This window comes from Peribacillus sp. NPDC097675, from assembly GCF_050277655.1.
In the GTDB taxonomy this organism is placed as follows: Bacteria; Bacillota; Bacilli; order Bacillales; family DSM-1321; genus Peribacillus.
This window is the reverse complement of record NZ_JBNNSK010000007.1, coordinates 1-57,671: the sequence shown is the minus strand read 5'-3', so window position 1 is coordinate 57,671 and position 57,671 is coordinate 1. Positions and strand designations below refer to the sequence as shown.

The following is a 57,671-nucleotide window of genomic DNA, read 5'->3' as shown; positions in this document are numbered from 1 at the left end:
CACAAGATGAGGCATCATTAGACAACTTGTTCAAGGACAATCAAAACAAAGTCCTTGCAGGCGTAGATAATAAAAAGGGCACAATCAATGGAGTACCTGCCGTCCAAGCAGGATATGGTGGAAGTAACCTAGGCATCATTGACCTTGATATTCAGAATATTAAGGGAAAATGGAAAGTCATTAACTCCGATTCTTCAACCCGGGCAATCAATGACAAAGTAACCGGTAAGAAAGCGGCTGAAGATGCAGCTGTTGTGAAGGCGGTCAAAAAAGACCACGAGGCAACAGTTAAGTATGTTAATACGCCAATCGGCAAAACAACAGCACCAATCCACAGTTATTTTGCCCTTGTGCAGGATGATCCTTCTGTACAGGTCGTAACTAGTGCACAAAAATGGTATGTTGAAAATTACCTTAAAAACAATCGTCCTGAATATAAGGACCTACCGATCCTTTCTGTAGGGGCGCCATTTAAGGCTGGTCGCAATGGAATCGAAGAATATACCGATATAAAAACGGGTGATTTGACGATCCGCAGCGCCGGTGATTTATATTTGTACGATAATACGTTAAAAGCCATCAAAATCAAAGGCTCTGTTGTCAAAGAATGGCTTGAAATGTCCGCAGGTAAATTCAATACCATTAATCCTGCTAAAACAGAGGAACAAAAATTATTGAATGATAAGTTCGCGGTCTATAACTTCGACGTAATTGATGGTGTAACGTATCAAGTCGATGTCACGAAAGCTCCACGTTACGATGAAAAAGGGAATAAGCTTTCAGATTCAAGCAGAATCACAAAATTAGAGTATGACGGTAAAGCCGTTGATCCAAATCAAGAATTCATCGTCATCACGAATAATTACCGTGCTTCGGGCGGAGGGAATTTCCCAGGTGTCAAAGGCAGTGAATACATTGTCGATTCCGCTGATGAAAACCGTCAGATCTTGATGGATTATATTACGCAAGAGAAGGAAATCAACCCGACCGCAGATAATAACTGGTCAATTGCCCCGATTTCCGACAAGGTGAATGTTACATTCACTTCATCGCCAAAAGGTGCAGAATATTTAAATGAAGACAGTGCCATTTCGTATACAGGCAAAACGGATGATAAAGGATTTGGTATCTACAAATTCAATCTGGCCAATAATAACATTCAAGTTCAATTGTTGGGAATCAATGATTTTCATGGCCAAATCGATACTACCTCCGAATTCGGTGGGGTGAAGCAAGGACGTGCCGATTACTTAGCGGCTCACCTAAAAAAACGTGAGGCAGAAAATCCTGAAAATACATTGTTAATTTCAGCAGGAGATGCCGTTGGTGCAAGTGCTCCCGTATCATCCTTACTACAGGACAAACCGACACTTCAGCTCCTGAATAATATGGGATTTGATGTAGGAACTGTAGGAAATCACGAATTCGACAAAGGGGTCGAAACGTTGATGGCCCAAATAAATGGTGGAAAGTCTCCCACTTCAGATGTCGTTTTCGATAAGTTGAACTTTCCATATGTAGTGGCTAATGTCGTGTATAAAGATACGAAAAAACCAATTTTAGACCCGTATGTGATTAAAGAAGTCGGCGGTGTGAAAATAGGATTTATCGGTGTCGTCACGAATACGACACCTCAAAAGGTAAGCCCAGCTGGCATCAATAATGTAGAATTTATTGAGCAGGCTCCTGCCATCAATAAAGCGGTCGATGAGTTGAAGGAAAAAGGCGTTAAATCGATTGTCGTTGTCTCACATGACCCAGGTACTGAGAAAGATGGGGTCATTACAGGAGAAGTGGCTGATTTGGCAAATGCCATCGATGATGAAGTCGATGTCATTCTGGCTGGAGATAATCATGCCAAGAATAACAGTACGGTCGATGGAAAATTAATCGTTCAAGCTTTCTCTTACGGAACGGCTTTTGAAGATATTGATTTGGAAATTGATCCGAAAACAAAGGACGTCGTCAAAAAATCGGCTGAAATTGTTACCGTCACACAAGAAGGAATCACACCTGATGCCGAAACGACGAAGTTCATTAACTCATATCTTGATCAATTCCCTGAATTGAAAGCGCCACTAGGGAAGACGGAAGAGAAAATTTTAAGAGCGAACGCCTATACTCAGGAAACAGCTCTTGGTAATTTAATCGCGGATTCCATGAAAGCTGATTTACAATCTGACTTTGCTTTCATGAACCCAGGTGGAATTCGTGCAGATATTCCACAAGGTGAAGTGACGTATGCTGATTTGGCAAAAATTCAGCCATTCGGAAATGTACTGGTCAAACTTGAATTAACAGGTGCCGAAGTAAAAACCTTGCTTCAACAGCAGTGGGTCGTAGAGGGCAATCCAAAAACGTTACAAATTTCAGGATTGAGCTATACCGCTGATTTCAGCAAGCCAGTCGCTGAACGTGTCACAGAAATGAAGAAAGCGGATGGCACGCCAATCGAAGCGGATAAAACGTACACTGTGACTGTCAATGATTTCATGGCAAGCGGTGGAGACAACTATACCGTGTTAAAAGGTAAGGAGCGCGTATTCGGACATGCTGATTTAGAAGCGTTCGTTGAATATGTGAAAAATACTTTTAAAGGCGGAAAAATCACTGCGGTTACGGAAGGCAGAATCAAAAATATCAATAATTAAATGAGTTTTATCGTTCAATTTGGGAGATATATCGGTCGGTATGGCTGATATATCGGTCAAAATCGAAGCTTTATCGGTCAGTTCGAAGAAAAGGGAGTGTTCCGAATATGGAACGCTCCCTTTCTTTATCAGTTATTTCGGAACATGGAGTAGTTAAGGCCTAAAGCGAAAGTCACCCAGCCAATATAAGGAACCATAGCGAGGCCGGCTGTGCGATCAATGCTGTAAAACTCGAAGGCCGTCAAAGTAATCAGCGTCAATAAGGCAGCCATTTCAATGAAGGCTGTTCCGCGCAAGCCCCATTTGAAGAATAGAAAAGACCATAAAAAGTTCAGCCCAAGTTGAGTGTCATAAAGAAGTTCAGAAGACTTCGTGTTTTTTTCTTTTACGGAAACACGGTACTTTGCAATTCCCATGACGGTATAAAGGCCTGTCCAAGCAACGGGGAAAACCCAGGAAGGGGGAGCAAATGAAGGTTTCTTAAGGTCATTATAAATTTCTTTAGAATTCCTTGTGGCAATAGCGCCGACAATGGAGCCTCCGACTACGGGAATCAAAACACTCTTAGCCAATTTTCGATAATCCATTAAATCATCCACCATCCTTCTACATAATTTGGTTATTGTTATACCATTACCTTTAAACACCCAAATAAAACATTTCAATGGGCTAGAAGGTGTAAGTTTTTTCCGTTTTCATTGTCTGTATGGAATACAAAGTTTGAGACACAATTTTTAAAAGAAAGAAGGCGCTTGGAATGCATCCTAGTATTGAATTTACTATTACTAAGGCTACTATTGAAGACATGGAACAAATCATTAGTTTGCGGTTAGCACTTTTAACAGAACTAGATGAAATAAAATCTTCAGAAGAGAAATACCTTATGGAAAAATCAACGAGAGAGTATTTACAAAAAGCCCTTTCAAACAATGAATTTATATCTTATGTGGCAAAAACCGATGGTAAAGCAGTAAGTATAAGTGGAATGGTTTTATTTAATAGACCACCCTATTTAGAAAATCTGAAAGGGATTGAAGCTTACATTCTTAATATGTATACACTTCCGGAGTATCGAGGAAATGGATTGGCGAGAAGAATACTTGAACATTGTATTAAGGAAAGTGAAAAATATAATGTTAAACGGATTTGGCTACATTCCTCCAAAAGTGGGAAGCATCTGTACGATAAGATGGGGTTTACTGAAAAAGGCAGTGAAATGGAGTTATTTCTTTAAGGCTTTATGAGGGGATATAATAGAAAAAATAAAAGAGGATGCCCGTATGTAATGGGCATCCTCTTTGGTTCTTTATCTTTTTCGCTTATGTAATCCAGTTGCATAGTATAACACGACAAGCAGGAGGATCCAGATTGGACCTACGATTAAAGCGATTCTGGTATCCGGAGAAAAGCCAAGAACGACCATCACAAATACGAGAAAAGCTAGTGCGAAATATGAAGTGAGAGGGAAAAACGGCATTTTGTATGTTAAGCCCTGTTTTTCTTCTACACTCATTTTCTTTCGTGAACAGATCTGTGTGACAAGGATGGTACCCCACGTCCAAAGGGCTCCGAATGTCGCCACACTCGTTACATAAGTGAAGACTTTCTCAGCTTCCATATAATTCAGATAGACGCCAAAAAGGAGCACGATGGCCGACACGATAATAGCAGTGCCTGGCACGCCATTCTTAGTGATACGGCCGAACCTTTTAGGAGATTCACCTTGCTGTGCTAGGTTAAACAGCATTCTGCCTGTACTGAAGATTCCGCTATTGCAAGAGGAAAGGGCTGCTGTCAGTACGACGAACTGGATGATACCGGCTGCTCCTGGAATACCAATTCTATCAAACATCATAACGAACGGACTGTTTTTCCCGGTCATTTGATCCCACGGAGTGATTGAAAGGATAACAGTGAGAGCCAAGACATAAAATAGCATGATGCGGTAAAAGACGGTGTTAATAGCCCGTTTAAGAGATTTCTCGGGGTTTTTAACTTCTCCCGCGGTCACACCAAGCATTTCGATGCCTAAGTAAGCAAACATAACCATTTGGAAGGAAAGGATAACACCTGAAATCCCATTAGGGAAAAACCCGCCATGGGAGTACAGATTACTGAATCCGACTGCATCACCTGCATTGCCGAAACCAAAGAAAATCATTCCAAATCCTAAAATGATCATGACGATAATCGTGACAATCTTAATCAATGAGAACCAAAACTCTAATTCACCATAAGCTTTTACAGCCAGAAAGTTAATGGTAGTCATAATCACTAGTGCTGCTAATGCCCAAGCCCATTGTGCGGTATCCGGATACCAAAACTGCATGTAAATTCCGACGGCAGTAATTTCCGCCATGCATGTAGCAATCCAAAGGAACCAGTAATTCCAACCTGTTATGTATCCGGCCAGAGGACCGATAAATTCACTTGCATAACGACTGAAGGAACCTGCGACAGGATTTTTAATGGCCATTTCGCCCAACGCCCGCATGATCAAATAAATGATCAATCCTCCAATGGCATAAGCTAAAATAATAGCTGGACCGGCTAATTTAATGGCCGATGCCGATCCAAGAAATAACCCCACTCCAATGGCTGCACCAAGGGACATTAATGCGATGTGTCTTTCTTCCAATCCTCTATGTAATTGAGAATCTTTGGAGTTTTGCATAGTTTTCCTCTTTTCTATATTGGAATGTGGTTTTGAACCTTCTACTATTTTATCACTAGTAGGGTTTTGAGCATACTATGTGTCTTTTTTTCTCAAAATATTACAATTGAATAATATATTCTAATAGTTTGTTTGTAAAGAAAATTGTGAAAACGCTTTCTATACGAGGTGATTAATGTATATTCAAAAGAGAAAGTGTAAACTATGGATCATATTATTATGTAGGTAAAGCTAAATTTTCTTATTTTTCTGCAAAATTATAAAAAAACTGCCCCTTGAAGATGGGCAGCAAATCGTTCCTCAATCCCAGATAGAATAAGCCCATTCGGGATGATCGATGAAAGGATTTCGATTATGTTGGTAGTCATTGTAAATGATCTCATTGCGATTCCGTTCGAAGTCATCTACCGGGTCCTGTTCATGCCAATCAAGTAATACGTCCAGCTTTCCATGGTAGGGAGCAGAGCCATTGTTTACTTGATTATTCAACTCTAAATCCAATTCTCCACTATCTCCCTCATACCGAACAGCCATGTAAAACAGCATCCGTGCCACGTCACCCTTGACACTGTCGCGGGGTTCCCAGGAATCGGAGTCGTAGTAATTCCCTTTTGCTTCGGAATGTTCGGCCCCCCCATTGTCAAAGTCGAGATTATTCCGCGTGCTGTTGACGGAGGCATCGGTTGGCCGCAGGTGATGTAAATCGGTGCCGGCACCCATGGATGTGCCGAATCCACCATGGGATTTTGCCCACACATGCTCACGGTTCCAGTCGTTCACGCCTGCCCCATTGGTGGTCTTTCCTTGGGAACGTCCAGTATAAAGAAGAATGACATGATCAGAGTTGTTTGGGTCCTCATCAGTTTCTCGCAAAGCGACCCACACATTAGCGTAGGATATTTGAGTATGATCATCAATGATGTTATGCAGTGCATCCTTTAGTGCACTCCCAGTTTTTCCAGTAGCGGAGTCATAATAAGAATCGGCATTAGGAGTGTCTGGGGTTATTGACCCTCCGTTTTTCACCATGAGAGAAGGGATCTTTAAGCCAGCATGAGAAAAATAAGAGGTCAGCGTTCCAGTTATGGTGATTTTTTGGCCTTTTAAAGAAGGATTCGTTTGTAGTCCAAATTCAGAACGGAAAGAAGAGGGGATTTGGACATAAAGCATATTTGATGGGTTTGTTTCCGAGGCTTTATCGGAAATAGCTAACGCATAATCACTCGGATAGTTGGTAAATTCGACAACCGTGGCGGAAGTGGGCTGACCGACCACATAGCCGCTGACGGTTTGAACGGAATTATTTTGGTTCACGGTAGCCTGTGAGACGGAGTAAGGGGATGTTGGGCTTCCATTACCGGTTGCAGCCAAGGTAGAAGCAGGAATAAAGAAAGCGAACACAAGCATGAGAGACAGTAGAATTCTTGGTTTACATTTAGTGAACATGTCATTCCTCCATAAGTCGATTCATACCCCTTTTTAGCGTATGTACGATTACACTTAGGCAAAGACTGTTCAATTCCCTTTATGTTCATGGAAAATGAGTGAATACAGCTAGTACGTATTAGCAGAAATTGGGGAAATAGCCCAGGAAATATCGAATGGTGTTATGGAAATAGTCACGGGAAAAATAAAAATCGTCAGCATGTCGACTGACGATTGTCTCTACTCTTTCTTTATGATTAAACTTTGAATGATGGTTAATAAAAATGACCCAAGTAGGGCTCCCCAAAAAGTATGAATGACAAATCCGCTGACCACATAGGATGTAATCAGAAAAGTGAAAGCATTGATGACGAAGGAGAACAGGCCAAATGTCAGGATCGTGATTGGTAAAGTGATAAGCTGAAGAATAGGTTTAACCAACAGGTTCATAATCGATAAGATGAACATTGCCAGCAAAGCTATGCCATAAGAATTTATCGTGATGGAATCGAGAAGCCAGTCTATGAAAAGCAATATCAACCCATTGACAAGAAAACGCATTATTATATTCATGAAAACCTCCTAAAGCACTAACTACCACCTATTATACTAAAGGACCATATAAATCAGGTGGAAAATTGACGAATTGGCACAAAAAATCCATATTATTTAGAGAATTCGTCTAGGCTTAACGTATTGTACCTGATCAGCTAAATTTCACAGAATTTTCACTGATTGAAAGCATGAATTATTATAAAATGAAAGAGAACAAATTATCTTAATTGATAAGCATACCAGTTTTACCCTCTATTATTCTCGATTACCGTAATCATTCTTCCACAATTGATAAAGAATGCAATTAAGATATTACTTGAATTATATCAATATATAGATAGTGAAAACCTCAATATATACCTAAACCTCACATTATCATCATTAAATTCATGTTTTGATTGCATTTCGTAAAGAATCAGTACTTAATGACGTTTATTATTATATTAAAATTATTATAAATAAGTATTGATTTTTTTCTAAGAAACTATATTATTATATATATTAAAACTTATGAAGAGGTGGTTCATTTATGTCGAATAAGAAAAACCTTACAACTAGCTGGGGTGCTCCAGTTGGCGATAATCAAAATTCAATTACGGCTGGTTCACGTGGTCCAGTCCTTATACAAGATGTTCATTTATTAGAGAAACTGGCTCATTTTAATCGTGAACGCGTTCCAGAACGTGTCGTTCATGCTAAAGGTGGCGGGGCTTTTGGTACTTTTACCGTGACTAATGATTTGTCCAAATATACAAAAGCCAAAGTATTCAACGGTGTTGGGAAAGAAACTGATATGTTCATCCGTTTTTCAACGGTAGCTGGGGAACTTGGTTCTGCTGATACATTACGTGATCCGCGTGGGTTCGCAGTCAAATTCTACACAGAAGAAGGAAACTACGATATCGTTGGGAACAATACACCTGTATTCTTCATTCGCGATGCGATTAAATTCCCTGATTTCATACACACACAAAAAAGAGATCCTAGAACGCACTTAAAAAACCCGACTGCAGTATGGGATTTCTGGTCTCATTCACCAGAATCACTTCACCAAGTAACTACATTGATGTCGGACCGTGGGATTCCAGCAACATGGCGTCATATGCACGGATTCGGAAGCCACACATTCAAGTGGGTGAATGAAGAAGGACAAGCTGTCTGGGTGAAATATCACTTTAAAACAGAACAAGGCATCAAAAACCTTGATGTGAACCTGGCTGCTAAACTTGCAGGTGAAAACCCGGATTACCATACGGAAGACCTTTTCAATGCGATTGAAAATGGTGACTTCCCAGCATGGAAATTATGTGTTCAAATCATGCCATTGGAAGATGCGGATACCTACCGCTTTGATCCTTTTGACGTGACTAAAGTCTGGTCGCAAAAAGATTACCCATTAATCGAACTTGGACGCGTGGAGTTGAATAGAAACCCTGACAATTATTTTGCTGAAGTAGAGCAAGCTACTTTCTCCCCAGGATCATTCGTGCCTGGAATAGAAGCTTCTCCTGATAAGATGCTTCAAGGTCGCCTATTCGCTTATGGTGATGCACACCGTTACCGTGTTGGTGCTAACCACAACTTACTTCCGGTTAACCGTCCTAAAGCGGAAGTGAATACGAATCAACGTGATGGCTTCATGCGTGCGGATGATAATGGAAAAGGGTCCGTTTATTACGAACCGAACAGCTTTGGTGGAGCAACGGAATCACCTGAAAACAAACTTACGCCTTTCGAAGTGTCTGGACAAGCTGCACAAGTTGCTTATGATCATCATGATCACTATACACAAGCGGGAGACTTATATCGCCTGTTGAGCAAGGAAGAAAAAACACGTCTAGTAGAAAATGTCGTGGGTGCCATGAAACCGGTAGAATTAGAAGAAATTAAACTTCGTCAAATTGGTCACTTCTACAAAGCAGATCCAGAATACGGAACTCGCATTGCTGAAGGTCTTGGCTTAGCGGTACCACAAGAAGTATAAGAGTCATGTAAATTCATCAGCAGGCATTCATTATTTCAATGAATGCCTGCTTATTTTTATGTGGAAATCTCCTGCCTAATCGTGTGGTTACTCTGGAAAATATATAGGTGCATACGAAAAAGCTCTTCTCTGATATTTCAGAGGAGAGCTTTTGGTCTATAAACTATTAGACTAGAAAAGATGAAGGGCTTACCTGCACTGACGAGGGCAGACTTAGATTTCCCTTATCAATGACTATGTAGGGTGTTCGAAACTTAAAAGTAACTCTCGTGACTCGTTAAAAGCCCTTATCTAAAGGAGTACTAATAGTTGTGCGTTAAAGTGATTTCTCCTTTTAACGCTAGTATGGGCCCCACCTACGCCACATACTTTGACGGCCACGCATGCCATCCAACCTAATTTCATTATAATAGAAAGCGCTTACATTTTCAAAGGATATCGTGATGCAAATTTCGACATGAAGAAGATAATACGCCTCCATTCAGAGCATTGGGTTGTGTATGCTCCTGAAAAAATGGGTGAAGTCGTATGCCATACCTGATTGCAGCCCTATATAATACCCCCTCATCAATCACTCTTGGTATTTAAAAAACTAAATAATTACATAAAAATATGAATTTTGATAAAAAATTAACGTAAAATACGAATAAATTTTGTTTTTATTGTGTTATAGTTCGTATATAATGTTTTTAAACACATGAAGGGGGAGAAGCTTACAGTGTATAAAACAAAAAAGGTTCTATTATTGGGTTCAGGTGAATTAGGTAAGGAAGTCATTTTGGAAGCACAGCGGCTTGGAGTGGAGACCATTGCGGTCGACCGGTATGAACACGCACCAGCCATGCAAGTGGCCCATCGTAGTTATGTGATCGATATGCTGGATGCGAACCAGCTTAGGGAAATCGTTGAAAAAGAACAACCTGATTTAATCGTTCCCGAAATCGAGGCCATTGCTACTTCTGAATTGGTTAAGTTGGAGGAAGAAGGATTCTCGGTCATTCCAACAGCAAGAGCGGCTAAATTGACAATGGATCGTGAAGGAATCAGAAGGTTGGCATCAGAAACGTTAAATCTACCAACGGCTGCATATCGTTTTGCTAATACATATGAAGAGTTTGTTCAATCCGCTAAAGCCATCGGTTTTCCTAATGTCGTTAAACCGTTAATGAGCTCTTCAGGAAAAGGACAAAGTGTCTGCCGCACGGAAGAGGACCTAGAGAAGTGCTGGCAAATCGCAATGGAAGGCGGACGGGTCCAGAATGGAAGAGTGATCATTGAAGAGTTCATTCGTTTTGATTCGGAAATTACATTGCTCACTGTCCGTGCTGTAAACGGAACAATGTTTTGCGCACCGATAGGTCATGTCCAGCAAGGCGGGGACTATATAGAATCTTGGCAGCCACATGCTATGACAGATGGGCAACTTACGGAAGCAAAAAGGATTGCCGAAGCTATAACAGATGAACTCGGTGGATTTGGTTTATTTGGAGTGGAGCTGTTCTTGTCGGGAGATAAAGTCTATTTCAGTGAGGTGTCACCGCGTCCGCATGATACAGGGTTAGTGACATTGGTAACCCAAAATTTATCCGAATTTGCCCTTCATGTTCGAGCGATTTTAGGATTCCCAATTCCTGAAATCTCATTAATTACACCAGGAGCAAGCCGTCCCCTAAAAGCATCGGCTGAGTTATCGGAATATTCTATAGTCGGGGTGGATCAAGCCTTGGCACAGCCGAATACGCAGGTGCGCGTTTTTGGAAAACCAGTCACTAAGGTGGGTAGAAGGGTTGCTGTGGCATTATCCACAGCTGATTCTGTCGAAACGGCGAGGGAAGTCGCAACCCGTGCATTGAGTTACATGAAGGTTGATAAATAAAATACAAAAGCACTCCAGGCATGGAGTGCTTTTGGGAGGATTGCTTAGTTATAAATGTGTATCACATAAAAGATATGGCCCCGGTTAATATCGCCAATCCAGTGAGAATCAGGGATGTAAGAATGGCCCATTTTAAAGCGAAACGCTGATGATCTCCAATGTCTTTCCCTATCATGCCGACCAATAAGATGGTCGAAGCGACTAATGGACTCATTAAGTGAACGGGTTGGCCTAAAATGGAGGCCCGAGCAATTTCGATAGGGTCTATTCCATACGCGGAGGCTGCTTCAGCAAGGATGGGCAGGACTCCAAAGTAATAGGCGTCGTTTGATAAAACAAAAGTAAAAGGCATGCTGGTAAAAGCGACGATTAAAGGGAAGAAGGCTCCTAAAGATTCCGGTATGATGGAAACCAGGGTGTTAGCCATGGCATCCACCATTTTGGTTCCCGATAAAATTCCAGCAAAAACGCCAGCGGCAAATACAAGGATGACAACGATTAGGGCGTTACCTGAATGTGCTAGCATCCGTTCTTTTTGCTTCTCTAAGTCTGGGTAGTTTATCAGTAGGGCAAGGATGAAGCCAATCAGAAATAATACAGGAGCAGGCAGTAGATTCAGTATAAGAGTAGTCATGATGCCTAGAACGATCAAGAGATTTACCCACAATAACTTAGGTCTTTTTATATCACTTTCTTCTTTAATGATATTTTCCTCTAAAGTAGCGGCCGTCTCAGAATGAGTTATAGACTCTTCTTCTGTATAATCGAAATGGATACTTCCGAGCCTTTTGCGTTCTTTTTTTCCGAGTAGAAAAGCAATGAAGGTTACCCATAAAGCTCCCCCAATCATTGTTGGAATGAGGGGAACGAAGAATTCGGAAGCATCAAGACCCAAAACAGCTATGACGCGAGTAGCGGGGCCCCCCCATGGAGTCATGCCACTCATTACACTTAAAGAGAGCATCGCGATGGTGGCCATTATTAAGGGATTCATACCAATTCGTTTGTAAAGAGGAAGCATGGCTGAAACCACGATCATATAAGTGGTGGTGCCGTCCCCATCCAATGCTACCATAAGGGAAAGAATAGCTGTCCCCATAGCTATTTTGACAGGATCCCTTTTAACGATTTGGAGTATTTTTGCGATTAATGGATCGAATAATCCAGCATCGATCATCACTCCAAAAAACAATATAGCAAATAATAATAAAGCGGCTGAAGGTGCAACAAGCTTTATTCCTTCAAGCATCATGGGACCGATATCAGAAGCAAAGCCACCAATTATAGCGAAAATAATGGGTATCAGTGTTAATGCGACAATCGGTGACATTTTTTTGGTCATAATCAAATATGTAAAGATAGTAACCATGGATACTCCTAATATAGTTAGCAAAAGATCGATCCCTCCTCATATTGAATGCGCTTACAATAAAGATTTTTTTAATTGATTATTCAGAAAACTAATAAATTGGAAATATCCTATTTCCATCACCTCAATGTTGTTATTGGTTATCTTTGTTAAATAGTAATACAGGAATTTTAATAAGTTAAATATTTATTTTTTTGCATTTATCATAAAAAAAATCTATAACCTTTATATTTCATCCTAGAAGTAAATGTCAGAAATCCTTTTTCGGTAAACCGAGAGGTAAGTGAATAAAATAGAATAGAAGAAGCTGAAAAAGAGGAGGGGTTATTAGATAAACATATAAAATCAATGTATAATTTCATTAATTACCTATAAATACAAATTATAACATTGTTTGAAAAGGTGGGTTCTAATGGATGAAAAGGATTGGATTTTCTTAAAGATCCTTCATGAGGAGAAAAGTATTACCCGAACGGCAGATCGATTATATATATCACAACCTGCTTTAAGCTATCGACTAAAGAATTTAGAAGCTGAGTTTGGAGTAGCATTATTTTTTAAGACGAAGAAAGGAATCGATTTTACTTCAGAGGGTGAATATATAGTCAGATACGCCGAGGAAATGCAAAGGAGACTTCAACAAACGAAAGACCATGTGATGAACATGAATGATGGAATCAATGGGACTTTACGTTTAGGGGTTTCCAGCAACTTTGCACGTTATAAATTACCTGAAATTTTAAAAAGGTTCTCAAAACAATATCCAGATATCCAGTTTAATTTAAACACGGGTTGGAGTACAGAAATTATGAGCCTTCTAGATTCGTCAAAGGTACATGTGGGTATCGTGAGGAACAACTATCAATGGAAGGGGGAAAAGTCCCTACTTTCCAAAGAGAGGTTATTCCTGATTTCGAAAAGAGAGATTACGATGGATGAGCTGCCGAACTTACCATTTATTAATTATCACACTGATAACTCTTTAAAGAACCTAATCAATGATTGGTGGCATGAACACTTTTCTTCGCCGCCTCGTATTACCATGGAAGTAGATAAGTTGGAGACATGTAAGGAAATGGTCAAAAATGAATTGGGAGTAGCTATATTACCTGAAATGTCCCTACAGCCAAATGACTTTCTACATAAGTTATGTTTACGAGATAAACAAGGATCACCTTTGCAACGGAATACATGGTTAATGTATGATGCCAATTTTTTAAATCTATCGGTAGTTAAAGCGTTTGTGGATTTCTTTGATGAGGAATAATAATAATAGAGGCTTAGGACATGGATCACCCATACCCTAAGCCTCTTTTTTTACGTTATAAATATTTTTTATAGACTTTATGTAAATTTATATATTTCATTTATCATTTAAGGTGTATTAAGCTAAACTCAAGCAAAAAAATGTTAGGAGGAAGATAAATGGTTCAATCTAATTTCGATATTATAGTAGTAGGAGCAGGAAATGCCGCTTTATGTGCAGCCATAGCAGCAAGAGAAAAAGGCGCAAGCGTACTAGTACTCGAGCGAGGACCGAAGCAAAAAAGAGGTGGAAATTCATTCTTTACGGATGGGGCGATCCGCACTGCTTATAATGGTCTGGATGATATCAGAAAAATCATTCCTTCTATCACGGATGAGGAAGCTGAAAAAATTCATGTACCCGTTTATAGTGAAACAGAATACTATGATGATCTTATGAGGGTTACGAAGGGACAGAGTGACCCCCAATTAGCGAAGCTATTAGTTACTCAATCCTATAAGACGATTCAATGGATGCAAAGTCATGGCATTGAATTTGAACTGAATTATGAGAATCAATCTTTTGAAAAAGACGGTAAACAGATATTTTGGGGTGGACTTCCGTTAAAAACCAATGATAAAGGTGTAGGGCTCATTAGAACGCTGAATGAACGTGTGTTAGAACTTGGCATAGAGGTTTGGTACGAGACTCGTGCTACCGAGCTTAAGCTTGAGAATAATCAGATCAAATCGATCGTTGTACAGCAAGAAGGCAAAGAGCTAACGGTCAATACGACAAGTATCGTATTAGCTTGTGGCGGATTTGAAGCAGATAAAAAGCTACGGAGTGAATTTATCGGTGAGGAATGGAATGCGGCTATTGTGAGAGGGACGGAATTTAATACTGGAGACGGGTTAACTATGGCTTTAGCGGTAGGAGCACAGAAGTATGGGCAATGGTCCGGCTGTCATTCGATTGGAACGGATTATAATGCTCCAAAAGTCGGCGATTTCACGAAGCCAGGTGATATTTTCAAGAAACATTCATATCCTTTAAGCATCATGCTAAATAATGAGGGAAACAGGTTTGTCGATGAGGGTGCGGATTTCCGAAATTACACGTATGCCAAATACGGACGGGAAATCTTGAAACAGCCTGATCATGTAGCCTATCAGATTTACGATTCCCAGGTAAGACCGTTCCTACGTAAAGAGTATGATCTTGAAGAGGCTACCATTTATCAGGCAGATACGCTCGAAGAACTGGCTAACTTGTTGCCAGTTAATCAAGGTCAATTCTTGAAAACGATTGAGGAGTATAACCATTCTGTGCAAGAAGGAAATTATAATCCTACTGAAAAAGATGGTAAAGGAACGGACGGAATTAGTCCACCTAAATCCAATTGGGCACTCCGCATTGAACAAGGTCCATTTTATGCTTTCCCGGTAACATGTGGAATCACTTTTTCGTTTGGTGGAATACATGTCAGCACGGAAGGCGAGGTTTTGAATGAAGAGGAAGCGCCTATTGCCGGACTGTTTGCTGCAGGTGAAATGGTCGGAGGGATTTTCTACGAAAACTATCCAGGCGGTTCGGGGTTAATGTCAGGGTCTGTGTATGGTAAACTAGCAGGAACATCTGCTGCATCGTATGCCTTGGAAAACCGCAGAGACACGGTTACTCAGTAAAGAATAATGGTGAAGATAAGGAAGCCGACTTTTTCTGTATCAGAAAATTCGGTTTTCTTTATTTGGAAAGGAAGCTAAAAGAAGGAGGCTTTGAGATGGAAGAAAAAGATCAAGTTCTTGCCCAATTTGGAAAAAATGCTGCCAACTATGTGACGAGCAAAACGCATGCGAGTGGAGAGGACCTGAATTTACTTATCAAGATCGTAGAAAAGAACGCCAAGGGTGAGCTTTTGGACATCGCCACGGGAGGGGGGCACGTGGTCAAAGCTTTAGCGCCATTTTTTGAAAAAGTGACCGCTCTTGACTTGACTCCTGAAATGTTAAAGAAAGCCGAGAACTTTATCAACTCAAATGGCATTGAAAATGTATCATTTGTTCAAGGAGATGCCGAGCAACTGCCTTTTTCTGATCAGTCATTCACAACGGTTACCTGTCGGATTGCGCCCCACCATTTCCCGAACATACACCAATTTGTAATGGAGTCAAACCGGGTTTTAGATAGAAATGGCCTTTTTCTCCTGATAGATAACGTTGCAGCCGAAAAGGATGAATACGATCAGTTTTATAACTTTATAGAAAAGAAAAGGGACCCTAGCCATTACAGGGCCTACAAAAAAACGGAATGGATTTCACTGATTGAAAACACTGGCTTTACCATTGAAAGTATGACGACTTTCAAAAAAAAGTTTGATTTTAAAAATTGGTGTGAAATGATGCAGCTTCCCCAAAAGGAGCAAAATGAATTGATGGCCTATATGATTGCGGCCGAAAAGGGAACCAGCGATTTTCATTCAATCGAGGTTGTTGAAAACCAAGTACTGTCTTTTCAAGGGCAGGCAATGTTATTAGTGGCAAGAAAAGAGTGAAGAGGTATTTCGTATTCTTAAGCTTTGCACGAATAGACAAAAAAAAACAGTGGGAAGGTCATTTGATGGAGCGATTAGTAGATACGATAAAAGGTATTTGGCTAGTGATACTATGCGGACTAGGAGGGGCACTTTTGGCTTCAACGGGGTTATCCATCGGATGGATGATTGGATCCCTGATGATGTCTGCCCTGCTTTCTTTTTGGAAGCCTGCTTTCTTGAAGCTACCTGATAGTAAATCCACTAGCATGCAAATTTGGTTAAGGACAGGACAATGTCTGCTTGGCATTGAATTGGGCTTGCAACTCAACCTTTCTGTGTTGAAAATATTCATGGAAAATAGCATCACGATCATCATCGTCTTGGCTTTATCTTTGTTGTTTTCTTTAGGATCCGGTTTTCTTTTGTACAAGTTATGTAATATGGACATGCTGACTAGTTTTTTTTCAACGGCACCAGGAGGCCTTTCAGCCATGCCGGGAATGGCTCAGGAAGCGGGTGCGAATACTGGAGTTGTGACAATCATACAAACTATCCGGATTTTCTTGGTTGTCATGATTGTGCCTTTCTTTGTACTTGGAGCCAATCCACTAGCCTCAACTCCCCCTAGTTTTTTTGGTGGGATGGAAGGTTTTCATTATATTCAAAGTGGATGGACGCTCATGTTGGCTCTCGCAGCCTGGGGAGGTTTCCATGTCGGAAAAATCCTCAAGTTGCCTGCGCCCTGGCTCGTAGGGAGTATGTTGACGGTTGCCTTTTTCCAAGCATCCGGCTCCCTCCTTGCTGGGAAGGATTTGAATGCCTGGTGGCCAGATAGCTTCATGATTGTTTCACAAATCATGATTGGTGCAAGCGTGGGATCGAAGTTCAATAGGGCCATGTTCGTAGGTATGAAAAAAATTCTGGTGGTGTCTTCCTTAAGTACCGTTGCTTTTATATTCATGATGATACTTTGTGCGTATATCGATTCGAGAATGACTGGAATGACCTTTATGACTACCTCATTGGCTTTTGCACCAGGGGGAGTGGCGGAAATGACCGCCACTTCAGTTGCACTTGAATCCGATCCGATGTTTGTCGTTGCTGTTCAGGTGCTCAGGGTGTTAATGGTGTATGTGACATTGCCGCCATTATTTAAATTCTTACACCATCAAGCAAATCAAAAAAATAGACATCCCGACTTATCTGCATAGTGTTTACCCCATCACCAGGCCGCCATCAACAATTAGATTCTGACCGGTCACGGCTCGGCTCCACGGAGAGGCAAAGAATAATACAGCATCGGCTGCCTCTTCTGGGGTGGTCACTTTTTTTAGTGGTGTACTTTCTTCTATGAGGTGGAAGACCTCATCTGAAGTTGCAGAACTTGCGTCGGTTTTCATTAGCAGGCCCCCTGAAACCATATTGACGGTGATTCCGTCTTTACCCAATTCACTCGCCATGTTTCGTGTGAATCCAAGAAGAGCGGCTTTACTGGTATTGTAGTCATGGTAGGCGATGACGGGATTTTGAAATAGATTGGTCCCGATGTTGATAATCCGTCCGAATTTCCCTTCAATCATGTCTTTTCGACCGGCTTGTACGGTAAGTAATGATGCTTTTATGCTTCCCTCGAAATGGGATTGATAATCTTCCCATGAAATGGTCTCGGCTGTTTTAATGTTATCTACATCAAAGCTGAAGTTCACTAAAGCGTTATTTACAATCGTTGTGATGGGTTGACCAAAATGCATTTTCGCCCTTTGAAACATAGCTTTGACTTCCGACTGGTTTCTAACATCAGCGCGAATTGCAATCGCCCTGTTCTGCCCAATTTTTTCAACCACTTGCTGGGCTTTATCTCCACTTTGAAAATAGTTGACCACGACCCGGGCACCCTCCCGACCAAACCCTTGAGCGATGGCGGAACCAAGGCCCCTGCTGCTTCCTGTCACCAATACAATTTGATCACTTATCTTCATAAATAAACCTCTCCCTTACCCCATTTTTTTCATAAAAAAAGCTCACCCGATTAGAGGGGTGACCTTGAATGAGAAAAGTTTCAGTTCAATGCCACTTCCCTCCGCTGGTGCTAGCCAGATCAGGTTCAAAGGGTCAGAGTGTTGCCACTCCTCTCAGCCAAAAAAGGCTCCCCTAGTGCTATATATATGAATTCCTTGAAGTATAGCATAAACGACAAAGGTGCTCTAGGGTTACTATTCTTTCTCATATAATCCATCTTAAGAGGAATAGTATGGATATTAAAAACTGTTACAGTATGGTGCATTTACGATTCATTTACAAAATACTCTTATATTTTTTACATCTCCTTAATGGTAGGTACATGAACAGGATGTATATTGAAATTGAATATTCCAATAAATGAGTAGGGGGCGTTTTTTATGAGACGTACATTCAGTAAAAGAATCTTGCCGGTTGCTATCATTACTGCATTAGCCTTTGGAAGTGTAGCGTGGGGAGGTACAAATGACGATGTTTTGGCAAAAGGAAAGCCTAAGAAAGAGCCTGAAATTAGAAATGTCATTTTCATGATAGGGGATGGAATGGGGGTCTCTTATACTTCCGCTTACCGATATTTGAAAGATAGACCTGCTACGACTGTAGCTGAAAGGACAGCATTTGATAAATATCTAGTGGGTCAGCAGATGACATACCCAGAAGATCCTACACAGAACATCACTGATTCTGCTTCAGCAGCAACGGCGATGTCAGCCGGTGTGAAAACGTATAATGCAGCCATTGCTGTCGACAATGATAAGACAGAAGTCAAAACGGTGTTGGAGGCGGCAAAGGAAAGCGGGAAATCGACTGGCCTTGTTGCAACATCAGAAATCACTCATGCCACTCCGGCATCATTTGGTGCACATGACGAAAACCGAAAGAACATGAATGGCATTGCGGACGATTATTACAAGGATTTAATAAATGGCCAACATAAAATCGACGTTCTTTTAGGTGGAGGTCAATCCAATTTCGTACGGCCCGATGTCGATTTGACAAAAGCATTCAAAAAAGATGGGTATAGTTACGTGACGGATAAAAAACAGCTGGTAAAGGATAAAAACAAACAGGTTTTAGGATTGTTTGCTAAAGAGGGCCTACCCAAAATGATTGACCGCACTTCCGAAACACCATCATTGGAAGATATGACAGACTCGGCGATTCAACGCTTGAATAAGAATAAGGACGGATTCTTCTTGATGGTGGAAGGAAGCCAAATTGATTGGGCTGGCCATGATAATGACATTGTCGGAGCCATGAGTGAAATGGAGGATTTCGAAAAGGCCTACAAAGCAGCGATTGATTTTGCTAAAAAAGATAAGCATACCTTAGTCGTGGCGACGGCTGACCATTCAACGGGAGGATTCTCCATTGGGGCAAAGGGAGTGTATAACTGGTCCGGCGAGCCGATTAAAGCTGCCAAACGGACACCTGACTTTATGGCAGATGCCATCGTAAAGGGAGCAGATGTCGAAAAAACCTTGCAACAGTATATAGATCAACATGAAGTCAAGCTAACGAAAGAGGAAATAGAATCGGTCAAAGATGCTGTCACGAGTAAAAACGTTACGACCATCGACAATGCGATTGAGGCCATTTTTGATAATAGGTCCAATACGGCTTGGACAACCGGGGGACATACGGGGGAAGATGTACCCGTCTATGCATACGGACCATATAAGGAGCGTTTTGCCGGACAGGTCGACAACACCGACCAAGCCACCATCATCTTTGATTTATTAAAATAAATACTGGGAGGGATTCCGTGAACAGACTACTCATAAGTGCCTTTTTATTAACCACATTTTGTGCACTCAACACTCAGCCAGCCTTTGATGAAAAATCAATCGCGACAGAAAAAACAGAGGAAAGTGCCAAAACATTGGTGAAGAAGGAAGTGTATGTTCCAAATCCTCAACTTCCGGATGATCGTGAATTGAAAGAGGTGGGTCAACAAGTTTCCGATGCAAAAGGTGAAATGTCTTTAAAAGAGTATAAGCAGGTAAATGAGACGGTGAAGCTGGGCCCCATACAGGTAATAATCAAGGATATCAAGGTCGTGCATGTGATACCAGATTATAGCATGATTGATTTCTTTCATGGTTATACCCATGAACACGCCTTTGATATCGTGAAAATGAATGTGAAAATTGAAAACTCCACCACTGATAATGTCAAAGTTTCTCCAGTCGCTTTTCTTGAAACAGATGGTGGGGAACATCTGACTTGGGAAGATGATATTTACTTGGAAAATCTGAATGGAGAAGTAAAAGCAAAGAATTCAAAACAAGGGAATGTAGGATTCATCCTTCAAAAAGAAGATGTGAAAGGGGGCTCGTTTCTGACTAGCGATGTCCTCGATGATGAGGGAAAAGTGATTTCAAAAGGGGAAAAGGTAGAATTTTCTTTTTAAAGTTCATGTATGTTTACCTGTCCCCAACTCATACTAATACTGTGATAGGAACCTCCTATTGCTTTGAAAAGAATATCCTAATCTTAACGATGAGGTGATACAACATGAGTTATAAAGATCAATTAGATCCACATTCTCAAAAGTTTCACCATAATTGGACAAGACCTAAGCGTTCTAAATCTCAAGTAAATGGCCATACGGAAGTATCGCAAACGAACATTATACTAAGAAGCAATGCTAAGGCCCATAGGTGGTAACGGATATTCTAATCAATGAGAAGGAGACTCTTAACGGGTCTTCTTCTTTTCCTGATAAAAGGTATATACACTTGAAACCTTTTATGTAAACACTTGTTCAGACATGGCTTTTCCTACAAAATTATGATACCATCTACCTTTAAGGACAACGCAGAGCAAGTGATTAAAAACAGTATGAACATGCCAACCGGACACAATTGTGTAAGGGGGAACGTTACTTACACTCACTTACATATATACAAATAGAGGACGTGATTTTTTATGATAAATATTAAAATCCCTGAAGCGGATATCAGTATTAAACAAAGAAAACAAGTGATTGAAGGAGACGAAGCCATCATCCCGGAAATTTACGGATTCATCGATTTTCACCTGATTCCCCGTGATAAAGGCGGCATCATTCTATTCTATAATGAAAAAGACGAGTTAATCTTTGTCGGTAAAGCGCGCAAGTTAAGACAAAGAGTCAAAAAGCATTTCGAGGATAACGTATCTCCCATTAAAGAACACCGTAATGAAGTAAAGAAAATCGAGACGATTTTCGTAGAAGACGCGATGGAACGTGACATTTATGAAACGTACATCATCAACACACTTCATGCTAAATACAATATTGATAAAGTGTTTTATAAATAATGGTTTTAAAGTCCCCTTACTCTGTAAGGGGACTTTTTTAGGTCCTTTAACCTATTTTCCTAGTATGAATCAGTTAATTATTCTACTTTTCAACCGATAAAAGATTAGGAAGCTTTATATTCGGTCCCAGGAATACTGAATTTTTGATGTCCACTTTTTAATTGTGGGCTTTTTAAATTGAATGGAAAGAACATAGAAGCTATTACATATGAGAGGAGTTAACGCATGAAATTATCAATAAAGAACAAGTTATTAATAAGCTTTTTACTAGTCTCCATCATTTTTGGAGTGGCTGCTTTCATATCTTATACGAGTATGAAAGATATGAATGAGTCATATGATGATATCCTTAAAAACGTTACGGAAGTTCAATCTATCACTCAAAGTATCCAGACGGAGTCAGCACGTCAGGTAACGTATTTGAGGGGGTATCTTTTATATAAAACTCCGGATATGAAAGAGAATATGTATAAATCGAATGAGAACATTAATGATTTAATAGATAAGGCCAGGAAATTGGCTACCCGAGATGAAACGAACCAACGCTTTGATGAAATCCAGGCATCGAATGACGCATGGATAGAGGAAAGCAGGAAGTCAGTAGAGGCAGTAGCGAAAGATCCAGAAAAGGCGAGGGTCTTGGCCCGTGATAAAGTTGTTCCCATCAGTACCAAAATGGTAGAGCAAACGAATGCATTATATACATGGATTAAAGATGAGGTTTTGGTTCAAAAGGTGACAAAGGTTGAAGAAGATTCAAAATCAGCAACAAAGAAGATTTTCATTCTAAGTTTGGTAGCGTTCGTGCTTGCCATGACAGATGGGGTGTTAATTTCTAACGTTATCTCGAGACCAATCGAGAAGTTGAGTAAAATGGCTAATCGAGTCGCAGAAGGTGACTTGATCATAGAAAAAATCAAGGTGAAAACAAAAGATGAAGTGTATATGTTAAATCAATCCTTTGAGAAAATGACTCAAAACCTGCATCAAACGATTACGGCCATTTCTTCTAATACGAATAAAGTTACAACTTCTGCTGAGCAATTGAGCGTCAGCTCCGAACAATCGAAGCTCGCAGCAGAAACAATCGCCCTTTCCATACAGGAAATTTCCGGGGCCTCTGATAGTTCCACAAGGCAACTGGAGAGTAGTCTAGGTTCTCTACTTGAAGTGAGCCAGGGAGTGGAGCGGATTTCCGAAAGTACGGCAAGTATGTCGGAACTGTCTAAAGAAACAGAGAAACAGGCAGAAGAAGGAAACCACTTTGTAGAGGAGAACTTGAAGCAAATGCGATTCATCCATGACTCGGTTAACCAATCGAATCAGGTTATCGATTCTTTAGCAGAACGATCCAATCAAATCGGGAATATTATTGATGTAATTACGGGGATCGCTGGCCAAACGAATTTATTAGCATTGAATGCAGCCATTGAAGCTGCGAGGGCCGGCGAACATGGTAAGGGATTTGCCGTAGTGGCAGATGAAGTGAAGAAGCTGGCTGAACAATCTCAGAATTCAACCAAGTTGATTACGGAATTGATCATGGGAATGCAAGATGATACAAGAAGTTCTGTTACGATTATGAGAGAAGTGATGGAAAACGCGGAACAGGGTGTGAAAGTTTCAGTGGAAACATCCAATAAATTCGCCCAAATACTTCAAAGTACGAGAGACATTACACCGAAAATCGAAGAAATCACGGCTTCCGTTCAACAAATTTCAGTGAGTGTAGACGAAGTATCGGAATCATCCACTAAAATAACAGCTCATGCCCAAGAGAATGCGGCTAATTCAGAAGAAGTAGCGGCTTCAACGGAAGAACAACTAGCATCGATAGAAGAAATCGATTCATCTGTGCGTTCATTGACATCTATGGCAGAAGAACTGGAGCAGGTGGTTCGCAGATTCAAGGTCTAAATCAAGGTATATATGACAGAAGGCTTCCTGACATTGTCAGGAAGCCTGTTTGTTTCTATTGGAAATGTTTCCTAGACTCGGCATAACCTGAACCTATATAGCACTCGTGCATTCCTTTTTAAAATTCCGTCCTCAATTTGGATATGATTTGCTCGAGATCACTGGTCAAGATTTTGAGGTCATTCGATACCTTGAGGGTCCGCTCTGTTAGTAGATGTTCTTCCTCGGTCGTACCTGCGGCGACTTGCATGCTCTTGGATGATTCTTTAGTGATGGTGGCCATTTGGAGCATGGAGCTGTTTACGTTTTCAGATGACCACATGAGTGTTTTAGCAAGGGATGAGATTTTCTTTATCTGTTCTTCGACCATTTGTGAGGAATCAAAAATCTTCGTGAAGACCAGGCTTGAATTATGAACGGCTTCGAGACCCGTGTCAGTGGAATCAACGACTTGAACCATCGATCCAACAGAAAGGCGTGCATCTTCTACAGTCCGTTTAATCAAGTCATCTATATGCTTGGAAGCTTCTAATGATCTTTCGGCTAGCTGTTTCACTTCTTTTGCAACTATGGAAAAGCCACTTCCATATTCCCCGGCCCGTGCAGCTTCAATGGCAGCATTCAATGCTAATAGATTCGTTTGATCTGCAATATCTGCAATGATTCCGGTCATGTTCTCGATCGCTTTTGAACTTTCATGGAAATTGGTGATGGTTGCGACAGATTGATCAGCATAATCTTTGATTCCTTTCATTTGGCCAGAAAGGCTCTCAACGAGTTTGTTGCCATCATAGGCGTGCCGGACCGATTCTTGTGCTTGTTGAACCGAAATATGTGCGGTTTGATCGATGGCACCGATGGCATCTGTGATGTTTGAAAGGACTTGCAGATTTTCTTCAACGGTTTTAAGTTGCGTTTCTGAACCAGTTGCTACTTGAGCAATGGAAGTTGCAAGTTCGGAACTGGCCTCTGTCGCGAACTTTGCCTGGCTTATTAAGGTTTCTGAGACACTTACGAGTTGCTTGGAAGTGTTTGTTACCTTTTCGGCTATTTCCTCGCTAATCATTTTCCGTTGAGCGGTTTGTAGTTCCATTAATTGCTTTTCCATACGTTGGCTTGAATATACTTGCCAGGTGACGATACCGGTGGTCAGTAAAAAAAACATTACGTGTAGAACTAACATGAGATAGGTATAGCTCATCGCCCCAAATACGATTTCAGGAAAGAAGTAGAACCCTGCCAAATGATGGACGGCGAAAAGAGTCGTCATGAGCGATAGGACTTTCAAATTCTGATAATAGCCGATTGTAGCTACGACCATGAAGATGCTAAAGTGAAACTCCACCCGTCCGCCACCTCCCGAGATGATGGCGATACTTCCAAATGTAAACACTAAAGTCACTATATATGGAATCAGTGAGTGGTTTCTATTACTCTTAAATAAAATCAGTCCGAAGGCCAATAGAAGCGTGGGTATCACGACTAAAAGGTTGAGCACAAGCCCAAAATGATCTTCGATATAAGCAGTTGATAAAACTTGATGTGCTCCATGGGAATGTTCAAAAAGGTGGAATTTCCTCCCTAATATATTCGTAACCAAAGCTAATAAAACAATTCCGCTTGAAAACAAGAGCATAAGTTGGTTCTTCTCTTTATTCACGGCTATCCATTCTCCCCTTTCGTTCTTGTAAAAACAAAGACTACCCCATGACGCTGGGGTAGTCTTTGTTTTCTTGAAAGAGTGGATATAACCTAATCCAAATAGTGGGGTGGTCCCATATCTGGCTGCATAGAAAAAAGGTCAGTCTACTCGATTCCTTAGAATCGCTACAAAGATATGGTAACCCAGCTGTCATGTCCCATTGGCTTTAGACCTGTGGCTTTGCGTCTCCGTCTTTCGGCGGATTTGCCTTTATCATTCTAGGTATTTTACCATATTAAACCATAAAGGTAAATGATATTGTAGGGAAAAAGTACTACATGGAGGGAATATCATTATTGTATTCCCTTTTTATCCTATTCTTCATATAATTGAAGAATCTTAATGGAAGAAGGATGAATCTATGCATATTTTTTGGACAATATATTTAGGCATATTAGGGACGGTGGCCATTGCATTTCTGATTAAAGGCCTAAGAACCCTTTCTTTAAAAGTGGATTTTATTATTTCGGTTATAACATGGATAGGATTATTTGGATTTGTGACGAATACATCGATACTCACCCCTCTTGTATGGAAAATCGTGTTTGTAGGTGGATTGCTGTGGGATGTTCTTTTCAGTTATATCGGTAAACACGATGATGGAGAAGAAGCGCTAGTAGACTTGTCAGAAAGTACGAAAAGTATCCTTACTGGGATCACGTTATTTATTACGCTTGGCCCATTATATTATGGATTATATCAATATGCTTTTTAGGGAAAGGGCCATCAAGGTTCTTTTTTTTACAAAAACATGCAACCAGTTATTAAATGAGAATTGGTAGTCATTACCTACTAAAAGATTGAAGGGCTACACAATATATGGGAAACAGTCGCCATGTACGTTGGGTTCATCTATTTTAGACGTTATAGATGTGAATGGGAAGGTCCAAGTATTGCATTAGATAGTGGGTTAGATGACGTATATATAATAGAAGAAAACATTCTAAAACTGGAAAAATAAATTGAATTGACGGTGATGGGGACAATAGTATCAATTAATCCGTGGAGCAAGGAAGAGGTTGGAATCACAGCAACCCTAGTTACCGGACGACCTGTAGAAGGGGTTTGAATTGTTAAATGAATGATGGCAAAAAGCAGAAGCTCACCGCTTCTGCTTTTTTGCAGTGCCAGTTATCTCTGGAAAAACTCGATCCATTCTTTCTCCGGTCCATATATGTAGAAATAGCGATAGCCGTTTGGCAGGGTGACAATTTCTTCATCAATCAACTCTACGTTTTCAAGCCTCTGAATCCGGGCATATTCTTCCTCAATATCATCTACAGTAATGGCAAAGTGATGGATCGTTGCTTCGGATGGCAACGAGTCACTATATCCTTGGATTAATTCAATTTCCGTTTCCTCTGTACCGTCATAGCCAAGAAAGGCAAGTTGAATGACACCATTGGTATGGGGGACCCGTGCTTTCAATTTTAAATCCAATATTTCCTGATAAAAGGTGATGGATGTTTCTAAATCCCTAACAACGATGCCAATATGATCGAATTTTTTCATAGCCAAGGGGAGTTCCTCCTTCGTGTTGTAGATAAGCAATATTAGTATATATGATTGGGTATGAAAAAACAGTAAAGTAAACAAAATAATCTGATTATTTAAAGAAATGGGTAAATAGGTTGGTGGAAAAAGAAAAAAAAGACAATCCTTTATAGATTGTCTAACAAGTATTTAATAGGCATCTTCGGGTATTTGTTTCTCATTTACGTAATCCATGATGTCTAATGCTTCTTGAAAATCTGCTTGAAGGGTAGGAGGTAAGCTGTCAGCGTCATCAGGTACTTCAGCATCGGTTCCACTCTGAACTGTGATTTTTTCATAAGTCATAAGGGCCTCAATATACGATTCGTATTCCTCGCTCGATAATAGCTCTTTGCTCGATACCAGTCCGTTCAGTTTATCGAAATAGGGCTGTAAATCCATTAATATAATTTTCAGTTCCTCAGCTTTATTTGCAGGTATCGTGTCGTAGTCGATATTTCCGTTAGAATTACCATATTCTAATTTGGCTGCGGTTAATACTTGCAAGTCTTCTTTGAATTGTCCATACTCTTCTTTTCCCAAATCACCTTTAGCTTGGGATAGTTTTGCGTCCAAAAGGAAGTACCCTTTCATGGTGGCATTAGCAACATGCTTTTTTAGATAGTCAAATGAACCGTATAACTCATCTGCTAAATACGTTTGATAGGCGAAAGCGCTTGTCGGGAGTAACAATGAGGCAATGAGAATTGCTGTAACCAGATGTTTTTTTCTTTTTCTGCGATAAGTAGTCAGTTTGCTCATTACTTTCACTTTTAATTCAGGGGGAGCATGCATGCCCATACTTTCTTCTTGTAGTGATTCTCTTAACTGATTATGAAAGTTTTTCATTATACATTCCTCACTTTCTCTAAGAATAAAAGGCTCTCTTTCCCATGAGCACTCAATTTTTTTAAAGAAGCATGGATACGGGACTTGACGGTCCCAATGGGGATATCTAATATTCGGGCCACTTCTTCTTGAGAATAATCATTTAAGTAGCGGAGTATCACGACCTGCTTGAGCTTGTAGGGCAACTGATTCACTAAATCTACGAGGTATTGATTAGAGATTTTATTCACAATATCAGTGGAAAAGTCAGGTACCGTGACTTGCTTAGTGTCTTCGGCTTTCTTGGAAATTCGAAGACGCATCCAACTTTTCCGTCGGTACGTTTGAATCGTCTTGATGACAATACCCGTCAACCATGGTTTAAAAGGTCTTTCACGATCATACTTACGAAGAGACTTATAAACCTGTATATAGATGTCTTGAACAACATCGTCGACATCCGCTTTTTGGTCTATAAGAAAGTGGACGTTTTTATAGACGTTTTGGATGGTTCTTTCATATAAGTCATCGTATGCTTCCACTTCTCCATTTAAAAAACGGTTGATGGTATCCAACAAGTCGGGTTGTTCAACCATTCTATTACCTCCTTCCGTTCTATACTATATATTGGTAAGAAGTGTACATTTCGTTCGAATATTTAGGATTATTTTTCCACTTTACTGTATTTTCTTTTGAAAAGAAAAAGAATTTATCTTTTTTAAAGCAAAAATTTGTTTCTGTATGGAATTGTAGATATACTATGGAAACAAACCCATTTTAAATGGACTTGAGAGGAGAGATTTTCATGGGAAGCATTCGCGAAGGTGAAGTTTTCACTCTTACTGACGACAGTGATCAAGAGCATGAGGTTGAGGTTCTAGGAACATTGGATGTTGAAGGAACAGAGTATGTAGCTGTAGGATTATTGGAAGATATTGAAGAGGATACAGAGGAAGATATCGATATTTTCTTTTTCAGAGTTGAAGGCGAAGGAGAGCTGAATGATATCGAAACGGACGAGGAGTTCGATAAGGTATCTTCTGCTTTTGAAGCGGCTTTTGACCCGAAAGATTGATGAATAGAAAAGACGGCACACCTATGTGTCGTCTTTTTTTCTTCTTAAATATAGGGTTTGTTACAGTGTCATTGAAGAAGTCCATCTGAAAACTGGTTGATAGCCTAAAAAAGACACATTTTCTGCTGTTTGCAAGTTGAAGAGGGGAAAAGGTTCATAATCTAATTACAAATATCTATGTAGGAATTAGTACCGGCACCTCCTTCGCCGAATACTGTGACAGCCACGCATGCCATCCAACCTGTCTTCAGAATAGGTTTTTAATGTTGATGGGAAGTATCTTGTGGATTAAGATTTTGTTAAAGTGTGAAGTATCTTATCCAATAACTTTAGGATAAAGAGAGTGGGGACTCTGGCTGTTATGAATTATATGATGAAGGGGAGGTTAAATCTACTTGATTTAGCCTTTTTTTCGGTTTCTACTATCTCCGTGTTGAAAACTACTATAAAATACTGGTAATTAATTTACTGCTACTGTAAAATTGAGTAAGCGAATTTTCGGTATTGGAAAGGAATAAATCTATTGAAAAAGCTAATTAATAATAGACAAGGGCAAATGGAAGGAAAGTATGATGACATCACCAGGCAATTTCAATCCTTCATGGAACAAAGTGCGGACGCCATTTCTATCGTTGATCTTGAAGCTAGGACCCTTCAAGTTAATGCTGCTTTTGAAGAGTTTTTTGGTTGGAAGAATGAAGAGGTAATTGGTAAACCTTTTCCGATCATCCCTGAATTTTTGAGGGAATCTGTTGATGAATTGCATGAAAGGGTCAAGTCAGGTCAACAAGAGAAGGGCTTTGAAACGGTACGGCAAAGAAAAGATGGTCGACTCATTGATGTAAGCATCACCCTTTTCAACATCAGGAATAACGACAATGAGCCAATCGCATTGGCTTTCGTCTACCGGGATATTACGAACCAAAAGTTGGCTGAAGCAGCGCTGAAGGAGAGCGAAGAGCGGTATCGCAGTTTAGTGGAGGTCTCTCCCGAAGCGATTTTTGTACACCGTAATGGATTCATTGAATATATGAATCCTGAGGGTGCAAAAATGCTAGGGATGAATAGTGTTGAAGATATCATTGGGAAATCCGTTTTTCAATTCGTTCACCCTGATTCTCAAGGTACTGTAGGTAAGAGAATTGACGTTATGAGAGACGAAGGAAAAACGGTCGATTTGTTAGAGCAAAAGTTCAGGCGCTATAATGGAGAAATATTTTATGGGGAAACCATAGCCCTCCCGATTATTTATAAGGGGTACCCAGCTATCCAGGTATTTTGTAGGGATATAACCGAACGCAAAAAAACAGAGGAATTATTGGGTAAGACGAATATGCTCTCTGCGGTAGGACAGATGGCGGCAGGTGTTGCCCATGAAATCAGGAATCCGCTAACCGCAATCAAGGGTTTTTTGCAATTAATGGGGGAAACTTCCTGCAAGCAAGAATATCTGGATTTTACAGTGAAAGAAGTAGAGAAGATTGAACAATTGGCCAAGGAGTTTGTATGTCTCGCATCCCCTCCAATACAAACATGCGAGTCTATACAACTATCAGCTATTTTAGATAGTGTTATCACGTTAGCCAAATTTCAAGCAATTCTATGCGATGTGGAAATCACTAAGGAATTTTTAATCGATGATTCCACGGTATTTGGTGAAACCAATTTGTTAAAGCAAGTGTTTACAAATGTAGTGAATAATGCGATGGAAGCAATGAAAGATGGCGGAAAACTTCATATTTCACTGGATAAGGATGACGAAGAGAATATGATGGTCCGTTTTATTGATTCAGGATGTGGGATGACGGAAGAACGCTTGAAGCATTTAGGACAGCCATTTTATAGTACGACCGAAAAAGGAACGGGGTTAGGGCTTATGGTCAGTTCTAAGATTGTCCATGAGCATCATGGGGACATCAACTTCAGTAGTGAAGTGGGGAAAGGAACGACTGTGGAAATCACCCTTCCTATTAAAAAAACAGAGTAAAAAGGTGACAAGAAGCCAAACTTCCGTCACCTTTTTACTCTTATAGTTTCACGATCGTCCGTCCCCTTGCTTCCCCTTTTAGTAAGGTAGGCAGGACGTCCGGAAGCTCCTTTAGGGTAATTTCCTGTTGAATGAGCTGCTCTAAATGGGTAGGCTTAAAGTCTGTTGCAAGACGTTTCCACACTTGTAGCCTTGTTTCCATAGGGCAGTTCACTGAATCGATACCAAGTAAGTTGACTCCCCTTAGAATGAACGGAAAGACAGTCGTTGGCAGGTTTGTTCCTGCTGTTAAGCCACTGACCGCAACAGAACCGCCATATTCAATTTGGCTCAGAACGGAGGCTAATGGATCTCCACCAACAGGGTCAACGGCACCAATCCATTTTTGCTTGCCAAGTGGACGAAGTGTGCCGTCATAAACATCTTCACGGGATAAAATTTTCTTGGCACCTAGTTCCTGTATGTAGGCGTGTTCCGATTTTTTCCCGGTACTTGCTTCCACGGAATAGCCTAGCTTGGAAAGAATCGAGACGGCAAAACTGCCTACGCCTCCCGTGGCTCCTGTAACAAGAACATTTCCGGAATCAGGAGTAAGACCATTTTGCTCTAAACGCATAATAGAAAGTGCTGCGGTGAATCCGGCCGTTCCGATTATCATCGCTTCTTTCATTGTCAAACCCTCTGGCAGTGGAACAACCCACTCAGCTGGGATTTGGGCGAACTCGCTATAGCCCCCATAATGTGAAACACCGATCCCATAAGAGGTGGCAATGACTTCGTCTCCTTCTTTATAACGGGAATCCTTTGATGAAACGACAACCCCTGCCAAATCGATACCAGGCACCATCGGATAGCTACCAACGATATTTCCATTAGGGATGGTTGCAAGGCTGTCTTTATAATTCACGCCGGAATAATGGACGCGAATAAGCACTTCCCCTTCAGGAAGATCGCCGAGTGATAGTTGCTGAATGGATAAGGAGAAGTCATTTTCTTGTTTGTTCACGATTAATGCTTCAAACTGCTGTGTCATGTTTTTCCCTCCTTTTTTTTGTGAATATTCCCTATTATAAGAGAAGAAACGCACCCTGTATAATAATTGGAACTGAAAACACAGCGCTTTCTTTTCTTTCTCCTGCTAAAAATGGTACTATTAAGATTGATTCAGTTTATTTTAAAGGAGATGTTTTATAATGGCTAAAAAAGGATACATATTGATGGAAAACGGAGAAAAAATCGAATTCGATCTTTTCCCTAACGAAGCACCAAACACAGTCGCTAACTTCGAAAACTTAGCGAACACAGGATTTTACAATGGTGTAGTCTTTCACCGCGTCATCCCTGGCTTCGTAAGCCAAGGTGGAGATCCAACAGGTACAGGTGCAGGCGGCAGCGGCACCCAAATCAAATGTGAAACAGAAGGAAACCCACATAAGCATGAAGCGGGTAGCCTATCTATGGCACATGCAGGAAAAGATACTGGCTCAAGCCAATTCTTTATCGTCCATGAGCCACAACCACATCTTAACGGTGTTCACACTGTATTCGGTAAAGTAACATCAGGCCTTGAAACAGCAAGAGCAATGAAAAATGGCGACAAAATGGAGAAAGTCGAAGTTTTTGACGCTGAATAATACACGACGAAAGAGGGGGCATTCGCTCCCTCTTTTCTTTATAAAAGCGTCTTAAGTGGCTCGAAAAGCATATCTCGCCTTGCCAATGAATGGGATATGGCTGGCACATTCAAAATGGCCGTGGCAAAGATTGTGGGATAGATAATCAATGCCAGTTGGTATGAAGCGATTTTTCCTTTTTCAAGCATATATGTCCCTCGTTAATTTTTTATAGTATCTCTCTTAAATGGGTAATTACGCATATTTCAAGAAAAAGGTCAAAATAAAAAGAACAGTAAAATCCTGTTCCTTAGAAAATGAAAATGGTTCATTTTTGGCGTAAGTCTGCAGTGAAGCTATAGTTCACACCTGTCATGGATTCAGAGATCGCCCATAGTTTTTCCGAGATTTCCTTATCGTATAAGGTATCAATGATGGCATCTTTTTTAGGAAAGCCCTTTCTGCCTTTTTTACCATCGGGACCTATATATTCTCCACCTGTTAAGGCGGGTTCCGTTGCTGCGTAAAGCGTGGGGAGAGCACCCATATTGGCGGGTTGCGTGATGGTTTTGGAAAGGTATTGGACAAACTTATTCAGGGGCTTACCTGATCCTCGTGACATGAGGTTTGTATGGGATAGCCCAGGATGGCAGGCGACACTGATCGAGTCGACTTGGTGGTGTTCAAACTTGTTCTGCAATTCGCGGGAGAAGAGAAGATTGGCAAGTTTACTTTGAGCATAAAATCTCATCGCTTTATAATGATTCTTTCCATCTAAGTTATCGAAGTCTATGAATCCATTGATGGCGGCTAAGCTGCTTAACGTGACGACTCGAGAGTTTTTGGTGGAGAGAATTTTGGGTAACAACAGGCCCGTCAAGGCGAAATGCCCGAGGTGGTTGCTTCCGAATTGCAATTCAAATCCATCCTTCGTTTGGGAATAAGGGGGAATCATGACACCGGCATTATTGATTAGGATAGACAATGAATCATAGTTTTCCAAAAATGAGTCAGCAAAATGATGAATGCTACTCAAATCACTTAAATCGAGTGACATCACGGATACATTAGCTTTAGGATGGACTGACGTAATTCGATCAACCGCCTTTTCACCTTTCGATGCATTCCGAACGGCAAGAATGACTTCTGCACCTTTCCCCGCCAATACAAAAGCCGTCTCAAATCCAAGGCCACTATTCGCCCCGGTAATGACAACCGTTTTCCCCTTAACATCTACCATTTCATCGCCATTCCACTTTTCACTCATTATCCATCGACACCTTTCCTGGCACAATCTCTATCTATCATATACCCAAATTATTCCTATATGTCTCGTTTTTTGAAGGGAAATTTGAAGGGGAAAATAAAACAGTGACCCTTCTATGAAAGCAAGGGCCACTAAATTGCTTTACTCGGGTATGAGTGTTTCAGGAATCTTAATGGAGCTAGACAATTTAGAATGATCACGATAAGAACGGTAGGAGACAATATCGTGATTCTTCACATGAACATCCAACTGGAGAATTTGGGTACTTTTCATTTCTAAATGGTAGGTCGCATCCTCTTTTTTTAGATAATAAAAGGAATAATTCGTTCCTAAAAGCTCTTTGTCGATCCGGTTCGTTTCGGGCTGATTTTGGATATAGCTAGCGATCTCCATTATGGTGATGGAGGTGCTTCCCGTGAGTTCTGTTATTTTTTCCTTCATATACGCAATGGCATGACGTAAAGAGACCTGTGCTTTCCCCGTAAGATTGCTTAATTTTACATCCATGAAGTCATTCTCCTTTCTATTGAGTCATGCAAGTAGTATGGGGCACATACCTTTAGCTTTATACAAAACTGCTCTGCCTCATGGAGGAACAGTGTGGTTTGTTCTTATTTTAAGAGCCATGGAATATCGATTCACAAGGGGACATACATAAGTAAAGAGTGGGTAATAGGTGATAACCTCCCTACACATGGGTTAGAGGTTACATCCAAAGGGGAATATACAACAGTACCAGATGAAAGATTATTCATCTCATCGAGACCATAAAGGGAAAATAAATTCATTGGAGGATAATATGAATGATGAAGTGACATATGTAATAGTTGAATCAATGACCGATGGCGAGGAGACTGTCCCATTTGAGATGGTCACCGATAGGGAAATCCAATGAAGAAAAGATATAAATACCTCAGCCTCTTTTTCATTGCACTTCTTGCGTTTTTAACCGTTATGCTTATCCAGTTGAATAGGGAAACGGATCTTCCAAGTGAAAACGCAGAAAAAAGAGAAACATCGGAAGTCCAAAAAGAGGACACATCCATGAAAGAAAAAAAACAAGAAAATAAAGAAACGACAGACACTACAAGCGAAAAAGAAATCAATGCAATGAAGGATACAGATGAAAAGGTAGACAAGATGATTGAAAACATGACGCTTGAAGAAAAAGTGGGACAGCTCATGATAATCGGGTTTGCTGGTACGGAAAAGAGTAGCGATGTTCAGGAGTTCATCGAAGAGAAGCATATTGGTGGCATTATTTATTTTGAACGGAATATGAGTTCACCTAAACAAGTGGCCGAGTTATCCAACTCGTTGCAACAATCGGCAGAAGGTGGTCGGTTTGCCCTTCCGCTTATGGTAGCGGTTGACCAAGAAGGAGGGGACATTATCCGAATGAGGGAACATGTTTCGCCTATCCCTTCCCAACAGAAGTTAGGGGAAAAGGCCTCTGCCGAAGAGGTCTATCAGGTGGCTAAATTGAACGGTAGAGAACTGGAGTCGATGGGAATCAATCTGAACTTTGCACCTGTTCTTGATTTATCCAAAAAGGATAGCCGTTCATTCGGAACAGATCCGAAAAAAGTCCATCAATACGGGGAAAAGGTGATTCAAGGCCTTAACGATGCTTCGGTTACGGGAGCACTAAAGCACTTCCCCGGGAATGGTCGCAGCGAAGTTGATCCGCATGTTGAAACCTCTTCAGTGGAAGCAAACCAACTTGACCTGGAAAATTCGGATATCTATCCGTTCAAAAAAATCATCAGTGAGATGGATAACGACAAGTTTTTCATGATGGTGACGCATATTAAATATCCCGCTTATGATAAAGAAAAACCAGCCAGCCTTTCTAAGGTCATCATTGAAGACCTGTTACGAAAAAAGCTTGGCTACAAAGGAATTGTCATCACGGATGATATGGAAATGGGAGCCGTGAAGAACTATTTTTCATTTGAAGATATGGGAAAAGAAGCGATTCTTGCCGGCGTCGACATCGTCCTTGTTTGTCATGAACATCCACATCAACTTGAGGTATACAACGGGATCATCGATGCGGTTAAAAACGGGGAAATCCCGATGGAGCGAATTGATGAGTCTACAAAGCGCGTCCTGACATATAAACTGAATAACATTCAACAAACGACCGTGGACCCGGAACACGCTACCAAAGTGGTCAAGAGTCCTGAAAGTATAAAGTACATCAATAATCTGAACTTGAATGAATGAGCAAGAGAAAGAATCCGGAACTTTATCGTTCGGGTTCTTTCTGCTGGCCGTGTGACGTAGTTCTACCTAGCATATTATGTATATTTTATGAATAATAAGATTGAAATTGCCCGAATGTGACCGATATAGGAACTAGACACATGAATATTTTTATGATGAAGGAGAAAAAAATTGCACATTCAAGGAAGCTATAATACAGGGCTTGTCATTCTGTCCTTTTTCATTGTGGCCTTGGCTTCGTATTCGGCTTCGGCCTTTGTAGGAAGAATCGCTCATTCACAGCAAAAAGCGCAACAATATTGGCTATTGGGCGGAGCGGTAACACTGGGCTTGGGCATATGGTCGATGCATTTTGTGGGAATGTTGGCTCTACAGATCCATGAAACGATTTCATATGAGTATGGTAAAGTCCTCCTTTCCATAGCAATCGCCATTTTTGCTTCGTGGGTGTCCTTGTTTTTCATTAGTCGTGAAACGATGAATCGGAAACAGCTACTCATGGGCAGTACCGCGTTGGGCTCAGCCATCCTGACCATGCATTACACGGGAATGGCTGCCATGCGCATGTCGGCATCCATTCAGTACAATCCGCACTTGGTGTTCTTGTCAGTGGTTATTGCTTGTATCGCTTCTGTAGTAGCTTTGAAGATCGGCTTCCGTTATAAACATCAAACCGCTAGTCGGTTGGTTGAAAAAACGGTCAGTGCGAGCATCATGGGAATTGCTGTAGCAGGAACGCATTATACAGGGATGGCCGCTGCCACTTATCATAGTGACGATATGGTTCATACAACCAGTTCAGCTCTCCCAATCGGAACGTTTTTGCTGGGTCTGGGGATTGGAAGTGCCATACTCTTTATTCAGATAATGGTCATCTTCATCATCAACTTTGATAAGAAAATGACCCTACAGAACAAGGAGTTACGGCTTACACAGCAAAAGTTCGATTCCCTTGTTACATATAACCCAGATATCATTTTTAGAATGAATAGGGATGGGAAGTTGGAAACGATCAACCCGGCCATTTCCGGAATTTTGGGGTATACATTCGAGGACATTCAAAAATTGGAGCTGGAAAGTCTAGTTTCTGAAGAGGTATGGAAGGAATGTAAAAATTACTGTATAGATACTTTAAGAGGAACCCTTCGCTCATTTGAAATAGAAGCTCTCCATAAAAATAACACTAAAGTCGCTTTAAACATCTTGACCATTCCCGTGTATGTGGATCATGAAATCATAGGCATCAATGGAATAGCCAAGGATATTACCGAGCAAAAAGCGGCATTGGCCAAGGTCAATTATATGGCTTATTATGATGAACTTACAGGGTTACCGAATCGGAGAGCTTTTAAGGAAAAGGCCAATATCCTCATTCAGCAAAACGGAGAAGAAATGGCAGCCTTGCTCTTGATGGATATTAATCGATTCAAGACCATCAATGATACCTTGGGACATGGCCAAGGTGATTTATTCATAAAAGAAATTGCCAAGCGCTTTAATGAATGTCTCGAACCAGGGGGGTTCCTCGCTAGAATCGGGGTGGATGAATTTACGGTATTCCTCCCGAAGGTAACTGGACTTGAACAAGCGGAAATAATGGCCCAAAAGTTGTTGCATTCATTGGATGAACCAATCAAGATCAATACCCATGAAATTTATACAACGACATGTATCGGGATATCAGCTTTCCCTAAAGATGGGATGAATATTGGAGAACTTATTAAAAGAGCCGATTTGGCCATGTTCTTAGGAAAAGGAACGGGAGACTCGTCGTATAAATTCTTTACAGAGTCCATGGAAAGTAGATTGGATAAAATCCAGATTGAAGAAGAAATGCGGACAGGAATTCATAAGGATGATGAATTCATTTTATATTTTCAACCCAAAATCGATACACGGACAGGGACCATTTCAGGTGCCGAAGCTTTGGTCCGCTGGAATCATCCAAGGTTGGGGTTTGTGTCACCAGCTGAGTTCATTCCTTTAGCGGAGGAGACGGGGTTAATCATCCAACTCGGGGAAAAAATATTGGATTTAGCTTGTGCCCAACTTCATGAGTGGCATAAAGTTGGCTTCGATTCTATTCATATCGCCGTCAATATATCCACACGTCAATTCATGCAGGTTAATTTTATAGAAAAGTTAAAACGAATGCTGGATAAGTGGAACATTGAAGGGAAAAACCTGGAGTTGGAAATAACCGAAAGTACAGCGATGAACAATGTGAATAGGGCTATCTTTACCTTTGAGAGATTAAGGGAGCTAGGCGTGAAGATAGCGATAGATGACTTTGGCACGGGGTATAGTTCCTTTGCTTACCTAAAGGATTATCCCATTAACACATTAAAAATCGATCAATCCTTTATCAGAAATTTGGCAACTGGTGGACCAGATGAAGCAATTGTGGCTTCCATCATTGGCCTGGCCAAAAATATGCAACTGAATATCGTGGCCGAGGGCGTTGAAAACCAAATACAGTTCGACTTTTTAAAAGAATTGGACTGTAACCAGGTCCAAGGATACATGTTCAGCAAACCGCTACCAGCACATGAATTAGAAGAAAGATTTCTACGATCTTCCAACGTGATTCCAGCCGGCTGAAGAGGGGCAAGAACTTTGCTGATAGGGAACGAGTGTTTAAAGAAGTGAGTATAGGGAAATACTATACTATACTAAACTACAAGGAGGATACTCAGATGCCATCAAACAAAATGATTGGAACCGTCTTAGTGGGAGCAGCCGCTTACTTAATGCGTAATAAAGAAACTCGTGAAAAAACCATGAGCCAAATTAAATCATTCGCTAATCCTGAAACGATTGATAAGGTAAAGAGCCAACTCCAATCCTTTACAAAAACAAAATCAAGTAATTCCCCTACTAATTAAGTGAATGTTCTATTTATATCGAAAAAAAAAGCACCTACTGTGGGGAAAACTCACGGCAGGTGCTTTTCTTCATCTATTAATCAGTTTCTTCTTCACCATTATCTTCTTTGTTGAACCATAACGGATCTTCATTATCGACCTCACCATTATAGTTGATGGTAATCTCTTCTCCGGCTTTAATATCCGTATACGCGAAGAAATCAAATGTATGCTGGTCAAAGTTTATATCATATGTGGCATTGGGCGTATAGGAATGGTTAAACAGCATGCCGTATCCTAAAAGCAAGCATGTATGGTTTATGCCATACTCAAACGCATAATCCGCCAGTAATGTTTTCTCTATATGGACATGCTCTTCATTTGGATAAGCGATAACTGGTGCTTCATGTAAAAGCTCACCCTTTTTAATATCACGTTTCGCGAAAACGCCTCTATTGAATTCTCCATCACTAAGTGTGGAATTTTTAACTTCGATCATATTCGTCACCTACTTGTTCTATTCTTTATAGTCCAGATTGTATAAGCTTGACAGCAAATGGGAAGAAAAGCAACTAATTTAGGGAAATTAAATATTGCCATGAATAGATATAAAGAGAATGAGTGCAAAAAGGTATGACGGGAAATGCACAGAATGATGGCAGACTAATCGTCGTTTTTTTAATATATGGTGAAATTTTCTTTTATAAGGGATAGTCATGGAAAGATGTGAACATTTACTAGTTATAATCCGTCTATACCGGGTAAGAGAGTATCATCCTTCGAATAAGGACTTGTATGAACACACCAAGCTCACATGAGGAGGATGATTGGAATGTTTGGTCTATCTGATATCACTAAATTTCTCTTTTCCTTTTTTCTGATTTTACCGGTTGTCACACTTATTCATTTAGGTGGGCATTTATTCTTTGTCACGCTCTTCGGCGGTACGGAGAAAAAAATCTTAATCGGATGTGGAGATAAGCTTTTCTCCTTTTGCAATATTGAAATCAGGAAATATTACTTTTGGAATGGGCATTGTGAATTCAAGGGTTTAAAATATGATAATAAATTCACTAATATGTTGATTTATTTAGGGGGAGCCATCTTTAATCTGATTAGCATGTTGGTCATATATAGCTTGGTTTACCAGAACATCTTGGAAAGTTCGGTCATCTGGTACCAATTCATTTACTTTTCTTTTTATATCATGTTCTTTTCCCTATTTCCGATGTACTTCGCCGACGGGTCGCCAAGTGATGGCAAGGCGGCAGAGCTGACGTTGAAGAACCAACTTAAGGATATGGTTACGGATGATGTAGTAGTGAAGAAAGAGGATGATGAGGATAGTCATTGTGGTTGAATAGAAGGGACAAGCCTGAGGCTTGTCCCTATTTCATTCATTCCCACACTTCTTTGGCGACATCCACAACGAATTTCAATTTTTCCCACTGTTGTTCTTCTGTTAGTTTGTTACCAAGATGAGTGGAAGCGAAACCACATTGCGGGCTTAAGCATAGTTGTTCATGTGGCACGTATTTTGACGCTTCCTCAATCCGTGCTTTAACAGCTTCTTTATCTTCAAGTTCCCCATTCTTCGATGTAACGATTCCAAGAACGACTTGCGCACCGCCATTTGGAATGTACTCTAATGGTTTAAAATCTCCTGAACGATCATCATCATATTCCAAGAAGAATCCATCTACTTGTTCTTTAGCCAATAAAGTCGGTGCGATCCGAGCATAGCTCCCTTCGAATGCCCAAGTTGATTGGTAGTTCCCACGACAAAGGTGAGTCGTTACAACAAGATCTTCAGGTTTTCCCTCCAATGTACCATTAATCACGCGTAACGCTAAATCAATTAATTGTTCTCTTGAATATGTGCCATCTTTGAACTGGAAGTCCGGAGCGGAAAGCCTGGCTATGTATACATCATCTAATTGTATATAACGTACACCGGCATCGTAAAAGGCCTGTAAGGCATCTTGATAGGCTTTAATAATATCCTTTGCATAATCTTCGATGTCAGGATAGATTTCTTGATTATGGACACCTACAGCAAATAATTGATTGGGACTAGGAATGGTTTGTTTCGCTACTGCCCGACCACCAACGATTTCATTAAACTCGATAAAGTCTTTAATAAAGGGGTGATCGGGGTTAAAAGAGATTTTTCCAGTATTCCGAACGTTATAACGTTCTGTTTCGATTCCATCAAAGGTAAGGCCTTTTTCCGTGACATACCCTTCGATTCCATTTAAATGTTCCAAGAAGTCAAAGTGCCACCAGGTGCGTCTGAATTCCCCGTCAGTGACTGCCTCTAATCCAATTTCAATTTGTTTATCGACGATACGCTTTATTTCCTGCGTTTCAACCTCGCGTAATTGTTCTGCGGTGATTAATCCTTCTTTCCGTTGCTTTCTTGCTAGATGTACACTTTCTGGTCTTAATAGACTTCCTACGTGATCGGCTTTAAAAGGAGCTTTCGTTAAAGTGATGGTCATGGTAGATTCCTACTTTCCTTATTAAAATATAAAAACCTCTTCTTAAAAAAAGAAGAGGTTTAATCAGCTATGCTTATTTACTCTTCTTATCTTCAAGTTTTACACTTCTGGAATTAGCACAGTACAGTAAAGTCTGTTGCTGAGGTATCAAAGGGCCAGTCCCTCCACCTCTCTGGATAAGAATGTGAACTATTCAATTAATTACGACTATACAGGTAGTGTTAATAAAGGTCAAGGTAAAATGCAGATAATTTAGAAAATAGAAAAGATTAACATGTATCTATTAAAACAGGAAGTTTCTGCTTAAGGGATTTGCTAGAAGCATATATTACTTTTATACACTTTCGCGGTAAAGTATTAAAAAAATCCTTTGACTGTTGTCAGAATATTTCTTATAATTATGTACATTATAGCGAGATAGGAGATAAGTCATATGAAGGATTTTTTCCATAAATTATTGACGGGGATGAGCCTAGGCATTGTCGTTTCATTAATTCCCAATGCTTTGTTAGGGGAAATACTTAAGCTAATAATCCCTCATTTCCCGGCATTACAACACATACTTGATATCACTGTTTTCGTCATGAGCCTGTTACCAGTCATGATTGGGATGATGGTCGGGATTACATTCAAATTATCAACGACCCAGACGGCGAGTATCGGGATTGCGGCCATGGTAGGAAGTGGTGCCATTCAGAAAACAGCTGACGGTTTGTTTGCCTTAAATGGGATTGGTGTCGTGATCAACACAGGAATCACGGCAGCATTGACCGTTTTGTTCCTTCAATTAATCGGAGATAAATTAAAAGCGTATGCCATTCTTTTGATGCCGACTTTAAGCATCTTAATACCGGGTATGATAGGGTATCTCATTTTGCCCTTTGTGAAATCCTCCACAGGGTTACTGGGTGTCGCCATTGCTAACGTGACCTCGTTGCAACCTATTGTAATGGGAGCAATCATTTCCGTTATTTTCTGTCTTATCATTTTGTCACCCATTTCAACAGTGGGGGTAGCGACGGTCATTATGCTTTCCGGTATAGGTTCTGGTGCGGCTAACCTAGGAATCGTAGCAGCAGGTGTTGGCTTAGCCATTGCTAGTTACAAAGCGAACTCGCTCGGAACGGCCTTAGCACATGTACTAGGTTCTCCTAAGATTCAAATGCGGAATTTCTTCATGAAACCGAAAATCGCCTTTCCCATGCTGATCACGGCAGCAATACTAGGAGCGTTGGCAGGTATGTTAAATATACAAGGAACGCCCTATAGTGCTGGATTTGGTTTATCGGGTTTAGTTGGTCCTTTAAATTATATGAAACTAGCTGAAGGGGGATGGATTGGTAGTAATATAACAATCATGATCGTTATTTTCTTCATTCTTCCGATTGTGTTGAACCTTGTGCTGATCTACGTTTTCTCTAAGAAATTGAAATGGATTAAAGCAGAAGACTATACCTTGCATTTTGAATAAAAGGAGATTGAATAGCAGAAGCAGTCAGGCGTTTAGCTCTGACTGCTTCTTTTGTGGGTAGGCTAATTCAATGGGACTTCAACCTTCAAATCTACGATTTCACCATAGTTGGGTGTACCAGGATCTCCGTTATCATAGTGTGGTTGAATGGTTAATGTCTTTGGGACCGTGTTCATAGGCGGAAGGGCTAATACGATTTTGTGTCCACTCGCATCCACTTGTCCATATTGGAGTTCTAAATCTTTGTATACATGTCCTTGGTCGTCTGTCACGACATAGGGAAATGATGGCCATGTGTCATTTTCGTCCATTTCCGAAGGATAATCCAGAGTCAAATCGATCCTAGTGGATAGTGGAAGAAAGGATACCTGGTCTACCGATAATGTATAGATACGGTCCTCTGTTTGAACTTTTGCATGTGGTGTAAATGTTTGAATCGTACCTTCTACTTTTTCCAAAGGAAAGGAGACATCCCAATTCCCTTTTCTTCCGAATAAATCTTCCCCATGTACAGCTACAGTGATGGAATCACCATATTCATCATAATTAGCTAGTGTAAATTGGTGAGATTCAATAATCGTATTGGAATTTACGTCATCAGATGTTGAGGATCCTATAGCGACATTTGGTTCGCTTCCGTTAATGGTAATGTATCTATACCCTTGATTCGCTTCGTTCCCTAGGTCCAATTTGGAATAATCCCCTTTATATTCGACGGTTACGACTAAGCGTCCTTCATCATAAACGGCTTCTTTCACATTCATCGATAAACCATCATGTGTGTCTTGTTTTTCAATGACAGTAGCTAGTTTGTTTTGTTCAATTCTTTCGGCAGCAAGGTCATGGAATTGTGAATAGATAGGTCCGATAAAAGGAATATGCGAGAATGATTGCGCGAGTGTCGGCGATAGAGAACCTGTTCCAAGTACGGATAGGCATAATCCACTGGCAATTAAGCTAGAAAGCCTTTTGATATTCTTGCGTTTTGTTCTTTTTGCTTTATAAATGGCTGTTTTCTCTCTTTGTTTTAATAACTTCTCCGGGATGGAAATGTCATCAATAGACGGTCGGAAGTTCCCTTTATCCATGCAGATAACCCTCCTTCAAAATGGGACGTAAGATTTTCTTGGCGCGATGTAAATTGGATTTGACGGTTCCTTCGGGATAATCCATGAATTCCGCTATTTCCTTAATGGAAAGATCGTGATAAAACCTCAGCAGAATCATCGTTTTATACGTTACATCCAGCGATTCAAAAGCTTTCGTAAGATCAAGTGATTGTTCAAGGTTATCAAATCCTTCACCGGACATTAACTGCTCAAACAGTTCGTCGTCTGCCAGGAAGTGTTTTGATGATTTTCTAATAAAATCGATGGACTTAAATATTATGATTTTTGTTATCCAACTCTGAAATTGTTCAGGTTTTTTTAATTTTTTCAAAGAAAGATAGGCCTCGTAAATGGCATCTTGATATAAGTCCAGTGCATCCTGTTCATTTCGAACGTAGGAAAAAGCAGTTCGGTATAGTTTATTGCGGACAGAATCAATCAATTGTTCAAACGCTTCGTCCTTGCCTTTTCGTGCTTGCTTAACTAAATAGATCGTATCCATTCTTCTGCTTTCCCCCCTTTACTATATAGTCGATTGAAGCATGACATCGGTTGCGAATAACTACGAAAAAGCCATGAGTCGTCCAGTTGTCTAGACGGGTCATGGCAACTTGCCTTATTGTTAGTACTATGAGTTGGTGGAGGGGGTGAAGGTCTCTGCGATATGAGAAGTGATGGGACCGTACTTCTCTTGTTCACTAGCGGGATAGCTAATGACAAAGGTCGTGCCAACCTGATCGTTAAAGTAGAACTTCTTATAGATGATCTTCCCATTTTCTTCGTAGGAAAGGACATACCAATCTTCTGTTATGCGCTGATAGGCGATTTCTTCAGTGATGCTGTTCAAATCGTTTTCATAATACATTTCGATCGTTTCTTCATCATTGATTACATTTGTATGGCTAGCATAAGCGGTAATCTCAAATTGGTCATTAAAGAACCTGGCTCCATCACCATTGGTTGGTGGGGGATCCATTCTTAAGCCTTTGGGATAATACATGGAAAATCCGTAGCGGCCATTTTCGTATAGTTGATACGAGTCACGCTGCTCATCAGATTTTTCTAAGGTTTTCTTTACTTCGGGTTGTGTTACTTCCTGTTCTTTCGAGGCAAGGTCCACTTGTTTCGTGAGTTTAGCAAGTTCAGGCTGATAGCTTGATAGGGAGTCTTCCGATTCTAGCCTTTTTTCTAAAAGCCGCAATTTCTTCCGTGCTACACTGTAATTCTCTTTTGCCATGAGTTCTTTCACTACCTTCATGGTGTCTTCAAAAGAAGAAGCTGTTTCCTGATCAGCAAGGACTTCTGCTTTTAATTTTTCAGCTTCGGTCTGCAAGGTTTTCAAGGTGCCTTTATTTGCAATGACCGTATTTAACGATTCAAGGGAAGCTCCATACTCTTTTTCCTCATAAGCAGAGACTGCCTCATCCATATAATTTGCCTGTTCAAGATAGCTAGAGGCATCCTCGTCGCCGTTTTTCTTTTTTAAGGCTAATTCGAACTGAATGGCTGCCTGATGGTAATCACGTTTTCCAAGACTTTCGATACCCTTATCCAGGGCATCCTGGTATTCATGACTTGAACATGAAGGGAGTACGAATAAGCAGAGGAGGATAAGGGGTAATGAAATGTGTTTGTACATCTATAATCTCCTATTCTATAGTTCGACTTTTTAGCGTGAATTAAATTTTACCAAAATTTAATTGTTATAGGGTATATTGGGAAAATAATACTTGAAATGTTCCCAAGTTAATTTGAATTAACGTATATTTTTTACTGAAAAAGAATAATCATGTAATTAGCTGTGATAAACTACCTATGTTATAGAGAGAGAAAGAAATCAGGGGGAGCATAAAATGAAAGGAAGTAAATTTATCAAAGCATGAATCACTATAAGATGATTCCAAGGAGTTTTCGCATTCTTAGTTAGGGAGGGAAACTATGTTTGATAAATTTAAAGATAAAATAACCAAGGCTGCAACGGAGGGTTTTGCGATACCAATTACCTCCAAGATGATTGCGGGTTTGATAGAGAAGAAAACAGGTGAAATTATCGATGTCCACATTACTTCAGAGCATATCACGTTACAGGGGACGACAGAGATAAAGATAATGATGTTGACGAAAAAGGTCGCGTTCACGATAATATTAAAACCGGTGCAGATTGATAAAAGAACGATTCTATTTCAGCTTGTTCAGATGAAGCCATTCGATATAAAATTTATCAATAATAAATTGTTTAACAAACCTCCATTTTTTGAATATCATAAACGAAGAATTAAGATTGATTTTAATTCCTGGGATGTTGTAAAGAAAGTGCCTGTAGGCCAGATTAGATCGTTCGAGTTGGTTGAAGGGGCACTGAATATCAAATTGTCTTTATAAATATGTAAAATAACAATAGGATAGACATAAATAGTGGTTCTTTATTTAGGGTTTTTGTATGCTTAGTATTCGCAAATGGGTATGTTAATAGTAGCTTTCATGCACGATGATGTAGGAAATTTATTATTTTTGCGGCAGGTTCTAGTTATGAGGTGTTAGTTAGCGTACGAGGAGGGAATATGATGGATCAGAAGATTTTGCCTGCTTCGGCAAGCATGAAGGATTTTGAGAGATTCTTGGAGAGTTCCTATGAGATAGGGGTTTTTCTTGATGTACATATATCACAGTTGAAAAATGTAAGCTTGATGGCCAAGCAACGTAATAAGAAAATGATTTTTCATGTGGATTTGATACAGGGAATTAGAAGCGACGAATATGCTACTGAGTTCATTTGTCAGGAGTTCAATCCGTATGGCTTGATTTCAACAAAGTCCAGTGTGATTTTAAAAGCAAAGCAAAAGGGAGTTGTCGCCATTCAACGGATTTTTTTGATTGATTCCCATGCGTTAGAGAAAAGTTATAAGCTAGTAAAGAAGACTCAGCCAGATTATATCGAAGTATTGCCGGGTGCCATGCCATGGATGATCAAAGAGGTGAAGGAACATTTACAAACGCCCATTTTAGCTGGAGGGTTGATACGTAATTCAAATGAAGTTCTGAATGCGCTTGAGGCTGGAGCGACGTCTATCACGACTTCTAAAACTGAATTATGGAATATGTTTAAATAAAAAAAATAAAAAATGGTACATAATAATCTTTTTTTCGACAAAATGTTTGACAGCGTTTTCATAACCTAGTATATTAGACTACAATACAAGTTAATCGATGTGATGGAGACAAGGAGACTCACAAAGGAAACCCCCTATTTTTTGTTGGGGTAGTTCTGCTGTGGGTCTCCTTTTATCTTTAATGTGTAATTCATTCTAAAGAGGGAAGAGGTTTTAACATGTCGCCATTTTGGGGAGAAGTAATAGGTACAATGATTATCGTACTTTTTGGTGCAGGTATCGGAGCGGGTTCATCATTAAAGGGGTCTTATGCTAAAGATGCTGGATGGATTGTCGTTACGATAGCTTGGGGGCTTGCTGTAACAATGGGGGTTTTCGCAGTCGGATCAATTAGTGGAGCACACTTAAATCCAGCTGTTACCGTAGGATTTGCTCTTATCGGAGAGTTTCCTTGGGCAGATGTTCCAGGATATATTTTAGGTCAAATGATTGGTGCAATTATAGGAGCAACACTAGTATTCTTACATTATTTACCACATTGGAAAGGTACAAATGATCCAGGTGCCAAGCTAGGTGTATTCGCAACTTCACCAGCTATCCCACATACTTTTTCCAACTTGATCAGTGAAATGATTGGGACATGTATTCTTGTTCTTGGTTTACTATTCATTGGTGCCAATGAATTTACTGAAGGTTTGAATCCATTTGCCGTCGGTTTGTTGATTGTGGTAATTGGGATGTCTCTAGGGGGTACAACGGGGTATGCCATAAATCCTGCTCGGGATTTGGGACCTCGTATCGCACACTTCTTCTTGCCTATACCAGGTAAGGGAAAATCTAATTGGGGATATTCATGGATACCGGTAGTTGGCCCACTTGTAGGGGGAGCTCTTGGTGCCGTCTTTTATAAAGCTTTCTTTTTAGGTGAAATATCAACAGCATTTTGGTCTGTTTTTGTAGGAAGCCTGGTATTATTAGTATTAGCTTACGTATTTGGCAAAAAGCAGTCAGATGAAATAGAGAAAAGTAAAATAGCCAGTTAATTTATAGGGTTGGGGGAAAATATTATGAAAAAATACATCTTATCTTTGGATCAAGGTACAACGAGTACACGTGCAATTTTGTTCAACGAAAAGGGCGAGTTAGTTCATGTAGCCCAAAGGGAGTTTACACAACATTTCCCGAAACCAGGCTGGGTTGAACATGATGCAAATGAGATTTGGGGTTCGATTTTAGCGGTGATTGCAAGCGTTATATCGGAATCAGGAATTAAGCCTGAACAAATTGCAGGAATCGGAATCACAAATCAGCGTGAAACGACTGTCGTTTGGGATAAGGAAACGTCAGTTCCAATTTACAATGCAATCGTTTGGCAGTCGAGACAAACGAGCGAAATCTGTGAAGATCTGAAGAAAAATGGCCATAGTGATATGATCCGCAAAAAAACTGGATTATTAATTGACGCCTATTTTTCCGGCACAAAGGTGAAATGGATTCTGGATAATGTGGAAGGTGCCCGTCAAAAAGCTGAGGAAGGCAAGCTGTTATTCGGCACAATCGATACGTGGTTGATCTGGAAACTTTCAGGAGGAAAAGCCCATGTAACGGACTATTCCAATGCTTCAAGAACGTTAATGTATAACATCCATGATTTGGAGTGGGACGAAGAGATCTTAGAAATATTGGACGTTCCTAAAGCGATGCTACCAGAAGTTAGACCATCTTCAGAAGTATACGCCCACACGGTTCCATATCATTTCTTTGGCGAGTCTATTCCAATCGCCGGTGCAGCAGGTGACCAACAAGCCGCTTTATTCGGCCAAGCTTGTTTTAATGAAGGAATGGCTAAGAATACGTATGGCACAGGCTGTTTCATGTTGATGAATACAGGTGAAAAAGCAGTCGATTCTGAGCATGGCCTATTGACGACCCTTGCTTGGGGATTGAATGGCAAAGTGGAATATGCACTGGAAGGTAGCATATTTGTTGCCGGATCTGCTATCCAGTGGCTGCGTGATGGCATGCGTATGCTGAATGATGCCAAAGATAGTGAGGTTTACGCAAGCCGAGTGGACAGCACGGATGGTGTATATGTTGTACCGGCATTCGTCGGACTGGGAACTCCATACTGGGACAGCGATGTTCGAGGAGCTGTATTTGGATTGACTCGCGGCACAACTAAAGAGCATTTTGTGCGGGCTACTCTTGAATCCCTAGCCTATCAAGCGAAAGATGTCCTGGACGCAATGGAAGCAGATTCAGGTATCGCCCTTAAGACACTACGCGTTGATGGAGGGGCCGTGAAAAACGACTTCTTGATGCAATTCCAAAGTGACCTCTTACAGGTTCCGGTTGAAAGACCTGTACTGAATGAAACAACAGCGCTTGGTGCTGCATACTTGGCTGGACTTGCGGTTGGTTATTGGAAGGACCAAGAGGAAATTTCCCAACAGTGGGTAATAGGCAAAACCTTCACACATTCAATGGAAGAGAAGGAAAGTGAAAAATTATACGAAGGCTGGCAAAAGGCGGTTAAAGCTGCCATGGTCTTTAAATAATATAAGTAAGTCTTTCAAATTTCAGTAACATTATGATATACTGAAGATAAGTTAATAACTCGGCCGGAGAATAGGAGAGACCGTAAATGCGTTATCGAGAAATCGATGATGTGCATTTGTGGTCTCTTTTTATACTTTTAGCCTAGAAATGGTTATTAACTATCTAGAATGGGAAAACAATATAGTATAAACATATTAAAGAAGAACCAACAAAGATAACACCTAGAGGAGGAGTTAGACATGAGGTTTTCAAATAAATATAGACAAGAAACGATTGATAAGTTAAAAAATGAGAAATTCGATTTAGTCGTAATAGGTGGGGGAATTACAGGTGCTGGTATTGCAGTGGATGCTACAGTACGAGGCATGAAAGTGGCATTAGTAGAAATGCAAGATTTCGCCGCAGGAACTTCAAGTAGATCAACCAAGTTAGTTCATGGTGGCTTGCGTTACCTTAAGCAGCTGGAAGTGAAAATGGTTGCCGAGGTAGGAAAAGAGAGAGAAATCGTTTTTGAAAATGGACCGCACGTAACGACGCCGGAATGGATGTTACTTCCAATGCACAAAGGCGGTACATTCGGTAAATTCAGTACATCTATCGGTCTTCGTGTATATGATTTCCTTGCAGGGGTTAAGAGAAGTGAACGGAGAAAAATGCTTTCTGTGGAAGAAACATTGCAGAAAGAACCACTTGTTAAGAAAAATGGTCTTACAGGCGGAGGATATTATGTTGAATACCGTACCGACGATGCACGTCTAACCATTGAAGTTATGAAGACTGCCGTTGATAAAGGCGCGACTCCTATCAATTATACTAAGGTCGAAAACTTGGTATATGAAGATGGAAAAATCACAGGTGTTAAAGTTCGTGACATGCTGACAGATGAAGAATATGAAGTCCTTGGAACGAAAGTGGTCAATGCTGCTGGACCATGGGTAGATTCAATTCGTGAAAAAGACAACTCGAAAAAAGGGAAAACGCTCAAGCTTTCCAAAGGTGTTCACGTTGTTATCGACCAATCTAAATTCCCATTGAAACAGGCCATTTATTTCGATACTCCGGATAAACGGATGGTCTTTGCGATTCCACGTGCAGGTAAGGCTTATGTTGGAACGACAGATACATTTTATGAGGGAGATCCGGTAAACCCAGGTGTCACACAAGAAGACCGTGATTATATCTTGAAGGCTATAGCTTTCATGTTCCCTGAGGTGAAAGTTACGGATGCTGATATCGAATCAACTTGGTCCGGTGTAAGACCATTGATTCTTGAAGAAGGAAAGGACCCTTCTGAAATTTCACGTAAAGATGAAATTTGGGTGTCCGATTCAGGTCTTATCACGATTGCCGGTGGGAAATTGACTGGGTACCGTAAGATGGCTAAAACGACAGTCGACCTTGTGGCCAAGAAGTTCTCGGAAGACTTGAACAAGCTGTTTGCTGATCATAGTACTAAAAAAATCCGTGTTTCTGGTGGGGATGTAGGCGGTTCAAGCAACTTCCCTGAATATATTAAGAATCATATCCAAATGGGTGTCGATGCAGGACTATCTGTTGAAGAATCAAGAAAAGTCTTGGCTATGTACGGATCCAATGCTCCAGTGTTATTTAACATTGCCATCAATGAAAAAGACGGTGGAAAACGGACAGGCATGCCTCAAGTGTTATTCTTACAATTGGAGTACGCATTAGAGCATGAAATGATTGCCACTCCGGTAGATTTCTTCTTCCGCAGAACTGGAACCCTACTATTTGATATCGATTTGGTTCTAAAGAACAAAGAAGCTGTAATCAAATATATGGCTGAATATTTTGGCTGGAACGAATCCGTTACAGCGAAAAGAACAAAAGAATTAGAACAAGCTATACAAGGTGCAGTATCAGTTTCATAATAGAGATTAAGAAGAAGAATCACCAGCGGATTGCTGGTGGTTCTTTTTTTTATGCATTAAATACGGTTTGATCCTGCCGCTTTGAGACAAAATAACTAGATATGTAAGAAAATGTAACATAAAGATATTGTGAAAGTTGCATAATTGTTATATAATTTTGAATATTCTAATTGATAGTGAAGGGGGAAATATATTGAAGGAATTCATAGATGCTTTAAATGGAGTGTTGTGGAGTTCACCGGTTATTTATATCTTATTGGGAGTTGGATTGTTATTTTCCGTTTTGACGCGTTTTCTACAAGTTAGGCACATCAAGGAAATGATTACACTGATGTTCCAGGGGAAGAGTTCGGAAGCGGGGGTCTCTTCGTTCCAAGCCCTATCCATTGCCCTCTCCGGCCGTGTCGGGACAGGGAATATCGCTGGGGTAGCGACTGCTATTGCTTTTGGTGGTCCGGGCGCTATTTTTTGGATGTGGGCAATTGCCTTTATCGGGGCATCGAGTGCATTCGTAGAATCGACGTTAGCCCAAATCTATAAAGTGAAACAAGATGGTCAATATCGGGGTGGTCCAGCTTATTACATTGAAAAGGGGATAGGGTGGAAATGGTTTGCCGTTCTCTTTGCGCTGGCGGCGCTTGTCGCGATGGCCATTCTCATGCCGGGGGTTCAATCTAATTCAATTGCGGCGGGAGTGGAAAATGCCTTTGGCATCGATCCAGTGATTACGGGAATCGGGGTGGTTCTTTTACTTGGGTTCATCATATTCGGTGGCGTGAAGAGAATCGCCAACGCAGCACAGCTAATTGTTCCGTTCATGGCACTTGGATATATTTTATTATCCGTAATTATCATATTTATGAATATTACAGAATTACCTGGCGTTCTATCATTAATATTTAGAAGTGCTTTTGGTCTGGATTCTGCATTTGGCGGGTTGATCGGGATGGCAATCGCTTGGGGAGTAAAACGTGGAGTGTATTCGAATGAGGCAGGTCAAGGAACGGGACCTCATCCAGCAGCCGCGGCTGAAGTATCCCACCCTGCTAAGCAAGGTCTAGTTCAAGCGTTTTCTGTTTATATCGATACGTTATTCGTCTGTTCAGCTACAGCATTCATGATTTTATTCACAGGGATGTATAATACACAAGCAGAGGATGGGACATCCATCGTTAATAATTTAGGAGAGGTGGAACCTGGTCCAGGATATACACAAGCGGCCATTGATAGTGTGATTCCTGGATTTGGAGCAGGATTTGTTGCTGTAGCCCTATTTTTCTTCGCCTTTACGACTATCATGGCTTACTACTATATCGCAGAAACGAACATTGCCTATCTCATGCGCAACCGTAACAGCAAATGGGCCATACATGCCTTGAAAATCATCCTACTTGCCGCTACATTCTATGGAACAATCCGTACGGCAGATCTGGCTTGGGCATTAGGGGATGCAGGGTTAGGAATCATGGTCTGGCTCAATGTCACAGCCATTCTACTCCTCGCAAAACCCGCACTGGTTACATTACGAGACTACGAGAAACAAAAGAAACAAGGACGGGACCCCGTTTTCGACCCGAAAGCTTTGGGGATCAAAAATGCGGATTTCTGGGAGCATGAATATGTACAAGATGATGAGAAAATTTCTTGAAAATATAGGAACCAATTATATCCCTATTAAACTAGCTCGGGTGACTGAGCTAGTTTTTTTGCTGTCATTAGCCTATATATAAACACATACTATGGGTAAAGAAAAGGTGAAGGGTGCGATAGCGAGGCATCAGGTTGGTAATTAGACCAATTTTATACATTTGGTTATAATGATACTATCTCAAGTCTGTCCGAAGTTTCAGTCAATGTCACGAAAAAGGAAGAACGTTATTTCCAAGTCTGATGAAAGGTACAAAAAAATAAAAGTGGTGGTAAAGTGAGGCGTAGAAATGATTGCTGTACTTAAAGAACTTGGAGAAATACTGAGCTTAATATTCGGTTTGATAATCGCTTTAATACTGCTTGGACTAATGGGTCTGAGCATCACGAAGTTTCAAGAAGCCATTCTACTACCGGCTGTTCGAAGGATAAAGAAAATGATGAATAGAAGTTAGAAATAAAGTGTCTTTATATGGAAAACATCACTATAAAAAAAGAGGGTTCCTGATAGGCCACGTTCTTATTGAGGCTACCAACAGCTTTGGAAATGTGGAATCTTCATTTGTTAAATGGTCAAGGAAGATTCGAATGATATTGTAGCCCAATGCTCCGGGTGCTCGGGTTGCGATCCTTTTCTGGTTATAAGGTTAAAGTAGATTATACATAAAAATTCAAAGGGGACATACAAATGGGTAAAATACTTATTACTGGAGCAACAGGTAATCTCGGCAGCAGGACACTAGAGCTTCTTCTAAAAAAAGTCCCGTCAAATCAGGTCGCTGTATTGGTACGCGATCCGGAATCTGAAAAAATGGCAAGGTTTGTTAAAGAAGGTGTGGAAGTACACCAGGGGGACTATTTTGATTATAACTCCCTTTTTAGAGCTTTTAACGGCGTTGAAAAAGTTATGCTCATTTCCGCGCCAGCATTTACCGACCGCAATACACAACATTTCAATGTCATCGCGGCTGCAAAGCAGGCTGGTGTTAAACAAGTGATTTTCACGTCGATCTTACGAAGAGAAAATTCAAATCTTATTGTGCCCGAAGTATCGATTTCAAACGTATTTGCAGAACAAACGCTTAAAGCATCCGGATTAGCTTATACCATTCTGCGGAATCCACCGTATCTTGAAGTCATGCATTCGTATTTCGGAGATGCTCTTAAAGTCGGCGTGCGAGTGCCAGAAGGTTCCGGTAAAGTGGCCGCTGCATCTCTGAATGATCTGGCGACAGCCAACGTGGCCGTTCTCACCCAAAACGGGCACGAAAATAAGACATATCATCTAAGTGGCAGTGAGGGATGCTCTTTTGCAGACATCGCTGAAGCTCTTTCGGAGATTAGTGAGAAAGATATCCCTTATGAGGCAATAGGCGAAAAAGAATATATAGACACCATGGTAGCGAATGGCTTGCCTGTTTTTATGACTAGTTTCTTATTAGGTTGGGTGCGAGGAATCAACACGGGAGAATTCTCAGAGACGTCCGGGGACCTTGAACGTCTGATTGGCCGAAAACCAATGACATATAAGGAATTCTTTAAAACCAAATATCCGTTTTCTAAAGTAGAAGATTGAAAGCTGATATGATACTAATTTCACTCAATAAATAGAGTTATTTGCAAGGGGATAAGATATTGCACGCAAAGGGCAACGCATCATTCGGTATCGCATCGAGTCATATAGAATTCCCTAAGAATCAGATGAAAAGAGATCGATGAGTTATTTGAGGAAAATTAATAATTCACGAAAGACCTTTGGAGTAACCACCAAAGGCCTTTTTCTTGAAAGAATATCTTTCTATGAGAAACATCCCTATTATGCACATTTATATCCTAATGCGGTAATGCGGACAAACCTCATATGAAAAAGAGATAGAGAACAAAAGTTAACGATGGAAAATTATGATTGTGGTAAAGAAAAAGGAAGGGGTGAAATAGAAAAAAACCCTTGCTGCGCAAGGGTTTCAAAGTATGGAGACTAGGGGGATCGAACCCCTGACCTCTTGGCTGCCAGCCAAACGCTCTCCCAGCTGAGCTAAGCCCCCGGGTTATGGTACAATAATTATTTTATTCGGATTTCTGGGAAAAGTCAATAATAAAATTTACTAATTGTAAAAAAAGTAAGAAAAACCCGTTTGGTGTCATTCAAACGGGTTTTGTACATTAGCCATTCTCGATTTCTACTCTTGATATTTCAATAAGTTTAGAGACGGTGTAGTACACTTCAGATGTCTTGATTTTATGATCAACCAACACTTTTAACGTTAATAGGTGAAGGTCTTCTTCGACATCTTTGATTCGAAGTGTTTTGATGTAAATCTTCTCTTCTTTGATTTTCTTCAGTACGGTAGCGATATCATCTTTATCCCTGATCTCTAGTTTTAAGAAGATTTCCTTTTGTCTCAGTTTACTAGGCCCTAACAAGGTGACTAGGAACGGAACTAATTCGACGCTGAGGATTAACAGAATGACTCCGGCAATTGCTTCAAGGAAGAATCCTGCTCCAACGGCTATCCCGATTCCTGCTGCCCCCCAGATGATGGCAGCTGTAGTTAAACCGGATATGCTGTTATTGTCACGACGAAGGATGACGCCTGCCCCTATAAAACCAACGCCTGAGACAATTTGCGCAGCAAGTCGAAGGGGGTCCATCGAGATATTAACATCGTTACTGCCGGGGAATTTATATGCCGATTCCAAGGAGACAATCGTTAATAAACAGCTGACGATGGAAATAACCAAACTTGTTTTTAATCCGACTGGCTTTCGTTTCATTTCTCTCTCTAACCCAATAATTAATCCTAAGATAGCTGACATCCCTAGCTTCATAAGTATTTGCATTTCTGATTGAGGTTCGAAAATCCATTCCATAAGTTCATCTCCCGAGAAAAAGATAGAAGAATTAATATAACCTATACATGTTTGCCCGTAGTAAAATTAACTATCCCTTGTAATTCTACCATAGTAAAATAAACTATAAACTCGGAATTTTACTGGGAAAGAGGTTTGAGAATGCAACAAAAAACAAAAATGAATCCTTATTTTGCCTTGGTTATAGGAGTCGTCACGATTTCATTTTCTGCGATCCTAGTCAAATTGGCATCAGCTCCTTCGGGAATCATTGCTTTTTATCGGTTATTATTTACCGTGCTTTTGATGATGCCATTTTTTCTCATAAAGTATCGGCATGAGCTCAAGCTCATTAACAAAAAGGACTGGGTGTCTTCGATTATGGCAGGTGTGTTTCTTGCCTTCCATTTCATACTCTGGTTTGAATCCCTTAACTACACATCAGTTGCAAGCTCAACCGTCCTTGTCACACTTCAGCCACTGTTTGCTTTTGCCGGAGCTTACTTCTTTTTTAAAGAAAGGTTCACGTTGAAGGCAATAGCCAGTGGCATCATCGCGATAGGTGGAAGCTTTGTCATCAGCTGGGGAGATTTCCATATCAGCGGTCTGGCACTTTGGGGAGATATCCTAGCCCTTGTTGGATGTGCGTTAGTAACGGGTTATCTATTATTCGGGCAAAGTGTTGTAAGGCGTGTCTCTTCTATAACGTACACGTTTGTCGTATATAGCATGAGTGCAGTTACTTTGTTCTTATATGTTCTCGTAAAGGGGGAGGCGATGGGACCCTATCCCGTCACTGATTGGATTTATTTCCTTCTCCTTGCTATATTTCCGACTTTATTAGGACATTCTTTATTCAACTGGTCATTGAAGTGGCTAAGCGCTTCAACAATTTCTATGGCTATCCTTCTAGAACCAGTAGGGGCTACAATCCTTGCATACTTTATGCTGAATGAGCCAATTCTATGGACCCAAGTTCTCGGGGGCACGATCATACTGGCTGGATTAATGCTGTTCTTAAAACGAGAAGGAGAAAAAGAGGTAATGAAATAGACTCATATAAAAGCAGTAAGTCGGGATCCGACTTACTGCTTTTATTCATAGGGATAAAACAAATAGGTAATCCGGGTAAAAATTAAAGCGAAAATAAAACTAAATAGGAAGGCTGTGCCGTTCACTTTCCCTTTTTCTTTGCTGAACTTAATGGCTTCATAAAAGGCCGTGCAGAATAAATAAAGGGCCATGATGTAAGAAATGAGTAAGGCAATCAATAAAAGGTTCATCATTTCACCTCATAAAATGAATATCAATCTATATATATAAAACTACCCGAAAAATATGCTACTTATTTGGAGAGAGTGAGTAGCGGATAAACGTATACTTAATAAGGGTTGTTATAGAAAAAAAGAAAAGGAAAACTTTTTTAAAAAAGTTTTTAAAAACATATTGCCAAACATATTCAACCCGTGGTATATTATTTCTTGTCGCTAAGACAGCAACTTAAACGGCTAAAAAAGCTGTTGAAAATTATTTCAAAAAAGTTGTTGACAAAAAGCAACGAAACATGATAAACTAACGAAGTCGCTTTGAGAGAAACGACAACGAAATTGCTCTTTGAAAACTGAACAAAACAAAGCGCCAACGTAAATTTTGAGTGAGCACACACTATAAAAAAGCAAAATGAGCAAGTCAAACATTTCTTCGGAGAGTTTGATCCTGGCTCAGGACGAACGCTGGCGGCGTGCCTAATACATGCAAGTCGAGCGAATCGATGGGAGCTTGCTCCCTGAGATTAGCGGCGGACGGGTGAGTAACACGTGGGCAACCTGCCTATAAGACTGGGATAACTTCGGGAAACCGGAGCTAATACCGGATA

The 57,671-nt window shown here is 40.5% G+C and carries 53 protein-coding genes, 1 tRNA gene, 1 rRNA gene and 3 riboswitches (1 of these 58 running past the window's edge); of the genes, 33 read left to right on the top strand and 22 right to left on the bottom strand.

Features of this window, described 5'->3' with window-relative positions:
• Positions 1-2,651 carry the 3' portion of a bifunctional 2',3'-cyclic-nucleotide 2'-phosphodiesterase/3'-nucleotidase gene (locus tag ACQKL5_RS11565; RefSeq protein ID WP_427608874.1) on the top strand. It extends 1,147 nt beyond the left edge of the window, so 2,651 of the gene's 3,798 nt are visible here — the last part of the coding sequence; its start codon lies off the left edge, out of view; its stop codon occupies positions 2,649-2,651.
• Positions 2,652-2,779: 128 nt separating this feature from the next.
• On the opposite strand, the gene ACQKL5_RS11560 is transcribed toward ACQKL5_RS11565, so the two are convergent.
• Positions 2,780-3,238 carry a TspO/MBR family protein gene (locus ACQKL5_RS11560; RefSeq protein WP_427608872.1) on the bottom strand — a complete coding sequence of 153 codons (459 nt, stop codon included), beginning with the start codon at positions 3,236-3,238 and terminating at the stop codon, positions 2,780-2,782.
• A gap of 170 nt (positions 3,239-3,408) precedes the next feature.
• Between ACQKL5_RS11560 and ACQKL5_RS11555 the strand changes: the two genes are divergently transcribed.
• A complete protein-coding gene (locus ACQKL5_RS11555; RefSeq protein ID WP_427608871.1) occupies positions 3,409-3,885 on the top strand; it encodes a GNAT family N-acetyltransferase in 477 nt (158 codons plus the stop codon).
• 72 nt (positions 3,886-3,957) lie between these two features.
• Here the strand turns inward: ACQKL5_RS11555 and ACQKL5_RS11550 are convergent, their stop codons facing one another.
• The 3 genes from ACQKL5_RS11550 to ACQKL5_RS11540 form a co-directional block, all read right to left on the bottom strand.
• On the bottom strand, positions 3,958-5,325 hold the full coding sequence (locus ACQKL5_RS11550) for an amino acid permease (RefSeq protein WP_427608869.1): 1,368 nt from the start codon (positions 5,323-5,325) through the stop codon (positions 3,958-3,960).
• Between the two features lie 300 nt (positions 5,326-5,625).
• Positions 5,626-6,771: an endonuclease gene (locus ACQKL5_RS11545; protein WP_427608868.1), complete on the bottom strand. Its 1,146-nt coding sequence runs from the start codon at positions 6,769-6,771 to the stop codon at positions 5,626-5,628.
• A gap of 219 nt (positions 6,772-6,990) precedes the next feature.
• Positions 6,991-7,323: a phage holin family protein gene (locus ACQKL5_RS11540; protein ID WP_427608866.1), complete on the bottom strand. Its 333-nt coding sequence runs from the start codon at positions 7,321-7,323 to the stop codon at positions 6,991-6,993.
• A 511-nt stretch (positions 7,324-7,834) separates the two neighbouring features.
• On the opposite strand from ACQKL5_RS11540, the gene katA reads away from it, so the two are divergent.
• Positions 7,835-9,289 carry a catalase KatA gene (gene katA, locus ACQKL5_RS11535; protein ID WP_427608864.1) on the top strand — a complete coding sequence of 485 codons (1,455 nt, stop codon included), beginning with the start codon at positions 7,835-7,837 and terminating at the stop codon, positions 9,287-9,289.
• Between the two features lie 718 nt (positions 9,290-10,007).
• A complete protein-coding gene (purT, locus tag ACQKL5_RS11530) occupies positions 10,008-11,165 on the top strand; it encodes a phosphoribosylglycinamide formyltransferase 2 (protein ID WP_427608862.1) in 1,158 nt (385 codons plus the stop codon).
• Positions 11,166-11,226: 61 nt separating this feature from the next.
• Here purT and ACQKL5_RS11525 read toward each other — a convergent pair whose 3' ends face one another.
• Positions 11,227-12,558 (bottom strand): CitMHS family transporter, encoded by a 1,332-nt coding sequence (locus ACQKL5_RS11525; protein ID WP_427608860.1) that lies wholly within the window; start codon positions 12,556-12,558, stop codon positions 11,227-11,229.
• A gap of 388 nt (positions 12,559-12,946) precedes the next feature.
• On the opposite strand from ACQKL5_RS11525, the gene ACQKL5_RS11520 reads away from it, so the two are divergent.
• The 4 genes from ACQKL5_RS11520 (at position 12,947) to ACQKL5_RS11505 (ending at position 17,527) form a co-directional block, all read left to right on the top strand.
• Positions 12,947-13,801 carry a LysR family transcriptional regulator gene (locus tag ACQKL5_RS11520; protein WP_427608858.1) on the top strand — a complete coding sequence of 285 codons (855 nt, stop codon included), beginning with the start codon at positions 12,947-12,949 and terminating at the stop codon, positions 13,799-13,801.
• A gap of 158 nt (positions 13,802-13,959) precedes the next feature.
• On the top strand, positions 13,960-15,468 hold the full coding sequence (gene tcuA, locus ACQKL5_RS11515) for an FAD-dependent tricarballylate dehydrogenase TcuA (protein ID WP_427608856.1): 1,509 nt from the start codon (positions 13,960-13,962) through the stop codon (positions 15,466-15,468).
• 95 nt (positions 15,469-15,563) lie between these two features.
• The gene (locus ACQKL5_RS11510; protein WP_427608853.1) at positions 15,564-16,334 is read left to right on the top strand and encodes a class I SAM-dependent methyltransferase; all 771 of its coding nucleotides are present in this window, start codon (positions 15,564-15,566) and stop codon (positions 16,332-16,334) included.
• Between the two features lie 65 nt (positions 16,335-16,399).
• Entirely contained in the window at positions 16,400-17,527 is a 1,128-nt protein-coding gene (locus ACQKL5_RS11505) for an AbrB family transcriptional regulator (RefSeq protein WP_427608851.1), read from the top strand.
• A gap of 3 nt (positions 17,528-17,530) precedes the next feature.
• On the opposite strand, the gene ACQKL5_RS11500 is transcribed toward ACQKL5_RS11505, so the two are convergent.
• A complete protein-coding gene (locus ACQKL5_RS11500; protein WP_427608849.1) occupies positions 17,531-18,295 on the bottom strand; it encodes a 3-oxoacyl-ACP reductase in 765 nt (254 codons plus the stop codon).
• Positions 18,296-18,374: 79 nt separating this feature from the next.
• Positions 18,375-18,479: riboswitch (TPP riboswitch) on the bottom strand.
• 236 nt (positions 18,480-18,715) lie between these two features.
• On the opposite strand from ACQKL5_RS11500, the gene ACQKL5_RS11495 reads away from it, so the two are divergent.
• From ACQKL5_RS11495 to ACQKL5_RS11475, 5 genes are all read left to right on the top strand, one after another.
• Positions 18,716-20,083 carry an alkaline phosphatase gene (locus tag ACQKL5_RS11495; protein ID WP_427608848.1) on the top strand — a complete coding sequence of 456 codons (1,368 nt, stop codon included), beginning with the start codon at positions 18,716-18,718 and terminating at the stop codon, positions 20,081-20,083.
• A 17-nt stretch (positions 20,084-20,100) separates the two neighbouring features.
• Entirely contained in the window at positions 20,101-20,748 is a 648-nt protein-coding gene (locus tag ACQKL5_RS11490; protein WP_427608846.1) for a DUF4352 domain-containing protein, read from the top strand.
• Between the two features lie 104 nt (positions 20,749-20,852).
• Positions 20,853-21,005, top strand: a complete 153-nt coding sequence (locus tag ACQKL5_RS11485) for a YpzG family protein (protein WP_402871217.1) — start codon at positions 20,853-20,855, stop codon at positions 21,003-21,005.
• A gap of 261 nt (positions 21,006-21,266) precedes the next feature.
• Positions 21,267-21,641, top strand: a complete 375-nt coding sequence (locus tag ACQKL5_RS11480; protein ID WP_427608844.1) for a nucleotide excision repair endonuclease — start codon at positions 21,267-21,269, stop codon at positions 21,639-21,641.
• A 225-nt stretch (positions 21,642-21,866) separates the two neighbouring features.
• Positions 21,867-23,558 (top strand): methyl-accepting chemotaxis protein, encoded by a 1,692-nt coding sequence (locus ACQKL5_RS11475; RefSeq protein ID WP_427608842.1) that lies wholly within the window; start codon positions 21,867-21,869, stop codon positions 23,556-23,558.
• A 118-nt stretch (positions 23,559-23,676) separates the two neighbouring features.
• Here ACQKL5_RS11475 and ACQKL5_RS11470 read toward each other — a convergent pair whose 3' ends face one another.
• Positions 23,677-25,218: a methyl-accepting chemotaxis protein gene (locus tag ACQKL5_RS11470; protein ID WP_427608840.1), complete on the bottom strand. Its 1,542-nt coding sequence runs from the start codon at positions 25,216-25,218 to the stop codon at positions 23,677-23,679.
• 176 nt (positions 25,219-25,394) lie between these two features.
• Positions 25,395-25,479, bottom strand: a riboswitch (cyclic di-GMP riboswitch).
• 142 nt (positions 25,480-25,621) lie between these two features.
• Between ACQKL5_RS11470 and ACQKL5_RS11465 the strand changes: the two genes are divergently transcribed.
• Positions 25,622-25,975 (top strand): hypothetical protein, encoded by a 354-nt coding sequence (locus ACQKL5_RS11465; protein ID WP_427608839.1) that lies wholly within the window; start codon positions 25,622-25,624, stop codon positions 25,973-25,975.
• A 416-nt stretch (positions 25,976-26,391) separates the two neighbouring features.
• Here the strand turns inward: ACQKL5_RS11465 and ACQKL5_RS11460 are convergent, their stop codons facing one another.
• The 3 genes from ACQKL5_RS11460 to ACQKL5_RS11450 form a co-directional block, all read right to left on the bottom strand.
• The gene (locus ACQKL5_RS11460; protein ID WP_427609145.1) at positions 26,392-26,772 is read right to left on the bottom strand and encodes a VOC family protein; all 381 of its coding nucleotides are present in this window, start codon (positions 26,770-26,772) and stop codon (positions 26,392-26,394) included.
• A gap of 171 nt (positions 26,773-26,943) precedes the next feature.
• The gene (locus ACQKL5_RS11455) at positions 26,944-27,642 is read right to left on the bottom strand and encodes a DUF3600 domain-containing protein (protein WP_427608838.1); all 699 of its coding nucleotides are present in this window, start codon (positions 27,640-27,642) and stop codon (positions 26,944-26,946) included.
• Positions 27,642-28,217 carry a sigma-70 family RNA polymerase sigma factor gene (locus tag ACQKL5_RS11450; protein WP_427608836.1) on the bottom strand — a complete coding sequence of 192 codons (576 nt, stop codon included), beginning with the start codon at positions 28,215-28,217 and terminating at the stop codon, positions 27,642-27,644. The genes ACQKL5_RS11455 and ACQKL5_RS11450 overlap by 1 nt, the downstream gene beginning before the upstream one ends.
• A 203-nt stretch (positions 28,218-28,420) precedes the next feature.
• On the opposite strand from ACQKL5_RS11450, the gene ACQKL5_RS11445 reads away from it, so the two are divergent.
• Complete coding sequence (locus ACQKL5_RS11445; RefSeq protein WP_427609143.1) at positions 28,421-28,696, top strand: DUF1292 domain-containing protein; 276 nt, start codon at positions 28,421-28,423, stop codon at positions 28,694-28,696.
• 523 nt (positions 28,697-29,219) lie between these two features.
• Positions 29,220-30,683 (top strand): PAS domain-containing sensor histidine kinase, encoded by a 1,464-nt coding sequence (locus tag ACQKL5_RS11440; RefSeq protein ID WP_427608834.1) that lies wholly within the window; start codon positions 29,220-29,222, stop codon positions 30,681-30,683.
• Positions 30,684-30,723: 40 nt separating this feature from the next.
• On the opposite strand, the gene ACQKL5_RS11435 is transcribed toward ACQKL5_RS11440, so the two are convergent.
• The gene (locus ACQKL5_RS11435; protein WP_427608832.1) at positions 30,724-31,716 is read right to left on the bottom strand and encodes an NADPH:quinone oxidoreductase family protein; all 993 of its coding nucleotides are present in this window, start codon (positions 31,714-31,716) and stop codon (positions 30,724-30,726) included.
• A gap of 160 nt (positions 31,717-31,876) precedes the next feature.
• On the opposite strand from ACQKL5_RS11435, the gene ACQKL5_RS11430 reads away from it, so the two are divergent.
• Entirely contained in the window at positions 31,877-32,317 is a 441-nt protein-coding gene (locus ACQKL5_RS11430; protein ID WP_402963204.1) for a peptidylprolyl isomerase, read from the top strand.
• Between the two features lie 38 nt (positions 32,318-32,355).
• On the opposite strand, the gene ACQKL5_RS11425 is transcribed toward ACQKL5_RS11430, so the two are convergent.
• From ACQKL5_RS11425 to ACQKL5_RS11415, 3 genes are all read right to left on the bottom strand, one after another.
• Positions 32,356-32,505 (bottom strand): hypothetical protein, encoded by a 150-nt coding sequence (locus ACQKL5_RS11425; RefSeq protein ID WP_427608831.1) that lies wholly within the window; start codon positions 32,503-32,505, stop codon positions 32,356-32,358.
• A 119-nt stretch (positions 32,506-32,624) separates the two neighbouring features.
• Positions 32,625-33,563, bottom strand: a complete 939-nt coding sequence (locus ACQKL5_RS11420) for an oxidoreductase (RefSeq protein ID WP_427608830.1) — start codon at positions 33,561-33,563, stop codon at positions 32,625-32,627.
• Positions 33,564-33,704: 141 nt separating this feature from the next.
• A complete protein-coding gene (locus tag ACQKL5_RS11415) occupies positions 33,705-34,070 on the bottom strand; it encodes a hypothetical protein (protein ID WP_427608828.1) in 366 nt (121 codons plus the stop codon).
• Between the two features lie 232 nt (positions 34,071-34,302).
• On the opposite strand from ACQKL5_RS11415, the gene ACQKL5_RS11410 reads away from it, so the two are divergent.
• The 4 genes from ACQKL5_RS11410 to ACQKL5_RS11395 all read left to right on the top strand — a co-directional run bounded on the left by ACQKL5_RS11410 (position 34,303) and on the right by ACQKL5_RS11395 (position 38,677).
• A complete protein-coding gene (locus ACQKL5_RS11410) occupies positions 34,303-34,458 on the top strand; it encodes a hypothetical protein (RefSeq protein WP_427608827.1) in 156 nt (51 codons plus the stop codon).
• Entirely contained in the window at positions 34,455-35,792 is a 1,338-nt protein-coding gene (gene nagZ / locus ACQKL5_RS11405) for a beta-N-acetylhexosaminidase (RefSeq protein WP_427608826.1), read from the top strand. The genes ACQKL5_RS11410 and nagZ overlap by 4 nt, the downstream gene beginning before the upstream one ends.
• Before the next feature lie 171 nt (positions 35,793-35,963).
• Complete coding sequence (locus ACQKL5_RS11400) at positions 35,964-38,393, top strand: bifunctional diguanylate cyclase/phosphodiesterase (protein ID WP_427608825.1); 2,430 nt, start codon at positions 35,964-35,966, stop codon at positions 38,391-38,393.
• Positions 38,394-38,488: 95 nt separating this feature from the next.
• Positions 38,489-38,677: a hypothetical protein gene (locus ACQKL5_RS11395; protein ID WP_427608824.1), complete on the top strand. Its 189-nt coding sequence runs from the start codon at positions 38,489-38,491 to the stop codon at positions 38,675-38,677.
• Between the two features lie 76 nt (positions 38,678-38,753).
• Here ACQKL5_RS11395 and ACQKL5_RS11390 read toward each other — a convergent pair whose 3' ends face one another.
• On the bottom strand, positions 38,754-39,155 hold the full coding sequence (locus ACQKL5_RS11390; protein ID WP_427608823.1) for an SET domain-containing protein: 402 nt from the start codon (positions 39,153-39,155) through the stop codon (positions 38,754-38,756).
• 333 nt (positions 39,156-39,488) lie between these two features.
• On the opposite strand from ACQKL5_RS11390, the gene ACQKL5_RS11385 reads away from it, so the two are divergent.
• Positions 39,489-40,016 (top strand): hypothetical protein, encoded by a 528-nt coding sequence (locus tag ACQKL5_RS11385; protein WP_427608822.1) that lies wholly within the window; start codon positions 39,489-39,491, stop codon positions 40,014-40,016.
• A gap of 37 nt (positions 40,017-40,053) precedes the next feature.
• Here the strand turns inward: ACQKL5_RS11385 and ACQKL5_RS11380 are convergent, their stop codons facing one another.
• Complete coding sequence (locus tag ACQKL5_RS11380) at positions 40,054-41,157, bottom strand: 5-methyltetrahydropteroyltriglutamate--homocysteine S-methyltransferase (protein WP_427608821.1); 1,104 nt, start codon at positions 41,155-41,157, stop codon at positions 40,054-40,056.
• Between the two features lie 83 nt (positions 41,158-41,240).
• A riboswitch (SAM riboswitch) is annotated at positions 41,241-41,340 on the bottom strand.
• A gap of 250 nt (positions 41,341-41,590) precedes the next feature.
• Between ACQKL5_RS11380 and ACQKL5_RS11375 the strand changes: the two genes are divergently transcribed.
• Positions 41,591-42,628, top strand: a complete 1,038-nt coding sequence (locus tag ACQKL5_RS11375; RefSeq protein WP_427608820.1) for a PTS transporter subunit IIC — start codon at positions 41,591-41,593, stop codon at positions 42,626-42,628.
• Between the two features lie 62 nt (positions 42,629-42,690).
• Here ACQKL5_RS11375 and ACQKL5_RS11370 read toward each other — a convergent pair whose 3' ends face one another.
• From ACQKL5_RS11370 to ACQKL5_RS11360, 3 genes are all read right to left on the bottom strand, one after another.
• Positions 42,691-43,716: a DUF4179 domain-containing protein gene (locus ACQKL5_RS11370; RefSeq protein WP_427608819.1), complete on the bottom strand. Its 1,026-nt coding sequence runs from the start codon at positions 43,714-43,716 to the stop codon at positions 42,691-42,693.
• Positions 43,709-44,239 carry a sigma-70 family RNA polymerase sigma factor gene (locus tag ACQKL5_RS11365; protein WP_427608818.1) on the bottom strand — a complete coding sequence of 177 codons (531 nt, stop codon included), beginning with the start codon at positions 44,237-44,239 and terminating at the stop codon, positions 43,709-43,711. The genes ACQKL5_RS11370 and ACQKL5_RS11365 overlap by 8 nt, the downstream gene beginning before the upstream one ends.
• Before the next feature lie 126 nt (positions 44,240-44,365).
• On the bottom strand, positions 44,366-45,376 hold the full coding sequence (locus ACQKL5_RS11360; protein ID WP_427608816.1) for a hypothetical protein: 1,011 nt from the start codon (positions 45,374-45,376) through the stop codon (positions 44,366-44,368).
• A gap of 299 nt (positions 45,377-45,675) precedes the next feature.
• Between ACQKL5_RS11360 and ACQKL5_RS11355 the strand changes: the two genes are divergently transcribed.
• From ACQKL5_RS11355 to ACQKL5_RS11320, 8 genes are all read left to right on the top strand, one after another.
• Complete coding sequence (locus ACQKL5_RS11355) at positions 45,676-46,119, top strand: hypothetical protein (RefSeq protein WP_427608815.1); 444 nt, start codon at positions 45,676-45,678, stop codon at positions 46,117-46,119.
• Between the two features lie 182 nt (positions 46,120-46,301).
• Positions 46,302-46,847, top strand: coding sequence for a glycerol-3-phosphate responsive antiterminator (locus ACQKL5_RS11350; protein ID WP_427608814.1), 546 nt, complete (start codon positions 46,302-46,304; stop codon positions 46,845-46,847).
• Positions 46,848-47,065: 218 nt separating this feature from the next.
• Positions 47,066-47,890 (top strand): MIP/aquaporin family protein, encoded by an 825-nt coding sequence (locus ACQKL5_RS11345; protein ID WP_427608813.1) that lies wholly within the window; start codon positions 47,066-47,068, stop codon positions 47,888-47,890.
• A gap of 24 nt (positions 47,891-47,914) precedes the next feature.
• Positions 47,915-49,405, top strand: a complete 1,491-nt coding sequence (gene glpK / locus ACQKL5_RS11340; protein ID WP_427608812.1) for a glycerol kinase GlpK — start codon at positions 47,915-47,917, stop codon at positions 49,403-49,405.
• A 240-nt stretch (positions 49,406-49,645) separates the two neighbouring features.
• Positions 49,646-51,298 (top strand): glycerol-3-phosphate dehydrogenase/oxidase, encoded by a 1,653-nt coding sequence (locus tag ACQKL5_RS11335; protein ID WP_427608811.1) that lies wholly within the window; start codon positions 49,646-49,648, stop codon positions 51,296-51,298.
• Between the two features lie 193 nt (positions 51,299-51,491).
• Positions 51,492-52,946, top strand: a complete 1,455-nt coding sequence (locus ACQKL5_RS11330) for an alanine/glycine:cation symporter family protein (RefSeq protein ID WP_427608810.1) — start codon at positions 51,492-51,494, stop codon at positions 52,944-52,946.
• 289 nt (positions 52,947-53,235) lie between these two features.
• Complete coding sequence (locus tag ACQKL5_RS11325; RefSeq protein ID WP_427608809.1) at positions 53,236-53,400, top strand: hypothetical protein; 165 nt, start codon at positions 53,236-53,238, stop codon at positions 53,398-53,400.
• A gap of 233 nt (positions 53,401-53,633) precedes the next feature.
• Positions 53,634-54,521, top strand: coding sequence for an SDR family oxidoreductase (locus ACQKL5_RS11320; RefSeq protein ID WP_427608808.1), 888 nt, complete (start codon positions 53,634-53,636; stop codon positions 54,519-54,521).
• A gap of 396 nt (positions 54,522-54,917) precedes the next feature.
• Here ACQKL5_RS11320 and ACQKL5_RS11315 read toward each other — a convergent pair.
• Positions 54,918-54,990, bottom strand: a tRNA-Ala gene (locus ACQKL5_RS11315).
• 118 nt (positions 54,991-55,108) lie between these two features.
• Positions 55,109-55,816, bottom strand: a complete 708-nt coding sequence (locus ACQKL5_RS11310; protein WP_427608807.1) for an MgtC/SapB family protein — start codon at positions 55,814-55,816, stop codon at positions 55,109-55,111.
• 141 nt (positions 55,817-55,957) lie between these two features.
• Here ACQKL5_RS11310 and ACQKL5_RS11305 point away from each other — a divergent pair, with 141 nt between their 5' ends.
• Positions 55,958-56,848: a DMT family transporter gene (locus ACQKL5_RS11305; protein WP_427608806.1), complete on the top strand. Its 891-nt coding sequence runs from the start codon at positions 55,958-55,960 to the stop codon at positions 56,846-56,848.
• A gap of 41 nt (positions 56,849-56,889) precedes the next feature.
• On the opposite strand, the gene ACQKL5_RS11300 is transcribed toward ACQKL5_RS11305, so the two are convergent.
• Positions 56,890-57,078 carry a hypothetical protein gene (locus tag ACQKL5_RS11300; RefSeq protein WP_427608805.1) on the bottom strand — a complete coding sequence of 63 codons (189 nt, stop codon included), beginning with the start codon at positions 57,076-57,078 and terminating at the stop codon, positions 56,890-56,892.
• Between the two features lie 415 nt (positions 57,079-57,493).
• Here ACQKL5_RS11300 and ACQKL5_RS11295 point away from each other — a divergent pair.
• Positions 57,494-57,671, top strand: a 16S ribosomal RNA gene (locus tag ACQKL5_RS11295); the annotation flags it as partial.

Bases quoted from the DNA above. Each gene is read 5' to 3' on its own strand.
- ACQKL5_RS11560 (WP_427608872.1), bottom strand. From the start codon at position 3,238: ATGGATTATCGAAAATTGGCTAAGAGTGTTTTGATTCCCGTAGTCGGA.
- ACQKL5_RS11555 (WP_427608871.1), top strand. From the start codon at position 3,409: ATGCATCCTAGTATTGAATTTACTATTACTAAGGCTACTATTGAAGAC.
- ACQKL5_RS11550 (WP_427608869.1), bottom strand. From the start codon at position 5,325: ATGCAAAACTCCAAAGATTCTCAATTACATAGAGGATTGGAAGAAAGA.
- ACQKL5_RS11545 (WP_427608868.1), bottom strand. From the start codon at position 6,771: ATGTTCACTAAATGTAAACCAAGAATTCTACTGTCTCTCATGCTTGTG.
- ACQKL5_RS11540 (WP_427608866.1), bottom strand. From the start codon at position 7,323: ATGAATATAATAATGCGTTTTCTTGTCAATGGGTTGATATTGCTTTTC.
- katA (WP_427608864.1), top strand. From the start codon at position 7,835: ATGTCGAATAAGAAAAACCTTACAACTAGCTGGGGTGCTCCAGTTGGC.
- ACQKL5_RS11520 (WP_427608858.1), top strand. From the start codon at position 12,947: ATGGATGAAAAGGATTGGATTTTCTTAAAGATCCTTCATGAGGAGAAA.
- tcuA (WP_427608856.1), top strand. From the start codon at position 13,960: ATGGTTCAATCTAATTTCGATATTATAGTAGTAGGAGCAGGAAATGCC.
- ACQKL5_RS11510 (WP_427608853.1), top strand. From the start codon at position 15,564: ATGGAAGAAAAAGATCAAGTTCTTGCCCAATTTGGAAAAAATGCTGCC.
- ACQKL5_RS11505 (WP_427608851.1), top strand. From the start codon at position 16,400: ATGGAGCGATTAGTAGATACGATAAAAGGTATTTGGCTAGTGATACTA.
- ACQKL5_RS11500 (WP_427608849.1), bottom strand. From the start codon at position 18,295: ATGAAGATAAGTGATCAAATTGTATTGGTGACAGGAAGCAGCAGGGGC.
- ACQKL5_RS11495 (WP_427608848.1), top strand. From the start codon at position 18,716: ATGAGACGTACATTCAGTAAAAGAATCTTGCCGGTTGCTATCATTACT.
- ACQKL5_RS11485 (WP_402871217.1), top strand. From the start codon at position 20,853: ATGAGTTATAAAGATCAATTAGATCCACATTCTCAAAAGTTTCACCAT.
- ACQKL5_RS11480 (WP_427608844.1), top strand. From the start codon at position 21,267: ATGATAAATATTAAAATCCCTGAAGCGGATATCAGTATTAAACAAAGA.
- ACQKL5_RS11475 (WP_427608842.1), top strand. From the start codon at position 21,867: ATGAAATTATCAATAAAGAACAAGTTATTAATAAGCTTTTTACTAGTC.
- ACQKL5_RS11465 (WP_427608839.1), top strand. From the start codon at position 25,622: ATGCATATTTTTTGGACAATATATTTAGGCATATTAGGGACGGTGGCC.
- ACQKL5_RS11460 (WP_427609145.1), bottom strand. From the start codon at position 26,772: ATGAAAAAATTCGATCATATTGGCATCGTTGTTAGGGATTTAGAAACA.
- ACQKL5_RS11455 (WP_427608838.1), bottom strand. From the start codon at position 27,642: ATGAAAAACTTTCATAATCAGTTAAGAGAATCACTACAAGAAGAAAGT.
- ACQKL5_RS11450 (WP_427608836.1), bottom strand. From the start codon at position 28,217: ATGGTTGAACAACCCGACTTGTTGGATACCATCAACCGTTTTTTAAAT.
- ACQKL5_RS11435 (WP_427608832.1), bottom strand. From the start codon at position 31,716: ATGACACAGCAGTTTGAAGCATTAATCGTGAACAAACAAGAAAATGAC.
- ACQKL5_RS11430 (WP_402963204.1), top strand. From the start codon at position 31,877: ATGGCTAAAAAAGGATACATATTGATGGAAAACGGAGAAAAAATCGAA.
- ACQKL5_RS11425 (WP_427608831.1), bottom strand. From the start codon at position 32,505: ATGCTTGAAAAAGGAAAAATCGCTTCATACCAACTGGCATTGATTATC.
- ACQKL5_RS11420 (WP_427608830.1), bottom strand. From the start codon at position 33,563: ATGAGTGAAAAGTGGAATGGCGATGAAATGGTAGATGTTAAGGGGAAA.
- ACQKL5_RS11415 (WP_427608828.1), bottom strand. From the start codon at position 34,070: ATGGATGTAAAATTAAGCAATCTTACGGGGAAAGCACAGGTCTCTTTA.
- ACQKL5_RS11410 (WP_427608827.1), top strand. From the start codon at position 34,303: ATGAAAGATTATTCATCTCATCGAGACCATAAAGGGAAAATAAATTCA.
- nagZ (WP_427608826.1), top strand. From the start codon at position 34,455: ATGAAGAAAAGATATAAATACCTCAGCCTCTTTTTCATTGCACTTCTT.
- ACQKL5_RS11395 (WP_427608824.1), top strand. From the start codon at position 38,489: ATGCCATCAAACAAAATGATTGGAACCGTCTTAGTGGGAGCAGCCGCT.
- ACQKL5_RS11390 (WP_427608823.1), bottom strand. From the start codon at position 39,155: ATGATCGAAGTTAAAAATTCCACACTTAGTGATGGAGAATTCAATAGA.
- ACQKL5_RS11385 (WP_427608822.1), top strand. From the start codon at position 39,489: ATGTTTGGTCTATCTGATATCACTAAATTTCTCTTTTCCTTTTTTCTG.
- ACQKL5_RS11380 (WP_427608821.1), bottom strand. From the start codon at position 41,157: ATGACCATCACTTTAACGAAAGCTCCTTTTAAAGCCGATCACGTAGGA.
- ACQKL5_RS11375 (WP_427608820.1), top strand. From the start codon at position 41,591: ATGAAGGATTTTTTCCATAAATTATTGACGGGGATGAGCCTAGGCATT.
- ACQKL5_RS11370 (WP_427608819.1), bottom strand. From the start codon at position 43,716: ATGGATAAAGGGAACTTCCGACCGTCTATTGATGACATTTCCATCCCG.
- ACQKL5_RS11365 (WP_427608818.1), bottom strand. From the start codon at position 44,239: ATGGATACGATCTATTTAGTTAAGCAAGCACGAAAAGGCAAGGACGAA.
- ACQKL5_RS11360 (WP_427608816.1), bottom strand. From the start codon at position 45,376: ATGTACAAACACATTTCATTACCCCTTATCCTCCTCTGCTTATTCGTA.
- ACQKL5_RS11355 (WP_427608815.1), top strand. From the start codon at position 45,676: ATGTTTGATAAATTTAAAGATAAAATAACCAAGGCTGCAACGGAGGGT.
- ACQKL5_RS11350 (WP_427608814.1), top strand. From the start codon at position 46,302: ATGGATCAGAAGATTTTGCCTGCTTCGGCAAGCATGAAGGATTTTGAG.
- ACQKL5_RS11345 (WP_427608813.1), top strand. From the start codon at position 47,066: ATGTCGCCATTTTGGGGAGAAGTAATAGGTACAATGATTATCGTACTT.
- glpK (WP_427608812.1), top strand. From the start codon at position 47,915: ATGAAAAAATACATCTTATCTTTGGATCAAGGTACAACGAGTACACGT.
- ACQKL5_RS11335 (WP_427608811.1), top strand. From the start codon at position 49,646: ATGAGGTTTTCAAATAAATATAGACAAGAAACGATTGATAAGTTAAAA.
- ACQKL5_RS11325 (WP_427608809.1), top strand. From the start codon at position 53,236: ATGATTGCTGTACTTAAAGAACTTGGAGAAATACTGAGCTTAATATTC.
- ACQKL5_RS11320 (WP_427608808.1), top strand. From the start codon at position 53,634: ATGGGTAAAATACTTATTACTGGAGCAACAGGTAATCTCGGCAGCAGG.
- ACQKL5_RS11310 (WP_427608807.1), bottom strand. From the start codon at position 55,816: ATGGAATGGATTTTCGAACCTCAATCAGAAATGCAAATACTTATGAAG.
- ACQKL5_RS11305 (WP_427608806.1), top strand. From the start codon at position 55,958: ATGCAACAAAAAACAAAAATGAATCCTTATTTTGCCTTGGTTATAGGA.
- ACQKL5_RS11300 (WP_427608805.1), bottom strand. From the start codon at position 57,078: ATGAACCTTTTATTGATTGCCTTACTCATTTCTTACATCATGGCCCTT.